Source organism: Helicobacter sp. NHP22-001 (genome assembly GCF_030270165.1).
Classification (GTDB): Bacteria; Campylobacterota; Campylobacteria; order Campylobacterales; family Helicobacteraceae; genus Helicobacter; species Helicobacter gastrofelis.
The window spans coordinates 57,672-115,342 of the sequence record NZ_BSWS01000001.1 but is presented as its reverse complement, the minus strand read 5'-3'; the positions used below and the strand labels follow the sequence as shown (position 1 = coordinate 115,342).

At 47.2% G+C, this 57,671-nt stretch carries 57 protein-coding genes and 1 pseudogene (2 of these 58 cut by a window edge); 31 read left to right on the top strand and 27 right to left on the bottom strand.

Going from position 1 to position 57,671, the window contains the following annotated elements; translation table 11 throughout:
* Positions 1-701 carry the start of a DNA primase gene (gene dnaG / locus QSJ47_RS00575; RefSeq protein ID WP_285602114.1) on the bottom strand. It extends 958 nt beyond the left edge of the window, so only the first 701 of its 1,659 coding nucleotides appear in the window; the start codon lies at positions 699-701; its stop codon lies off the left edge, out of view.
* A gap of 229 nt (positions 702-930) precedes the next feature.
* On the opposite strand from dnaG, the gene groES reads away from it, so the two are divergent.
* From groES to QSJ47_RS00485, 18 genes are all read left to right on the top strand, one after another.
* On the top strand, positions 931-1,272 hold the full coding sequence (gene groES, locus QSJ47_RS00570; protein WP_053827687.1) for a co-chaperone GroES: 342 nt from the start codon (positions 931-933) through the stop codon (positions 1,270-1,272).
* Between the two features lie 46 nt (positions 1,273-1,318).
* Positions 1,319-2,965, top strand: coding sequence for a chaperonin GroEL (gene groL / locus QSJ47_RS00565; protein ID WP_285602113.1), 1,647 nt, complete (start codon positions 1,319-1,321; stop codon positions 2,963-2,965).
* A 219-nt stretch (positions 2,966-3,184) separates the two neighbouring features.
* Positions 3,185-4,678 carry a dynamin family protein gene (locus QSJ47_RS00560; RefSeq protein ID WP_285602112.1) on the top strand — a complete coding sequence of 498 codons (1,494 nt, stop codon included), beginning with the start codon at positions 3,185-3,187 and terminating at the stop codon, positions 4,676-4,678.
* A 148-nt stretch (positions 4,679-4,826) separates the two neighbouring features.
* Positions 4,827-5,432 (top strand): hypothetical protein, encoded by a 606-nt coding sequence (locus QSJ47_RS00555; protein WP_285602111.1) that lies wholly within the window; start codon positions 4,827-4,829, stop codon positions 5,430-5,432.
* 12 nt (positions 5,433-5,444) lie between these two features.
* Positions 5,445-6,020, top strand: coding sequence for a hypothetical protein (locus QSJ47_RS00550; RefSeq protein WP_285602110.1), 576 nt, complete (start codon positions 5,445-5,447; stop codon positions 6,018-6,020).
* Between the two features lie 17 nt (positions 6,021-6,037).
* On the top strand, positions 6,038-6,517 hold the full coding sequence (locus tag QSJ47_RS00545) for a hypothetical protein (RefSeq protein WP_285602109.1): 480 nt from the start codon (positions 6,038-6,040) through the stop codon (positions 6,515-6,517).
* A gap of 212 nt (positions 6,518-6,729) precedes the next feature.
* Positions 6,730-6,906: a class I SAM-dependent methyltransferase gene (locus QSJ47_RS00540; RefSeq protein ID WP_285602108.1), complete on the top strand. Its 177-nt coding sequence runs from the start codon at positions 6,730-6,732 to the stop codon at positions 6,904-6,906.
* Between the two features lie 625 nt (positions 6,907-7,531).
* Positions 7,532-11,140 carry a DNA polymerase III subunit alpha gene (gene dnaE / locus QSJ47_RS00535; RefSeq protein ID WP_285602107.1) on the top strand — a complete coding sequence of 1,203 codons (3,609 nt, stop codon included), beginning with the start codon at positions 7,532-7,534 and terminating at the stop codon, positions 11,138-11,140.
* The gene (locus tag QSJ47_RS00530) at positions 11,140-11,904 is read left to right on the top strand and encodes a pseudouridine synthase (protein ID WP_221271723.1); all 765 of its coding nucleotides are present in this window, start codon (positions 11,140-11,142) and stop codon (positions 11,902-11,904) included. The genes dnaE and QSJ47_RS00530 overlap by 1 nt, the downstream gene beginning before the upstream one ends.
* On the top strand, positions 11,897-12,955 hold the full coding sequence (locus QSJ47_RS00525; protein ID WP_221271721.1) for an oxidoreductase: 1,059 nt from the start codon (positions 11,897-11,899) through the stop codon (positions 12,953-12,955). The genes QSJ47_RS00530 and QSJ47_RS00525 overlap by 8 nt, the downstream gene beginning before the upstream one ends.
* A 2,664-nt stretch (positions 12,956-15,619) precedes the next feature.
* Positions 15,620-16,663, top strand: coding sequence for a flagellar basal body P-ring protein FlgI (locus tag QSJ47_RS00520; protein ID WP_221272624.1), 1,044 nt, complete (start codon positions 15,620-15,622; stop codon positions 16,661-16,663).
* Positions 16,660-16,980 carry a hypothetical protein gene (locus QSJ47_RS00515; RefSeq protein ID WP_221271719.1) on the top strand — a complete coding sequence of 107 codons (321 nt, stop codon included), beginning with the start codon at positions 16,660-16,662 and terminating at the stop codon, positions 16,978-16,980. The genes QSJ47_RS00520 and QSJ47_RS00515 overlap by 4 nt, the downstream gene beginning before the upstream one ends.
* A 4-nt stretch (positions 16,981-16,984) precedes the next feature.
* Entirely contained in the window at positions 16,985-17,989 is a 1,005-nt protein-coding gene (locus QSJ47_RS00510) for a sensor histidine kinase (protein WP_285602106.1), read from the top strand.
* A gap of 57 nt (positions 17,990-18,046) precedes the next feature.
* Positions 18,047-19,915 (top strand): methionine--tRNA ligase, encoded by a 1,869-nt coding sequence (gene metG, locus QSJ47_RS00505; protein ID WP_285602105.1) that lies wholly within the window; start codon positions 18,047-18,049, stop codon positions 19,913-19,915.
* Positions 19,915-20,871 carry a hypothetical protein gene (locus QSJ47_RS00500; RefSeq protein WP_285602104.1) on the top strand — a complete coding sequence of 319 codons (957 nt, stop codon included), beginning with the start codon at positions 19,915-19,917 and terminating at the stop codon, positions 20,869-20,871. Before metG ends, QSJ47_RS00500 begins: the two co-directional genes overlap by 1 nt.
* The gene (gene cmoB, locus QSJ47_RS00495) at positions 20,858-21,664 is read left to right on the top strand and encodes a tRNA 5-methoxyuridine(34)/uridine 5-oxyacetic acid(34) synthase CmoB (RefSeq protein WP_260321581.1); all 807 of its coding nucleotides are present in this window, start codon (positions 20,858-20,860) and stop codon (positions 21,662-21,664) included. The genes QSJ47_RS00500 and cmoB overlap by 14 nt, the downstream gene beginning before the upstream one ends.
* 11 nt (positions 21,665-21,675) lie before the next feature.
* Positions 21,676-22,095 carry a PaaI family thioesterase gene (locus tag QSJ47_RS00490; RefSeq protein ID WP_221271710.1) on the top strand — a complete coding sequence of 140 codons (420 nt, stop codon included), beginning with the start codon at positions 21,676-21,678 and terminating at the stop codon, positions 22,093-22,095.
* A complete protein-coding gene (locus QSJ47_RS00485; RefSeq protein WP_221271708.1) occupies positions 22,092-23,225 on the top strand; it encodes a glycosyltransferase in 1,134 nt (377 codons plus the stop codon). Before QSJ47_RS00490 ends, QSJ47_RS00485 begins: the two co-directional genes overlap by 4 nt.
* A 1-nt stretch (position 23,226) precedes the next feature.
* Here QSJ47_RS00485 and QSJ47_RS00480 read toward each other — a convergent pair whose 3' ends face one another.
* The 6 genes from QSJ47_RS00480 to ggt all read right to left on the bottom strand — a co-directional run bounded on the left by QSJ47_RS00480 (position 23,227) and on the right by ggt (position 28,206).
* A complete protein-coding gene (locus QSJ47_RS00480) occupies positions 23,227-23,775 on the bottom strand; it encodes a YtfJ family protein (protein WP_221271706.1) in 549 nt (182 codons plus the stop codon).
* A gap of 73 nt (positions 23,776-23,848) precedes the next feature.
* Positions 23,849-24,433, bottom strand: coding sequence for an HNH endonuclease (locus QSJ47_RS00475; protein ID WP_221271705.1), 585 nt, complete (start codon positions 24,431-24,433; stop codon positions 23,849-23,851).
* Positions 24,421-25,200, bottom strand: a complete 780-nt coding sequence (locus QSJ47_RS00470) for a DNA-methyltransferase (RefSeq protein WP_285602103.1) — start codon at positions 25,198-25,200, stop codon at positions 24,421-24,423. The genes QSJ47_RS00475 and QSJ47_RS00470 overlap by 13 nt, the downstream gene beginning before the upstream one ends.
* Entirely contained in the window at positions 25,197-25,784 is a 588-nt protein-coding gene (gene coaE, locus QSJ47_RS00465) for a dephospho-CoA kinase (protein ID WP_221271702.1), read from the bottom strand. Before coaE ends, QSJ47_RS00470 begins: the two co-directional genes overlap by 4 nt.
* Positions 25,781-26,533 (bottom strand): spermine/spermidine synthase domain-containing protein, encoded by a 753-nt coding sequence (locus QSJ47_RS00460; protein ID WP_221271699.1) that lies wholly within the window; start codon positions 26,531-26,533, stop codon positions 25,781-25,783. The genes coaE and QSJ47_RS00460 overlap by 4 nt, the downstream gene beginning before the upstream one ends.
* Complete coding sequence (ggt, locus tag QSJ47_RS00455; RefSeq protein ID WP_285602102.1) at positions 26,533-28,206, bottom strand: gamma-glutamyltransferase; 1,674 nt, start codon at positions 28,204-28,206, stop codon at positions 26,533-26,535. The genes QSJ47_RS00460 and ggt overlap by 1 nt, the downstream gene beginning before the upstream one ends.
* Before the next feature lie 108 nt (positions 28,207-28,314).
* Between ggt and QSJ47_RS00450 the strand changes: the two genes are divergently transcribed.
* The 6 genes from QSJ47_RS00450 to QSJ47_RS00425 are packed head-to-tail and all read left to right on the top strand — an operon-like array spanning position 28,315 to position 33,102.
* Complete coding sequence (locus QSJ47_RS00450; protein ID WP_285602101.1) at positions 28,315-29,817, top strand: DNA polymerase III subunit gamma/tau; 1,503 nt, start codon at positions 28,315-28,317, stop codon at positions 29,815-29,817.
* The gene (gene tsaE / locus QSJ47_RS00445; RefSeq protein WP_285602100.1) at positions 29,817-30,236 is read left to right on the top strand and encodes a tRNA (adenosine(37)-N6)-threonylcarbamoyltransferase complex ATPase subunit type 1 TsaE; all 420 of its coding nucleotides are present in this window, start codon (positions 29,817-29,819) and stop codon (positions 30,234-30,236) included. The genes QSJ47_RS00450 and tsaE overlap by 1 nt, the downstream gene beginning before the upstream one ends.
* A complete protein-coding gene (gene lptB, locus QSJ47_RS00440) occupies positions 30,229-30,951 on the top strand; it encodes an LPS export ABC transporter ATP-binding protein (RefSeq protein WP_221271694.1) in 723 nt (240 codons plus the stop codon). The genes tsaE and lptB overlap by 8 nt, the downstream gene beginning before the upstream one ends.
* Positions 30,951-32,210, top strand: coding sequence for an RNA polymerase factor sigma-54 (locus tag QSJ47_RS00435; protein WP_221271692.1), 1,260 nt, complete (start codon positions 30,951-30,953; stop codon positions 32,208-32,210). The genes lptB and QSJ47_RS00435 overlap by 1 nt, the downstream gene beginning before the upstream one ends.
* A gap of 33 nt (positions 32,211-32,243) precedes the next feature.
* Entirely contained in the window at positions 32,244-32,741 is a 498-nt protein-coding gene (locus QSJ47_RS00430) for an SEL1-like repeat protein (protein WP_285602099.1), read from the top strand.
* A 19-nt stretch (positions 32,742-32,760) separates the two neighbouring features.
* On the top strand, positions 32,761-33,102 hold the full coding sequence (locus tag QSJ47_RS00425; protein WP_221271688.1) for an SEL1-like repeat protein: 342 nt from the start codon (positions 32,761-32,763) through the stop codon (positions 33,100-33,102).
* On the opposite strand, the gene QSJ47_RS00420 is transcribed toward QSJ47_RS00425, so the two are convergent.
* The 9 genes and pseudogenes from QSJ47_RS00420 to mltG all read right to left on the bottom strand — a co-directional run bounded on the left by QSJ47_RS00420 (position 33,099) and on the right by mltG (position 40,287).
* Positions 33,099-33,479, bottom strand: coding sequence for an immunoglobulin domain-containing protein (locus QSJ47_RS00420; protein ID WP_285602098.1), 381 nt, complete (start codon positions 33,477-33,479; stop codon positions 33,099-33,101). The two genes, QSJ47_RS00425 and QSJ47_RS00420, sit on opposite strands and share 4 nt — an antisense overlap.
* 73 nt (positions 33,480-33,552) lie before the next feature.
* Entirely contained in the window at positions 33,553-34,440 is an 888-nt protein-coding gene (locus QSJ47_RS00415; protein ID WP_221271685.1) for a DUF2156 domain-containing protein, read from the bottom strand.
* Positions 34,430-35,158: a chorismate mutase gene (locus QSJ47_RS00410; protein WP_260321730.1), complete on the bottom strand. Its 729-nt coding sequence runs from the start codon at positions 35,156-35,158 to the stop codon at positions 34,430-34,432. Before QSJ47_RS00410 ends, QSJ47_RS00415 begins: the two co-directional genes overlap by 11 nt.
* Positions 35,141-36,337: pseudogene (gene lysA, locus QSJ47_RS00405) on the bottom strand (diaminopimelate decarboxylase); the annotation flags it as partial. The pseudogene lysA and the gene QSJ47_RS00410, both read right to left, overlap by 18 nt.
* A 17-nt stretch (positions 36,338-36,354) precedes the next feature.
* Positions 36,355-36,921, bottom strand: coding sequence for a 2-oxoacid:acceptor oxidoreductase family protein (locus QSJ47_RS00400; RefSeq protein ID WP_221271683.1), 567 nt, complete (start codon positions 36,919-36,921; stop codon positions 36,355-36,357).
* A 9-nt stretch (positions 36,922-36,930) separates the two neighbouring features.
* Complete coding sequence (locus QSJ47_RS00395) at positions 36,931-37,755, bottom strand: 2-oxoglutarate ferredoxin oxidoreductase subunit beta (RefSeq protein WP_221271682.1); 825 nt, start codon at positions 37,753-37,755, stop codon at positions 36,931-36,933.
* Positions 37,755-38,879, bottom strand: coding sequence for a 2-oxoglutarate synthase subunit alpha (locus QSJ47_RS00390; protein WP_221271681.1), 1,125 nt, complete (start codon positions 38,877-38,879; stop codon positions 37,755-37,757). The genes QSJ47_RS00395 and QSJ47_RS00390 overlap by 1 nt, the downstream gene beginning before the upstream one ends.
* Entirely contained in the window at positions 38,876-39,217 is a 342-nt protein-coding gene (locus QSJ47_RS00385) for a 4Fe-4S binding protein (protein ID WP_285602097.1), read from the bottom strand. Before QSJ47_RS00385 ends, QSJ47_RS00390 begins: the two co-directional genes overlap by 4 nt.
* Positions 39,218-39,294: 77 nt before the next feature.
* The gene (gene mltG, locus QSJ47_RS00380; RefSeq protein ID WP_285602096.1) at positions 39,295-40,287 is read right to left on the bottom strand and encodes an endolytic transglycosylase MltG; all 993 of its coding nucleotides are present in this window, start codon (positions 40,285-40,287) and stop codon (positions 39,295-39,297) included.
* A 40-nt stretch (positions 40,288-40,327) separates the two neighbouring features.
* Between mltG and QSJ47_RS00375 the strand changes: the two genes are divergently transcribed.
* The 7 genes from QSJ47_RS00375 (at position 40,328) to pyrC (ending at position 47,273) form a co-directional block, all read left to right on the top strand.
* Positions 40,328-43,198 (top strand): DUF3971 domain-containing protein, encoded by a 2,871-nt coding sequence (locus QSJ47_RS00375; protein ID WP_285602095.1) that lies wholly within the window; start codon positions 40,328-40,330, stop codon positions 43,196-43,198.
* The gene (locus tag QSJ47_RS00370; RefSeq protein WP_221271678.1) at positions 43,152-43,379 is read left to right on the top strand and encodes a FeoA family protein; all 228 of its coding nucleotides are present in this window, start codon (positions 43,152-43,154) and stop codon (positions 43,377-43,379) included. Before QSJ47_RS00375 ends, QSJ47_RS00370 begins: the two co-directional genes overlap by 47 nt.
* A complete protein-coding gene (nth, locus tag QSJ47_RS00365) occupies positions 43,376-44,002 on the top strand; it encodes an endonuclease III (RefSeq protein WP_285602094.1) in 627 nt (208 codons plus the stop codon). Before QSJ47_RS00370 ends, nth begins: the two co-directional genes overlap by 4 nt.
* Before the next feature lie 80 nt (positions 44,003-44,082).
* On the top strand, positions 44,083-44,511 hold the full coding sequence (gene fliN, locus QSJ47_RS00360) for a flagellar motor switch protein FliN (protein ID WP_221271676.1): 429 nt from the start codon (positions 44,083-44,085) through the stop codon (positions 44,509-44,511).
* A gap of 2 nt (positions 44,512-44,513) precedes the next feature.
* The gene (locus tag QSJ47_RS00355) at positions 44,514-45,314 is read left to right on the top strand and encodes a hypothetical protein (RefSeq protein WP_285602093.1); all 801 of its coding nucleotides are present in this window, start codon (positions 44,514-44,516) and stop codon (positions 45,312-45,314) included.
* On the top strand, positions 45,307-46,257 hold the full coding sequence (locus QSJ47_RS00350; RefSeq protein ID WP_285602092.1) for an energy transducer TonB: 951 nt from the start codon (positions 45,307-45,309) through the stop codon (positions 46,255-46,257). The genes QSJ47_RS00355 and QSJ47_RS00350 overlap by 8 nt, the downstream gene beginning before the upstream one ends.
* 8 nt (positions 46,258-46,265) lie before the next feature.
* Positions 46,266-47,273 carry a dihydroorotase gene (gene pyrC, locus QSJ47_RS00345; protein ID WP_285602091.1) on the top strand — a complete coding sequence of 336 codons (1,008 nt, stop codon included), beginning with the start codon at positions 46,266-46,268 and terminating at the stop codon, positions 47,271-47,273.
* A gap of 110 nt (positions 47,274-47,383) precedes the next feature.
* Here pyrC and QSJ47_RS00340 read toward each other — a convergent pair whose 3' ends face one another.
* The 11 genes from QSJ47_RS00340 to QSJ47_RS00290 form a co-directional block, all read right to left on the bottom strand.
* Positions 47,384-48,223: a hypothetical protein gene (locus tag QSJ47_RS00340; RefSeq protein WP_221271671.1), complete on the bottom strand. Its 840-nt coding sequence runs from the start codon at positions 48,221-48,223 to the stop codon at positions 47,384-47,386.
* A complete protein-coding gene (locus QSJ47_RS00335; protein ID WP_285602090.1) occupies positions 48,223-49,086 on the bottom strand; it encodes a rod shape-determining protein MreC in 864 nt (287 codons plus the stop codon). Before QSJ47_RS00335 ends, QSJ47_RS00340 begins: the two co-directional genes overlap by 1 nt.
* Before the next feature lie 3 nt (positions 49,087-49,089).
* Positions 49,090-50,127: a rod shape-determining protein gene (locus tag QSJ47_RS00330; RefSeq protein WP_285602089.1), complete on the bottom strand. Its 1,038-nt coding sequence runs from the start codon at positions 50,125-50,127 to the stop codon at positions 49,090-49,092.
* A 16-nt stretch (positions 50,128-50,143) separates the two neighbouring features.
* Entirely contained in the window at positions 50,144-51,442 is a 1,299-nt protein-coding gene (clpX, locus tag QSJ47_RS00325; RefSeq protein ID WP_285602088.1) for an ATP-dependent protease ATP-binding subunit ClpX, read from the bottom strand.
* Positions 51,439-52,242: an acyl-ACP--UDP-N-acetylglucosamine O-acyltransferase gene (lpxA, locus tag QSJ47_RS00320; protein ID WP_285602087.1), complete on the bottom strand. Its 804-nt coding sequence runs from the start codon at positions 52,240-52,242 to the stop codon at positions 51,439-51,441. Before lpxA ends, clpX begins: the two co-directional genes overlap by 4 nt.
* A complete protein-coding gene (fabZ, locus tag QSJ47_RS00315; RefSeq protein WP_221271664.1) occupies positions 52,239-52,721 on the bottom strand; it encodes a 3-hydroxyacyl-ACP dehydratase FabZ in 483 nt (160 codons plus the stop codon). The genes lpxA and fabZ overlap by 4 nt, the downstream gene beginning before the upstream one ends.
* 82 nt (positions 52,722-52,803) lie before the next feature.
* A complete protein-coding gene (locus tag QSJ47_RS00310; protein WP_285602086.1) occupies positions 52,804-53,349 on the bottom strand; it encodes a YbhB/YbcL family Raf kinase inhibitor-like protein in 546 nt (181 codons plus the stop codon).
* A gap of 34 nt (positions 53,350-53,383) precedes the next feature.
* Positions 53,384-54,337 (bottom strand): NAD(P)-binding domain-containing protein, encoded by a 954-nt coding sequence (locus QSJ47_RS00305; protein ID WP_221271660.1) that lies wholly within the window; start codon positions 54,335-54,337, stop codon positions 53,384-53,386.
* Complete coding sequence (gene ccoS, locus QSJ47_RS00300) at positions 54,330-54,542, bottom strand: cbb3-type cytochrome oxidase assembly protein CcoS (protein ID WP_221271658.1); 213 nt, start codon at positions 54,540-54,542, stop codon at positions 54,330-54,332. The genes QSJ47_RS00305 and ccoS overlap by 8 nt, the downstream gene beginning before the upstream one ends.
* Positions 54,542-57,133, bottom strand: a complete 2,592-nt coding sequence (alaS, locus tag QSJ47_RS00295) for an alanine--tRNA ligase (protein WP_285602085.1) — start codon at positions 57,131-57,133, stop codon at positions 54,542-54,544. Before alaS ends, ccoS begins: the two co-directional genes overlap by 1 nt.
* Positions 57,134-57,178: 45 nt before the next feature.
* A protein-coding gene (locus QSJ47_RS00290) for a YceI family protein (RefSeq protein WP_053828462.1) crosses the window boundary here: on the bottom strand, positions 57,179-57,671 show its 3' portion. It continues 59 nt past the right edge of the window; only the last 493 of its 552 coding nucleotides appear in the window; the start codon falls outside the window, past its right edge — the gene reads right to left on this strand; it ends in the stop codon at positions 57,179-57,181.

Genomic DNA, 57,671 nt, shown 5'->3' with positions numbered 1-57,671 from the left:
CCATAGAGCAATTTAGATTTATTAAACAGCGCGCTTTGGGGGGAGTTGATGTACTTAGCCACCTGTGCGTTTTCTTGCAACACCCGCCCCCCAAAGCCCACAATCTTGCCATTAGGGTTGTGTATGGCAAACATGAGGCGGTTTGCAAAACGCACAAAGGTTTTTTGCTGGTCGTCCTGACCCAAAACCCCCAAATCCAACAGCGTTTTGGTGTCTAATTTATGTGCTTGGATATAGCCAAACACGCTTGAAGGCACACAAAAGCCCAAAGAAAAATCCTTTAAACTTTGTGGGCTTACCCCCCTTTGCTCTAAATACTCAAGTGCATGGGGGGTCTTACCTAGCTGGGCTTGGTAGCACTGGGCGATTTGCTCTAAAAGGTCTGTGCGGGTTGTGGGCTCTTTGGCGTGGGTGAATTGCAAGGGGAAGTTAAACATGCCCGCTAACTTTTGCGCCGCTGTGGGAAAATCCACCTTTTCATATTCCATGATAAAGGTAAAGGCGTTGCCCCCCTTAGAACAACCATAACAACGGAAGGAATTGCGTTGTGGGCTAACGATGAAACTTGGGGTCTTTTCGTCGTGGAAGGGACAGATTGCTTGGTAATTGCTCCCCACTTTTTTAAGTGTGATGTAGCTTTGCACCACCTCCACGATGTCGGCGACTTGTTTGAGTTGTTCTAAGGACTCTTGCGTGATCATGTTTAAGAATTTAGCATAGGTAACTTTGATTTTGCCTAAAGGCGTATACAGGGCGGCTTAGTCCAAAACTTTATAATTTTAGTAATAAATAACTTTAGCCATTTACTATAAAGTTTATTTAGTTGAATATTTTAATCCTGCCCTAAGCCTTGACTTACGCACAATTTTTCGCTAAAATCGTGGCACTTAAATTTTTTAAGTGCTAATTTTCGTAAATTGAGGAGACCCTATGTTTAAACCATTAGGTGAAAGAGTGCTGGTTGAAAGACTAGAGGAAGAAAAGAAAACCGCTTCAGGGATCATCATCCCCGACAACGCCAAAGAAAAACCCCAAATGGGCGTGGTGAAAGCCGTGAGCCATAAAATCAGCGAGGGTTGCAAATGCCTTAAAGAGGGTGATGTGATCGCTTTTGGCAAATATAAAGGCACTGAAATCGTCTTGGGCGGTAAGGAGTTCATGGTTTTAGAACTTGAAGATGTGCTCGGCATTGTGGATTCTTGCTGCCACGGGCACGGACACGATCACAAGGGCGATCACAAACACGAGGGCAATTGCTGCCACAACCACTAAAAAGAGCAACACCCAGGCATTTAAAATTTAACAAAGGAAAACAAAAATGGCAACAAAAGAAATTAAATTTGCAGACACCGCACGCAACAAACTTTTTGAAGGCGTGAAACAACTCCACGACACCGTGAAAGTTACTATGGGGCCTAGAGGGCGCAATGTGTTGATCCAAAAAAGCTACGGCGCGCCCAGCATTACAAAGGACGGCGTGAGCGTGGCTAAGGAAATCGAGCTTGCTTGCCCTGTGGCGAACATGGGCGCACAGCTTGTCAAAGAAGTGGCGAGCAAAACCGCCGATGCTGCCGGTGATGGCACCACCACCGCCACCGTTTTAGCCTACAGCATTTTTAAGGAGGGCTTACGCAACATTACAGCGGGGGCTAACCCCATTGAAATCAAAAGGGGCATGGATAAAGCCAGTGAGGCGATCATTGCCGAGCTTAAAAAAGCGAGCAAAAAAGTGGGCGGTAAAGAGGAAATCACTCAAGTTGCCACCATCTCCGCTAACTCCGATGAAAAAATCGGGAAGTTGATCGCCGATGCGATGGAAAAAGTCGGCAAAGACGGCGTGATCACCGTTGAAGAGGCTAAAGGGATTGAGGACGAATTAGATGTGGTGGAGGGCATGCAATTTGATCGCGGCTATCTCTCCCCCTATTTTGTTACCAACGCTGAGAAAATGACAACCCAGCTAGAAAACAGCTACATTTTACTCACCGATAAAAAAATCTCTAGCATGAAGGACATTTTGCCCTTGCTTGAGCGCACCATGAAAGAGGGCAAACCCCTTTTAATCATCGCTGAGGACATTGAGGGCGAGGCTCTCACAACTTTGGTGGTGAATAAACTTAGGGGTGTGCTGAATGTCGCCTCTGTGAAAGCCCCCGGCTTTGGCGATCGCCGTAAAGAAATGCTGAAAGACATCGCGATTTTGACCGGCGGACAAGTGATCTCTGAGGAACTTGGCAAAACCCTAGAAAACGCCGATGTGAGCGATCTAGGCGTGGCTGCTAGGATTGTGATCGACAAAGACAACACTACAATCGTAGATGGCAAGGGTAAAGCCCACGATGTGAAAGATCGCATCGCCCAAATCAAAACCCAAATCGAAGCCACCACCAGCGATTACGATAAAGAAAAACTCCAAGAACGCCTAGCAAAACTCAGCGGCGGCGTGGCTGTGATCAAAGTCGGGGCGGCTTCTGAAGTGGAAATGAAAGAAAAGAAAGATCGCGTAGATGACGCTTTGTCTGCCACTAAAGCCGCTGTGGAAGAGGGCATTGTGATCGGTGGGGGGGCAGCTTTGATCCGTGCCGCCCAAAAAGTGCATTTGAACCTAGAGGGCGATGAAAAAGTGGGCTATGAAATCATCATGCGCGCGATTAAAGCCCCCCTAGCGCAAATCGCCGCCAATGCGGGCTACGATCGCGGCGTGGTGGTGAATGAAGTGGAAAAACACAAAGAAGCGCATTTTGGCTTTAACGCGAGCAATGGCGAATATGTGGATATGTTTAAGGCAGGGATCATTGATCCGCTTAAAGTGGCGCGCATCGCCTTACAAAACGCCGTGTCCGTCTCTAGCTTACTACTCACCACAGAAGCCACCGTGCATGAAGTGAAAGAAGACAAACCTGCTCCTGCCATGCCCGACATGGGAGGCATGGGAGGCATGGGAGGCATGGGCGGCATGATGTAGCCCTTGCCTTTGCTTTTTTAAAGGGGGGTTTGGAGGGGGTAATTTATACAAGAGTCTTTTTAATCTTCTTAATCTTTCTTAGTCATCTTCTTAGTGCTTTGTTAATCTCTTCATGCTACCCTCAATAACTCGATCAAAAATAAAGGTGTTGCATGTCTTTTGTGTGTTTCGCTTGTGGGTTTAAAAACCCTTTGGAGGATTTGTTGTTTTGTTTAGAGTGTGGCGCGCTGGGGGGGGGGGGGGGGTGATTACCAAAACACGCAAACCCTAAAAGAAGTCCAAGAAAAAGTCAAAAACTTTCTTAAAGAGTGCCAAAGGGCTGAAGAAAGCGTGCAGGTGCGTGCTCCGCTTGAGGGCTTGCAGGGGGTGTTTGAGCAAGCGGTGCAAAACCGCAATTTTTTAAAAGTCTTGCAGGGCTATATACCAGAAAACGCCCAAGAGTTGCAGGGCTTTCTCGATCAAATCGAGCAGTTTTTAAAACGCGATGCGGGTTTTCAAATCGCCTTTGTGGGCACGATCAAGGCGGGTAAATCTACTTTGATTAATGCCATGCTCCAAAAGGATTACGCTAGCGTGGATGTCAATCCCGAAACTGCTGTACTCACCAAGTTTAAATACGGCTCTAAGCCTCTAACCACGATCAGATTTTACAGCGTAGCGGAGTGGGCACGGCTTTTAAAGAGTGCAACGGATAGTGGGGGCAAATTCTTCAAAGAATACCAGCAATCTAAAGCCGAGCAAGAAAAAGACAAGTGGCTAGGGATGTCTGCCATCAGCGAGCCCTTGAGTAAAGAGTGCTTGGCTAAATACACTTCATCCAGATCGCCCGTGCATTATTTTGTCAAAGAGGTGCTTATTGAGTTCCCCGAGTTCCCCTATGAAAAAAACATCGTTTTCGTGGATACCCCGGGCTTGAATGACCCCGTTGCTTACCGCTCCAATGTTACACGCGACTACATCCAAAACGCTAATGTGGTGTTGATGTGTGTGGAGTGCAAAAATTTACAGGGGCAAGAATTAGACACCATTTTTAGGATTTTTGACAACACCTATGGCCATCCCGAAAAAGTCTATACGCTGGGCACGCATTACGACATTTTAAACAACCCTGCTAAAGACTGGGAGAAAATCAAAGCCAAATGGACGGAGTGGCTGACAACCGATCACACAGGCAGGGGCAAAACGGGTTATAACCCCAAGCTTGCCCAGCAAAACATCATCCATGTTTCGGGGCATTTGTCTTTGCTTTGCACTTTAGCCAAACAGGGGGCTTTAAGCACAGAGGAGGAAAAACAACTTAAAAAGCTGTGTTATGGCTTCTTTGAAAGCGATAAAATCGCCCCCCACCTCAAAGAATTGCAAAAAATCTCCAATGTGGAGGCGATCCACCAGAGGATTAAAGAGGATGTGCTGGATAGTGCCCAACAAGAAATCTTAGAGGACACTCGCAGAAGTTATGCCGTCATCCAACAAGAAATGAAGCATTATTTTGGCAACCACGCTAAGAGTTTGGGTGAGAGTTACGCCAGTGTGCGAGGAGACACAGCCCAAATCAACGCCAAGCTAGAGCAGGACAGACATAAGTTAGAGGAATTAGAAAAATCCAAGCAGGAGTTTGAATCCTTGATCGCGGATTTTGATGCGGAATCTAAGAGTGTCTTAGACAATCTGGACGCTGAAATCGATAAAATCATTAAAGAAAGCGGGGTGTGAAATGGGATGGTTTAGCGATGTTTGCGATTGGGTAGCAGAGAAAGCCAGTGTAGCTTGGGAGAGTGTTAAAGAAGTTGCTAGCACTATTTGGGATGGCGTAAAGAGTATCTTTAGCTCCAGTCAAGAAACTGCTAGGAGTGTGGGCGCAATGCCTTCTTATTCAGCCAGCAGTGCATCGGCACAAGAAACCATCGACCTTAATCAGGTGTTGGCAGAGTTTAAAGCAAAGGCTAGAGAAATGGCAGCAGAGCCACAAGAATCTCTAAGGCAAGAGTGTATCGCCGTCTTCGATCGCCTCGTAGAAGAGGTGGAAAAAATGGGGGCACATTGCAATTTGCAGTCTTTGCGCCAAAACATCCGCAACCGCCAAAAATCCATTTTTGGGCGCATTAAGGGGTTTCACGAAAAGCTTTATACAAAAATCAGCCTAGATAACACAGAATGCCAAACAATTTGTGCCTTCAATCCGGGCAAAGAGAAAGAAAACAGGATGTATCAATTCATCAACCAAGCCATCCAAGATGCCCTAAGGGACTTCAAAAAAGAGATTAGGGACAAGGTGCAAGAGGCGATCGACAGTGTGAAAGAGAAGCTACAAGACCAATTAGACAAAGAAAATAGCCTTCTTAAACACAGCCAAGAAGCGTTAAAAGACATCCAAGAGGCGAGCGACATCAACCAAAAAGAGCAAAAGCAATTAGATTTGGCGTTTGCGTTTTTCAGTGCTGCCTATGCTAGCCAGCAACTCGGGTAGCGTGAGGTTTAAATGGCAACTCAAGAGCAACTCCGTTGGCAACTTTGCAACCAGTTAGAAAATCTCCTAAAAGCCAAGTGGCACACAAGGGTTTTGGCTTTTTTTGATGGGCTTGCACTAGAAGTGTTGCGCAAACATTTTAGTGCTTTCGATCGCTTGTTGGCGGGTGTGGATAAGGAGAGTGCTTTATACAAAGACATTCATCGCCAACAAGTGACGATTTTTAAGCACATCCGCCATTTTTATGAAACCTTGCACGCCCAAGTTAGTCTAGATAATCCCAAATACCAAGAAATTTTTACTTTGAGTCCCGCGCGTGAAAAGGAGGATCAAATGCGACAACACCTTGCCCAAGTACTCAAAGACTCTTTGAGAAAATTTAAAGAGAATATGCGTCAATCGATCGCAGAGGTGCAAACAGCATTAAAAAACCGCCTCAATCCAAAGAGCGGGCAATGTTTGCTCGCACCCTGTCCTAAACGCATATTAGAGATTCAACTAGGAGAGAGGCAAAGAAGAGAGTCTAAGTTAGCCTTTAAACACTTTATCGCCACTTATGGCGTGTGGTTGCTCCAAGAAAAAACCTAAACCAAAAAAGGCACATAATGCACCACTTTATCTTAAACAGCGTCAAGGCGGATTTTTACACTTTCAAGGGCAAACACTACGAAAGATTGGGGCTAAAAGAGCCAAAAGACAATGAGGAAAGGCAATTATTACAGATCGCAAAGCGTTACCAAAACAACATCCGCCAAATTGAGGCACGCATGCAACACTATTTAGAATCCAAGCTTAAAAGTTACACACATTTACGCTTTGACACCCTTAAGGACGCAGAGATCACGCTCAACTTAGATTTTCAAGTTTTCATCAACCGCCATAGCGACCTTGCGACCACCCATCTTTACTATGTGTTCCGCGCCGTGTTTAAACGATTTGCCGCCTACAAGGTCAAGCAACTCTTAGAAAAAATCCACTCCAAGCTCTTAATGCGTAAAATCAAAGCTAACCATCTGTGGCTAAAACACGCATGCCCTCTCTCTTTTAAAGAGTTGCTTTATTTTCAGGCTTTCAAAAGTTTTTAAAACCCACACCCAAGATAGGGCAACAACGAGATTTAGAAAGGGGGGAGATTAAAACGGGGGTGTGGTGCTAAGATTTTTTAGACACAAAGACCGGCGCACTTGATCTTTAAGCCTTTCTGTAATAGCACGGGCATTTTAATCATAGTTTTTAAAAGAATTGATGCTAGATTATTTTATATCGTAGGAGGTTGACCCCTCCATGTATACCAAATATGGACTTGCCCGCTCATTTACACGAAGTTGTCCAAACTTTGCCTAAAAATGCAAGGATTCCTGATTTTGGTTGTGGATTTGGGCAGTTTTTAAGTGCGCTTAAATGGGTAGGGGTTAATGGGGATTTTGAGCTTCTTGGTCTAGACATCAATGAGCGGGCTGTGGCGCATGTGTAGAGTTTAGGCATTGATGCCATGTTGTGCCTAAATTTCTTAGAGTATAAGCCTGAAAAACGCTTCGATCTTGTGATCCTCTCCTATGTGTTGGAGCGCTTAAACAAGGACAAATCATCCTCGCTTTGATACATCTTAAAGCACATTGTTTAAGCCCACAAGGCAAGATTTTTGGGAGGCCATCACTTGCATCCAATGTGCCATTGTCATCGCAGAGTTTAACGCTCTATTTGGTCTAGAATTATGTGTGGCGTGTCCTATCGACCCGATTTTGAGCGTTTCAAAACACACTACAGCGGATTGTATTTTGGTGCAAGTATTAAAGCGTTGATTGCTTTAGGGCAACAAAAAGGTTACCAATTTGTGGGGTGCGACAAACGGGGAACAAGTGTGTTTTTTATCCACAATCCTTTAGCCTCTAAACCAAATTTAAAATTACGCTCTTACAAGATATTGCTATGATCACCATTACCGCCAAAGCCGTGATCAAGCCGGAGTAAGCACCTTGTTAAGTGGCAATGCTCGCTTTGAGCTCATCAAACATTTACCCTTACATGCCTAGAGTTCCCAAACTAACCCTTTTGATTTTTAAGTCCTACTATGTAATAGTGTGGGTAAAGGATACCCAATGCAAAACTACACCCACCTACACCTGCACACCGAATACTCTCTGCTCGATGGCGCAAATAAAATCAAGGTTTTAGCCAAAAAGATCAAAGAGCTGGGCATGACCAGTGTGAGCATGACCGACCATGGCAATATGTTTGGGGCGATTGATTTTTACACCTACATGAAAAAAGAGGGGATCAAGCCCATCATTGGCATTGAAACCTACCTACACAACGCCGAAAAGTTAAACGACAAACAATCCCGCCAGCGTTTCCACTTGTGCCTATACGCCAAAGATTTAGAGGGCTACCAAAATCTCATGTATTTGAGCTCTCAAGCTTTTTTAGAGGGGTTTTACTACTACCCCCGTATCAATAAGAAAATCTTAAGAGAAAGAGCTAGGGGGCTGATTTGCTCGAGTGCATGCTTACAAGGCGAGATCAACTGGCATTTAAACAACCAAAACCCCCGTAACAAAAAATTCGGTGCAAAGGGCTATGAGGAGGCTAAACGCATTGCCCTAGAATACCAAGACATTTTCGGGGACGATTTTTATATGGAGATCATGCGCCATGGCATTGCCGACCAACTCGCCATTGACGAACAGGTGATTAGGCTCTCCAAAGAAACGGGCATTAAGCTTATCGCCACCAACGACACCCACTACACCAACAAAGAGGACGCCAGTGCGCAAGAAGTTGCTATGTGTGTGGCGATGGGCAAGACCCTAAATGACACCGAACGGCTCAAACACTCCGTGCATGAGTTTTACATTAAAACCCCCGAAGAAATGGCTAGGCTCTTTGCCGACATCCCCGAAGCCCTCGCACACACGCAAGAGATCGCCGACAAATGCCATTTAGAGATCGATCTTAAGAACGACACCAACCCCCCCACCCCCCCCCGCTTTAAATTCACCAAAGAATACGCCCAAAACGAAGGGTTAGACTTTGAGGACGATAAAGCCTACTTCGCCCACAAGGCAAGAGAGGGGCTTAAAAAACGCCTAGAGATCGTAGAACCTAGCTTGCACGCCAAATACACAGAACGGCTAGAATACGAGATCAAAACCATCAGCGACATGAAGTTTGCAGGCTACATGCTGATTGTGTGGGATTTTATCCGCCACGCAAGAGAGAGCAATATCCCTGTGGGTCCGGGGCGTGGGAGTGCGGCGGGCAGTTTGGTCGCCTTTTGTTTGCAAATCACGGATATAGACCCGCTCAAATACGATCTACTCTTTGAGCGGTTCTTAAACCCCGAGCGGGTGAGCATGCCCGATATTGACACCGACTTTTGCCAAAGACGGCGGGGCGAAATGCTCGATTATATGATCGCCAAATACGGCAAGTACAATGTCGCTCAGGTGATCACCTTCAATAAAATGCTGGCTAAGGGGGTGATCCGCGATGTCGCAAGGGTGTTAGACATGCCCTACAAACAAGCCGATGAAATGGCAAAACTCATCCCCAATCGGCTAGGGATCACCTTGCAAGAAGCCTTTGAGCTTGAGCCTAAAATCCAAGCCTTGATTGAGAGAGACAAGCTTGCCAAACAGGTTTGGGATTTTTCCTTGCGTCTAGAAAATTTGAATCGCTCGGCAGGCAAGCATGCGGCGGCTTTGGTGGTGGATAGCGAGCGGGAGCTTTGGTATAAATCCCCCCTTTACACGAGTGAGCGCACAGGTGGCATTGTAACGCAATATTCCATGAAATACCTAGAGGCGATCGACTTAATCAAGTTTGACTTTTTGGGGCTAAAGACGCTCACGGTGATCCACGATGCCCTAAAGGTCATTGAAAAATACAGCCACAAAAAGATCGACTTTTTGAGTGTGGATATGGACGATCCGAAAGTCTATGCCACGATCCAAGAGGGCAACACGGTGGGGATATTCCAAATCGAGTCGGGGATGTTTCAAACCCTTAACAAACGCTTGCGTCCTTCTAGCTTTGAGGACATCATTGCGATCATTGCGCTAGGCCGCCCCGGACCTATGGAGTCTGGCATGGTGGATGACTTTGTCAATCGCAAGCACGGCAACGCCCCGATCACCTATATGTTTGACGCACTAGAGCCCATTTTACGCCCCACTTATGGCACGATCGTTTATCAAGAGCAAGTCATGCAAATCGTGCAAACCATTGCGGGCTTTTCTTTGGGGGAGGCGGATTTGATCCGCCGAGCGATGGGGAAAAAGGACGCACAAATCATGGCGGACAATAAAGCCAAATTCGTGCAAGGGGCGATCAAGAATAAGTTTGACGGACAGAAGGCAGGCGAGTTGTTTGACTTGATTGTGAAATTTGCCGGCTATGGGTTCAACAAGTCCCACTCCGCCGCCTATGCGATGCTGACTTTTCAAACCGCCTATTTAAAAACCCACTACAAGCACGAGTTCATGGCGGCAATGCTCAGCAGCGAATGCCGCCACATTGAGTCGGTGGCTTACTATGTAGAAGAGGCAAGCTCTATGGGGATCAAAGTGGAGCGCCCCCATGTCAATACCTCCGATGTGCAATTTAAGGTGGAGGATACAAAGGGCGAAAAAGTCATTGTCTTTGGGCTGGAGGCGATCAAGGGGGCGGGTGAGGGGCCACTAGGCACTTTGGTGGAAATTCGCGAAAAACATGGCAATTTTACGAGTTTAGAGGACTTGATTAGCAAAATCGACTTTTCAAAGTTTAGCAAACGCATTTTAGAGCCACTGGTTAAATCAGGCAGCTTAGACGGGCTGGGCTACAACCGCCGCACCATGCTAGAAAATCTAGACGCAATTTGCGATGAGGGGCGTAGGAAGGATAAGAGCAACGCGCAGATGAGCGTGGGGTTGTTTGCCAACATGTCTAGCGAACAGCTAGAAAAGGCACATTTAGACTTGGTGGAGTTGCCCGAATTTGACGCGAACACGCTTTTAAACTATGAATACGAGTGCATGGGGCTTTACTTCTCAGGCCACCCCCTAGACGCCTTCAAAGACGAGATTAAAGGCCTTAAAAATGTGGCTAAGAGCGTAGATATTGCACGCATGGAGATCGGCTCGTCAGCTGTGTTTATCGGCAAGGTTTTAGATGTCAAACGCAAAATGGGGAAAAACAGCGGAAAACCCTATGGCGAGGCGGCGATCGTGGATTTCTCAGGCCGCTTTGAGCTCATGCTGTTTGAAAAACAACTAAACGCCCTAGATCAGCTAGACACAGAATTGCCCCTAGCTTTTAAATGCAAGATCGAGGAGCAAGAGGAAGTCGCCCGCTTGCGTCTTTTGGAGATCGACACCTTCGAAAACATTAAAAAAGCCAAAATCCCAAGAGTACGCTACAAAGTCCAAAAAGAGGACACAGAGGACACACAGCCCGTAGACCTTGTCAAAGACTTTAGTCAAAATCCTAGCTCTTGTGTGATCGGACACCAAGACGAGCAGCATATCCCCCTATCCATTGTGCTAGACACAAGCGTGTCTTTGGACTTGTTTTCTAAGCTCAAAGAAGCCGCCGCAAGCCACAAGGGCAACCGCGCCTTGTCCGTGGTCTTTTACGAGCAAAACAAACGCTTGCGTTTCAACACCGCCTTTAAAGTCAGCACCACAATCAAAGAAAATTTTAAAACCTACAAATGGCTGGATAATTAATGCGTTTAAACCAATTCTTAGCCCACAATATCCCCTGCTCGCGCCGGGCTGCCGACGCGCTCATTGCTGAAGGGCGGGTTAAGGTCAAGCACACCAAAGCCACCTTCACCACACCCTTTAGCCCCAAAGATAAAATCTTTGTGGATGGCAAGTTGCTCAGGCCAAAAAAGCACGAGCATTTCAGCGTGATTGTCTATCACAAGCCCAAGGGCGAGCTGGTGAGCCACAAGGACGATCGGGGACGCAAGGCCATTTTTGACAGCTTAGATAAAAAGTTTCAACACTTCACCCCCATAGGGCGTTTGGACTATGCGTCTATGGGGCTCTTGCTCTTAAGCGATAGTAAAAAAGTCGTGGATACCTTGATGCATAGTCGCTTGGAGCGTACCTATTTGGTGAAAATCGATGGGAGCGTGACGCAAGCCATGCTTGATGCCTTTGAAAATGGCTTAGAAACCACCAGCAAAGAAGGGGCGCATGAAAAAAGTCGCATAGAGAGCATCCACATTGCCCCCATGCAGGCGATGGTGCTTAAAAGCAGCCGCAATTACTCTAAGCTTAAGCTCACCTTGCAAGAGGGGCAAAATAGAGAATTACGCCGCTTTTTCGGACATTTTAAGCGAGAAGTGCTAGACTTAAAGCGGGTTAGCTTTGGTTTCGTGTCTTTAAACGCTCTGCCTGTAGGTAAAACCCGCTATTTAAATGCGAAAGAGTATAAGCATTTACACGCCTTTTTAAACCAACTAGGAGAAGAAAATGGATAAAACATTGTTGTTTAGCCCTTGGAAAATCAAGGATTTGGAGCTCAAAAACCGCGTGGTGATGGCACCGATGGATCAATACAGCGCCGTGGATGGCTACACCAACGAGTGGCACACGCACCACTATGTCAGCCGTGCTATTGGGCAAGTGGGCTTGATTATTTTTGAAGTGGCGGCGGTGAGTGCGAAGGGGCGGATCGATCCGGGGGATTTAGGCATTTATGAAGACGGGCACATTGAAGGTTTGGCTAAGATTGTGGCTGAGTGCCACAAATACGGCTCTAAAGTGGCTTTGCAGATTGGGCACGCAGGCAGAAGGGGGCAGCTCAAAGACACTCCGCTTTTAGCCCCCACAGCTTTGCGTTTTAACGAGCAATACGCCACACCTAAAGAAATGGATACCAACGACATTAAGCAAGTCATTTTAGAGTTTAAACAAGCGGGTTTAAGAGCCAAACAAGCGGGCTTTGATGCGTTAGAAATCCACGCCGCCCATGGCTATTTACTCAGCAGCTTTTTATCCCCCCTAACTAACCAAAGAAGCGATGCCTATGGCAAAAATAGGGCATTGATTTTACAAGAAATCTTAGAGAACCTAAGAGAGACTATGGACTTGCCCCTCATTGTGCGCGTGTCTGCCACCGACTACCATAAACAGGGCAATACTCCAGAGAAAATGGCTGAGCTTTTAGAGCCCTTAAGCCCCCTTTATGATGCCCTCAATGTCAGCAGTGGGGGCGTGGTGCAAGCCCCACCTAAGAATTATAGAGCCACTTCAGGCAAGGCCACCGAAGAAACCAGCATTAAAGTCTATCCGGGCTATCAAATCCCCTATGCGTTGGTGCTCAAAGAAGCCTTGGATAAACCCACAATCGGGGGCGGGCTCTTAGAAGAGCCCAAAATGGCACAAAGATTAGTGGGTAGTCAAGTTGTGGATGCGATCTATTTGGCTAGGGCTTTGCTCAAAAACCCCTTTTGGTGTTTTAATGCGGCCATGAGCTTAGGGCAAGAGATTGAAATCCCCAAACCTTACGCTAGGATGGTGTATTTGTAGTCTGTTTAGGGTTTTTAAGAATGCTTATATGTGTTTTCCATGCCTTGCCTAGCTAAGTCAATGGTTGTTTATTTTGTAAATAAAATTTATGGGGGAAATAAATCGAGTTTATTTGGTTAGAAAATATAAAACTACACTTGTATATACTCATATACGCAAGTGTACATAAGCGAATAATTAAGGAAAATGGGTTCTGTTCATTTTTGTTTTTTGTTAAAGATAGCAAGGGCTCTAGTCTTGTGGGTAGCTTGTGTACCTCAGAAGTGATCGATGGTGTAGTCTAGTTGTATTAAGAGCTTTTGGTGGTCATCGGGGGTGCTGCAATAAATGGGCTCTGTGCTTCGGGGATTTTATCTAAGTTCGTTTAATTTACACCCACCTTTCAAACCCATTTATTTTTTCATCTATCAAAATCCATTTGCCCCCATAGTTTTGGTATAAGTGTTGCAATTTTATCCTTGTTGAGATTAAAGGATTTTTCTAATTCTTGCGACTCTAACACTACTTGACACACATACTTCCACACAGCTCTCTCAATAAATGCCCTCACAAAAGCCTTTTCTTGCCACACTATGTATTTCTCTAAGATTGTTGTTTGCACTGGATCTTGGGGTTTGGAGACTGGGTCTTGTTGCTGGGGTGTAGTGAGCTTGGCTATGGGTTGTTGCTGTGATTTAAGGGCATCTAATTCTTGTTGGCATTGTCTGTTGGGCTAATCTGTTGTCGTTTTTACCGCTTGTTATATCACTTCCTCTTAGTCTTTTTCCAAGGTTTGGAGTTCTAGGGTCTTGGTGAGTTCATCACTCATGCGTTCTAGGTCGCCTCGTAAAGTTTTGATTGTGTGCTCTTGGCCGACAACTTGGGCTTCGAGCTCATCGTAAGTGGGGGTTTGGGTCGTGTAGGATTGTAGTTGCTATTTGAGTGTCCCCATTGTCTTTTTACAAACTTTCAAAATACCTTAGCAACTCTTTAACACCGCCAAACTCTATATCCCTGGTTTTCTCAGCGTTACATAGTCATCTTGTTTACAGATTTTTGGGACACCTAATGTTTCACATAGCGCATTAGTTGCTTTGAAGCCTTAGCTTGTGCCTCTGTAATTTGTTTAGTATCTTGGGGTTTGAGGGATTTACCCGTATTGGTGTTTATGGTTCTACAAGTTCTTCTAAGGTGTTCTTGGCTTCTTGGAGTTTTGAAGTCAATGCTATTTCTCGTTGTCTCACTCAGTTTAGGCGGTCTTAAGGATGTTGATCTGTGTTGTGAGAGCTTGTTGGTCTTGCTTTTCTGTTGAGAGCCGTGCATTGTTTTTAGCTTGTTCTTGCAAAGCTACCCCCTTTATACCCCTCTCCCCGTGCCTCAGCAACTTTTTATTGAGCTCATCTATGGATACATAGCTCCCTTGGGATTGATTGCTGTGGTTTAGTCTTGGAGTTCTTGGATTGTGCTGTTTTTTCTTTGTTAGCTTTTATCCAAAACCCCACTTCACACTGTAATGCGGCTATATAGCCTTCAGCAAGTTCAAACTGCCTTAATAATCCACTCTTGCCCCCAAAAATATTTCTCCCCGCACGCCACAAAGTTTCCGCAAACCCAAGAGATCAAGCAAGAGTCTGAGTAAGAAAACGATATATTTAAGGATTTGAGAGGTGCGAGCTGTTTGAGAATAAATAGTAAAGAGTATGTTCTTACATTTTTGGTTGGCTTACTGATCTTTGGCCATGGTTGCTTATCGGGTTTTTTAGTCTCTCTTTCAAAATAGGATTCAACCACAACCCAAGTTAAGCTAAGGGTTATTTGTAACATCAAAGAAATCTACAATACTTTTCTTTTTAAATAAATCTTTGTTTAAGCCATTTGGTGAGTCAGATTAGCATTGAACTCCAAACTAGCGTTCTGTCCAACAATACTGTCCTTGTAAGCATGATCTGCCAGAGAGATTAAGACCTATAACATTTAGACAGTAAATGTGTAACTACTTGAATTAAGAGTATATCAAGAGCATATTAATTCAATATATAGTATTACAAGTCTTTCCTTAGAACAGTTCAATCGGTCTATTAAAGTATATACGGTGCGGCACTGTATTGTGGTGACTTGGAGCAGTAAAATTTACATGCTCTCCTTTAAACAAAGCAAGGAGTCTTGGGGGAGTGGTTTTTAATCAATAGAAAATAAACGGCAGAAGGACAAAGGGGTTATTTTATAAATTATATTATTTTGAAAAAACTAAAGACTAACCTTACTAGCTAAAGTTCACTTTTATCTAAGGTATTTTAAAAGTTTTAATATCCTCGTTCATACTTAAACGATAAGAAAACCCCCTATGAGATTTATGAGAGACAAGAAGAGAAACTCTATCAAAAGAGAACATGGAGAGCTGTCTCTAGTGAAATGCAATCACGGCATGTCTTTAAGTTATAATTGAGACTTAGGGCATAAAAAGGCGTGCCTTGTTTAATTACTCCAAGCACCATTTTAGCTACAGATAGAGATTTACATGCACTTTAAAGGGGAATCAATATTCTTGCAAGGAATATTTTTAAGAATTCTCTAAGCTTTTATTTTAACAAATTACTCTATAATGGATCGTTCTTTTGAGATAGAGATGCAAGTGAATTGAGAGTGCTTAAGGGCTCTGTGAGATTAGGACAATTGGGTTGGGCTATGCTTAAAAAATGCGCTTGGGCTTTGTGCTTGTGTGGGGTGTTATCCACGGGCTTGCACGCTGAAAAGATTGAAGATGTCGCCAATATCGTGGGCGTGCGGGATAATCAGTTGATCGGTTATGGCTTGGTGATAGGGCTCAATGGCACGGGGGATAAGTCGGGCTCGAAATTCACTATGCAATCCATCGCCAATATGCTAGAGAGCGTGAATGTCAAGGTTTCCCCTGATGATATTAAGTCTAAAAATGTCGCCGCTGTGATGATCACCGCCACACTGCCTTCTTTTGCCAGACAAGGCGATAAAATCGATGTGCAAATCTCCTCCATAGGGGATGCAAAGTCCATAGACCATGGCGTGTTGGTGATGACCCCCTTAACGGCAATCGATGGCAATATCTACGCCATTGCACAAGGGAGCGTGAGTTTAGGCAATTCTAAAAACTTGCTCTCAGGCACGATCGTCAATGGTGCGACCATTGAACGCGAAGTCGCCTACGATTTGGCGCACAAAAATGGCATGACTTTAAGCTTAAAACGCCCCGATTTTAAAAACGCCGTGAAAATCCAAGAAGCCCTAAACGAAGCCTTTAAAGAACCCGTAGCCCTAGCCATTGACCCCAAAACCATTAAATTAAGAAAGCCCGCAAAGCTCACTATGGTGGAGTTTCTGGCCCTCATCCAAGAAATCAATATCAGTTACAGCAACCAAAATAAAATCATCATTGACGAGAAGTCGGGCACCGTGGTGGCAGGTGTGGATATTGTGGTGCATCCGGTGGTCGTAACGAGTGGAGACATTACGATTAAAATCACCAAAGAACCCCTAGAGCCCAAAAAGGGCAAAGCCAAAAAGGACATTACAAAGCTAGGACCTAACACCGCCCTAGACACTAAAGAGAACATTTTAAGCACCCCCAAAGCCACGATCGCTAGCGTGGTGAAAGCCTTGCAAAAAATCGGGGTGAGTTCTAAAAGCATTGTGTCGATTTTAGAAGCCATGAAAAAAAGCGGCGCGATCAGCGCAGAAATGGAGGTCATATGATTAAGAACAATTTAGACATTTACAACCAATACCTAGCCAATAAACTAGACGCAAACAAGCTCAAACACGCCAAAGGAGGCAAGCTAGAGGATCAACAACTCAAAACCCAAACCGATGCCTTTGAATCCTTGCTTTTAAAGTTCATGCTAGACACGGCGTTAAAACTAGATAACCCGCTTTATCCTAAGCAGGCGGGCAGTGAGATTTACCAATCTATGTATAAAGATTCGCTCTCTAACCAGCTCAGCGGGCATTTTGGTTATAGCGAATTGCTGTTTAACTTCTTAAAAGAGCAAGAGGCGCAGAAAAAGGGATAGCCTAGTGGATCAAAATATCCTAGACAATATCGGGGGGCAAGATAGACAGGAGCTGTTGCGACTACTCAATGAATTTATTTTGCAAAGCTATAAAGTTGAAAAAGAGTTTAAAGACTACAAAGCTTTATACGAGTGGGTGATCGAGATTTTGCCCCAAGCTATTTGGGTGATCAACGAGAACAAAAGCTTTTTTTACAAGAACAGCAAGGCGATTGAGAGCCAAGAAGTTTTTGAAAAGGCAAGGGCTCTAGGTTTTAACACCGAGATCGAGCATGAGGGTAAAAACTATCTCTTTCAAAACAACAAAATCCAAGGCAAGGAAATCATCACCGCCACGGACATTACCAAACAAAAACGCCAAGAGCGGTTAGTGTCTATGGGTAAAATCTCCGCCCATTTAGCCCACGAGATTAGAAACCCTGTAGGCTCAATTTCGCTTTTAACTTCAGTGCTCTTAAAAAAAGTGGAGGACAAGACTAAGCCCATTGTCTTTGAGTTGCAACGCGCGCTGTGGCGCGTGGAGAGGATCATTAAGGCGACTTTATTGTTCTCTAAAGGCGTGCATGCTAATAAAGTCCCCCAAAGTTTGGGGCTTTTAGAGGACGAAATCAAAGAAGCCCTAAATCAATACAGCTACACCAAGGACATTAGCCTAAAGACCGCCATTGCGCCTATCAGCGCATCTTATGACTTAAGCTTGCTCTCTATTGCCCTGCAAAACTTTCTATACAACGCCATCGATGCGATTGAAGAGGGGGCTTGCGAGGAGGGGCATATCGAAGTGATTGCCTTTGAAGAAAATGAGTGGGTGGTGTTTCACATTAAAGACGATGGCAAGGAAGTTTTAGATAAAGATTTGCTCTTTGAGCCTTTTGAGACTACGAAATTAAAGGGCAATGGGCTAGGGCTGGCTTTGTCCTTGCAAGTCGTGCAAGCACATGGGGGCAAAATCACGCTCTTAGACACAGCAGAAAAAACCTTTGAAATCCGCATTTTAAAAGACTTGTAGCCGTGCCTAGTTTATGCTTTTGTGCTATGATAAGCCTTTTTTAGTCAAAGGTTTGCCATGCAAAAAATGTTAATCACCACCCCCATTTATTATGTCAATGACAGCCCCCACTTAGGGCATGCCTACACGACTTTCATTGCCGACATGCTCAAAAAATACCACAGCCTGCAAGGCAAAGAAGTGTTTTTACTCACCGGCACAGACGAGCATGGGCAAAAGATCGCTCTAAGTGCCAGCAAGCACCATTTAAGCCCCTTGGAGTATGCGTCTAAAATTAGCCAAAAATTTAGGACAGAGTGGGATTATTTTAAAATCGATTACAACCACTTTGTCCGCACCACAGATAGCACACACGAGCAAGCCGTGCAACAAGCCCTTGACACAATGCTAGCAAAGGGCGACATTTATAAAGGCACTTATGAGGGCAATTATTGCGTGAGCTGTGAGAGTTTTACCACAAACAGCACCACTTGCCCAGATTGCAACCGCCCCACGAGCAAGGTCGCCGAGGAGAGCTATTTTTTTAGATTGAGCGCCTACCAAGAGAGGCTTTTGGACTTTTATAACAAGCACCCACACGCCATTTTGCCCCTGTTTCGCCGTAATGAAGTGGTGAGTTTCATTAAGCAGGGCTTGCACGATTTGTCCATCACCCGCACGAGTTTTGAGTGGGGCGTGCCCTTACCCAGGCACTTAAACGAGCCTAGGCATGTCGTGTATGTGTGGCTAGACGCACTTTTAAGCTATGTGAGTTCTCTAGGCTATGGCACAGACAATGCCAACATAGACTATGTCAACCACGCCCTACACATTGTCGGCAAGGACATTTTGCGTTTCCACGCCATTTATTGGGTCGCCTTTTTAATGAGCCTAGATTTGCCTATTTTTCAGCAACTCTGTGTGCATGGTTGGTGGCTCATTGAGGGGGTGAAAATGAGTAAGAGCATCGGCAATGTGCTCAACGCCAAAGACTTAGCCCAAAGCTATGGAGCTGAGGCTTTGCGTTATTTTCTTTTAAGAGAAGCCCCATTAGGACAAGACGGGGATTTTAGTGTCCAAGCCCTAATTCGCCGTTTCAACGCCGATTTAAGCAACACTTTAGGTAATTTAATCCAAAGGCTGGCAGGACTACTTAAACCCTTTAGTGGGGAGCTTAAGAGCACCCACACCCTTGAGTTTTACGCCCCCCTTTACACCCAGTGGCAGGCGCAATTAGAGAGTTTAAAGGGGTATTTGCAAGAGTTGCAACTACACCGCTATTTAGAGGAGTTGTGGCGTGTTTTTGAGGCGTGCAACGCCACAATCGCCAAAGAACAGCCATGGGCGCTTGCCAAAACCAACCCCAAGAAAGCCCAGGCACTGCTTGCCCTTGTGGCAACCTTTTTAGCTAAAAGCGTGTTTTATCTCTACCCCGTGTTGCCCGAAAGTGCCAGTAAGCTCGCCAAGTGGCTACACATCAGTCTAGAGCCTAAGAGTTTTCAAGCGTATATGCAAAAAGACTTTTTACTCCCCGCCTTAAATCTAGCCCCCATAGAAGCCCTTTATCCTAAGCTTGAAGAAGTGCAAGCCACAACCAAAGAAACCCCCAAAGAACCCCAAAATGCCTACATTAAATTTGAGGACTTTAGTAAGCTAGACCTACAAGTCGGCACCATTGTCAAGGCTGAAAAAGTGCCTAAGAGTGATAAACTCTTGTGCCTACAAATAGACTTTGGCGGACGGGTGCGTCAAATTCTATCGGGCATCGCTAAGCACTACAGCCCTGAGAGCCTAGAGGGCAAGCAAGTTTGTGCTCTTCTTAATCTGCCCCCCCGCCCCATGTTAGGGCTAGTGAGTGAGGGCATGGTGCTTAGTGCTAGCGATAAAGACGGGCTAAAACTCATCACCCCCCTAGAGCTTGTCAGTAATGGGGCAAAGATTGGCTAGTGGATGTCTGTGAAGTCGTGGCGGTCACAAAGGGGTTTTTAAAGAGCGAACCTTTTGTGCGTGCTTTCACCCACACCACAGCTAAACTTTCTAGCGTGAAAAAGGGCTGTTTATTTGTCGCCTTTGAGCCGGCTTGTATTGAGGAGGCGGTGCGTCTTGGGGCTTATGGGGTGCTGTTTGAAAAACAAGCCCCAATCAGCGACCCCGAGATTGCGTGGATTTGCGTAGAGAACTTGCAAGAGGCGGTGTTTAAGCTCTTGTATTACAAGTTTTTAGACGCTCCCCTATCCCTTTATAAACTCTCTAGCCTAGAGATCGAGATCTTTAACAAACTTGCTAAGGCTCCCGGCGTGTGTGCCTTTGAGGGGGATTTTTTAGAGCTTTTAAATTTGGACTTAAAGGGCATACACACCTTGCTTTTAACCCACACCCCCCCCAAACTCACCCCCCAAGAAATCGCAAGCACCCCCCCCTACACTCTCTTACAAGTGCAACTTTTTAGTTTGTCGCTGTGCTACAAGGGGCAAAGGCATGATTTAAAAATCTCAGGGCTATACGCCACAGAGTTAGCAAGGGTGCTAAATCTTTGTGAGAGTTTGGGGCTGGAGGTGCATTTAAGCCATTTAGGCACGCTAAGTCACATGCAACCGCATTACACCAACAAACGCCTAGAGTTATGCCCCTTCGGGCAAAGTGAGCGGATATTGATTTATGAAAGGCACACTACAGAGTTGCCCCGCATGCTAGACTTTGTGAGAACCACAGCCCCCTATCACAGGCTAGAAATCTTTAGCCAGGAGCCCCTAGAGCTCGCCCACACCCCCTATACAGACCTACAAGATTTGCAAAGCTTGCTGTGTGCTAAAGATTATTCGCTAGGCTTGGTGCTAGGCAATGTGCCTTTACAAGAACTTTGGCACAAACCCACAAGAAGGGGCTTGTTTGACCCGCTGTGAGGGCATCCATAGGGGCGTGCCTATTTGCCTACCCCCTGAATTATCTTTAGAGCAAGTCTATCAAGAGGCATTAGCCCTAAAGCCATGGCGCAAAGGACCTTTTTGTTTTACCCAAAACGATAAGGGCTTTTGCATTGACAGCGAATGGCAAAGCTACATGAAATGGGATTTAATCAAGGGGGCAATCAACCTAGAGGGGCTAGAAGTCGCCGACATAGGGTGCAACAATGGCTACTACCTTTTTTGCATGCAAGAGCAACGCCCTAAAAGCCTAGTGGGCTTTGATCCTAGCCCACTTTGTGAAAGACAATTTCATTGGCTCAATGGTTTTTTAAAGACCCCCATTCTTTACGAGAAACTGGGTGTGGAGGACTTACGCACCTACCCTAAACACTTTGATGTGCTCTTTTGTTTGGGCGTGCTTTACCACAGAAAAGACCCGCATAGCACGCTTAAAGCCTTGTTTATGGGCTTAAAGCCTAGCGGGGTGTTGGTGCTAGACACCTTGATTTATGACAGCCCCCTAGAAGTCGCCCTATGCCCTAGCACCTATGCCAAAATGTCTAATGTCTTTTTTATCCCTAGCCCTAAAGCCTTGCAAAATTGGGCTTTTAAGGCGGGCTTTAAAGAGTGTAGCCCCCTTGCCTTTAAAAGCACGGACACAAGCGAACAACGCAAAAGTGCGTGGATTGACGGGCTTAGTTTAGAGTCCTTTTTAGACCCTAAAGACCCTACAAAGAGCATAGAGGGTTACCCTGCCCCCCTTAGGGGGTATTTTATCTTGCGTAAATGAAAGGATGAGCTATGGAAACGCCGATTGAAGAGGGCTTGCTGGTTTGCTCCAAATTAGACCAAACCCTTTGCGCCGACTTAGTGTCCTTTGGGGGCAATAAAGCCACCGTGTGTTTCACGCCTAAAGAGTTCATGCTCTGTGAAGAAGACGTCGTGCATGCGGGCTTTATTGTGAGTGCAGCGAGTTTTGCAGCTTTGTGTGCGCTGAATAAAAAGAATAGCCTCATTTCTTCCATGAAATTAGGCTTACTCGCCCCCATTGAGCTCAAGCAAGAGGTGTTTTTTAATGCGGTGGTGGTGCATGCCAGCTCTAAGAAATGTGCCGTGCATGTGGAGGGGGAGTTTATGGAAATCAAAGTCTTTGAGGGGGATTTTGAGATTTTAGTCTTTGAGAAACGCCCCTTTAAATTCAATTTTAAGGAAGATCAGTGATTGTTGCCTTAGTAGTGGATAGTTTTGAGGACAAGAGCAACGGGACTTCAATGACTTGTTATCGCTTTTACCAAGCCCTAAAAGCAAGGGGGCATGAGGTGCGGGTGGTCGCGCCCTTTGTCCATGGCGATGGCTTTTATGGCTTGCAAGAGCGCTATATCCCCTTAGTTACCGAGATTTCGCACAAACAGCACATGATTTTTGGCAAGCCCGATAGAGAGATTTTAGCCCAAGCCTTTGAGGGCGTGGACATTGTGCATGTCTTTTTGCCCTTTAAGCTAGAAAAAGTCGCCGTTGAGGTGGCGCATAAATTAAAAGTCCCCTATGTCGGGGCGTTTCACCTACAGCCCGAGCATATCACCTATAATATGAAGTTACAAAACTTAGGCTGGTTGAACCGCTTTATCTTTTGGTGGTTTAAGCAAAACTACTACCAACACATACACCATATCCATTGCCCCTCCCCCTTGATTAAAGCCGAGCTAGAAAGGCATGGCTATGGGGGCAAAAAGTATGTCATTTCTAACGGCTTTGACCCCCTTTATGCCAAACGCCCTAAGAATACCAAGACAGATAACCTCTACCATATCATCATGATCGGGCGTTACTCTAATGAGAAAAACCAGCAGGTGTTGATAGAGGCGGTGCGTCTAAGTAAGTATAAAGAGCAAATCAAACTCCACTTAAAGGGCATAGGACCCAATCTAGCAAAACTACAAAAATGCGCTGAGGGGCTCGCCCACCCTGTGGATTTTGGCTTTTTAGAGCCTAAGGACTTACTCGCCCTGCTTTATCAATGCGATTTATACATCCACACCGCCGATGTGGAGGGCGAGGCGATCGCCTGTTTAGAGGCGATGAGTTGCGGGATTGTGCCTATCATTTCAGATAGTAAAATCAGTGCCACAAATCAATTTGCCCTAGACGATCGTTCGCTCTTTAAGTCCAACGACCCCAAAGACTTAGCCCAAAAGATCGACTATTGGCTAGAACACCCCGATGAGCGCACTGAGGCTGAAAACGCCTACGCCACCAGCGCACAAAACTACACCCTAGAGGACTCCATCCAAAAAGCCCTGGCCATGTATGCAGAGGCGATTAGGGATTTTCAGCACATTTATAGGAGTTAACCTACTCTTGCTGCAATTTTTTAGCCAAGTTAAGAACCTGCTGTATTTGGGCGTTGGTGAGCTTGCCCTCGTGCACAAAGCGCACCTTGCCCGCCTTGTCCAACACCACAATCAAGCTTTCTTGCTTTTTTAGATCCCACGCCTTTTGCACCACCCCGTCATTGTCCATCACCACTTGGCTATTGGGGTGTTGCTTTTTCGCCTTCTTGGTTTCCCCTTTGGCAAAAAGTCCCGTCCCCATGATGGCATCGTCTATGTTGACAATGTTCGTTGTTTGGTATTTGTTCTCATCAAAATGTGCGATCACGATTTTGTCCATGAGGGGTTGGTTTTCTGCCTTAACACTCTTGCGCCCCGCCATGTGTTGCAAAATCCGCACCTTGCCCACTAAGTTTTTGCTGTCCCACACCTTGTAATCTATGGAATTGCCATGCAAGATGATTTCGCCCTTGTCTTGCACCACCACTTCTTTTAAGGGTTGGTTTAACACAATGTTTGATCCCCACGCTACACCCAACGCTACAAATAGACTTCCAAATATCCTTTGCAAAACACGCCTTTAAATTGGAATAAAGAGGCATTATACACCTTTTAACCCTTGAGCTCAAAGAGCTCTTACAAGATTAATCTTTGTGGGGTTTTTGCCACACCACATGCCCATTAATGCCATGTTTTTCATACACGCTAAGCACTTCTTCTAAAAAGGCGACTAGCTCCATCTCGCCCGCCTCTTGTGCGCTCTCAAGCAGGCGTAGAAACATTTTCTTACCCGTCTCTGTCTGATTAAAATTCTTTTTTAAGAAATTATGCCTAGCGCATAAAGTTTGCCCGTTTTCTAAAGTGGCTTTGCCCCCTAAGTCTTTAGGTTTGATGTGATCGACATGCAATTCTACCCCCTCTTTTTCTCCAGCCCCGCAAATTACACAAGCATACCCGTCCCTCTCTAGGATTTGCTTTTTTAAAGCCGGGGTAAAGTCCTCTAAATTGGGGTGCAAGGTGAAATTAGGATCGTAACGATACACACCCTTAGAAACCTTGATTAATTTTCCTTGTTGGTGCAAGGATCGAATCCCTCGATCTGGGTCCCTAAACACCTTGCCTGTGCGCTCTTTGTATTCTTTCACCACCCAATCCACCACCTCTGGGTGGGCGATGTCTCTATTAGGATTTGCCTTAAAAAACTCCATAATTAAATCTAACTGCCCCATAAATTCCCCTCTTTTGCCACCTCTTTTAAAAACCGCTCTTTGGCGAGGGCGCAGTAAGTGCTATCTAGCTCTAAACCCACAAAGGCGCGTTTATGTAGGTGGGCTTCAAGCATGGTCGTCCCACTCCCGCTAAAGGGATCGCAAATGGTGTCGCCCACAAAGCTAAAAAGTTTAATGCAGCGACGGGGCAATTCTCTAGGGAAGGGGGCAGGATGACCTATGCGCTTTTTGGACTCCCCATTAAACTGCCAAAGCCCATTCGTCCAAGCCATAAACTCCTCTTTGCTCATGTCGCTTTCCCCCTTGTGCATTTTACGCCATGTGCGTTTGTAAAAAAGCACGATAAGCTCCACGGGGGCGATGACATAGGGGGCAGATGCGCTAAGCCAGCTGCCCCACGCCGTGCGTCTAGAGATGTTGCCTTCATTCCAAACGATGCTGCCGTGATAGCACCAGCCCACCTTTTTAGCTAGGGTGATTAAATCTGCCCCCACGCTCTGTTGCCCGCCCTTGTTTTTATCAAGGGGGATATTCAAACACAGCCGCCCACTATCCTTGCTCCATAAATAGACATTTGTAAGCCAAGTGCGGCTAAAATCTAAATACTCCAAATAACTTTGGCTGTCCTCACTGCCGTTGTAGGCGATCCCCACATTGTAGGGCGGGGAGGTGATGGTGCAATCTAGGCTCTCTTTTTCTAAGGCTTTGGGGTCTAGGGCGTTGGCGTGGTGTAAAGAGACGTTCTCGTGGCTGAAGTAAAGGCTCATAGATTCTTTAAAAAAGCTTCAACTTGGATTTGCAAGTGTTTTAAGTCCTTGGAGTTGTCTAGGATGTAGGAGCTTAGGGCACGCTTGGCTTCAATGTCCATTTGGGCATTTAGGCGTTTTAAAATCTGCTCTTGGCTTAGTTTGTCTCTCTTAGCCACCCTTTGCATTTGCACCTCTCTAGGGGCATAGACCAAGACGATTTGCGAAATAGCATAACTCTTTTGCCCTTCGATCTCAAAATACAGCGGGATGTCTAAGAAATAGGGCTTTTGGCTCTGCTCTAGGCTGTGGGCTTGTTGCAATAAATCTAGGCGGATCTTGGGGTGTAAAAACGCCTCAAGGGCTGCCCTTTTGGCTGGGTCGCTAAAAACAAGCGTGCCTAGTTTGGGGCGTGAAACTCGCCCCCCCTCGCTAATGCCCTCGCCAAAAATTTCAATCAACTCCTTTGCGTGCTTTTCTAACAAGGCATGGGCACTCTTGTCTGCGTCTATGATGGTATGCCCGTGCAAGGCAAGCAGGCTAGCCACGGTGCTTTTGCCCGTGCCTATGCCTCCGGTGAGCACAAAAGCGTGTTTTAGACTCAATTTTTAAATAGCCCTAAATGGTCTTGGTGTAGCCATTGAGGCTGGGCAAAGGCGGCGGTGTGGATGTCCTCGTTGTAGTGGCGTAAGCCCTCAAGCATATCCACCCTTTGCAAGATCAAATCCGCTAGGGGGTGGGCTTGCTTGGAGGCAAAGAAATAATGCGTGCTAAAGGGTGCATAGGGGCTAGAAAAGGGCATTAGAACACTAAAGTGGGGGGCAAGCTCTTGCACGCTTGTTTTAAAGGCTTGTGGCTCTACTAGGGGGCTTGGCGCACTGGTAATTAAAATCCCCTCAATGCCAAGCATGCGCTGCAAGCCATCGATTTGGTGGGCGTTTAGAGGGCTTAAAGAGAAGATCAGGTCATATTTTTTCACCTCTAAATCGAGGATTTTAGAAACCTGCTTGAAGTGGGGATTGGTTTTGAGTGCATCCAAGTGGGGTAAGAAGTCTTTTAAATTCTCTAGCAAAGTTCCCTCTTCTTGCACAAAATCCACTTTTAAGTGCTCATGGCGCAACAACTCAAAGGCGATTTCTATGTTAAAACCCCCTAAAATCAAAGACTCTTTAGGGTGTGGATGCGTGCAAGCGGCGATATGGGCTAAAAGCTCGGCTTCTAAATGGGGGAAGTTTTGCAAGAGTAACCCCCCTTGTTGCCCCGTGATTTGGGCGACTTGCCCCATTTTTGAGCTATAAAGCATGGCTTGACAACTTTTGCCCTCTAAGGTTTTTGTCGGTTCAAACGCAAACATTAAAATTCCTTGCGGGGGTCGTGCGCGCCATACATCATGTGGCTCTTAGAGTTGATCACAATTGCGTTCACATCGCCCATCACGGGTTTAACCACAATGTGGTAGCCCATTTTTTCTAGGTTTTCTTGCACATCTTTAACCATGCCAAAAGGTTCGGTGCGGATTTCATCGGGCAACCATTGCATATGAAATCGTGGGGCACTCACGGCTTGAGAAATATCCATTTTATGGTCGATCACATTGCTGATCACCTGTAACACCGTGGTGATGATGCGTGCGCCCCCGGGGCTGCCCACCACCATAAAGACCTTGTTGTTTTTCAGAACAATAGTGGGCGACATGGAGCTTAGGGGGCGTTTGTTGGGCTCAATGGCATTAGCCTCTCCGCCCACAAGCCCGTAAAGGTTGGGTGTGCCCGGTTTTATAGAGAAGTCGTCCATTTCGTCATTCAGCAAAAAACCCGCCCCATTCACGGCGGCGGCACTGCCGTAGTAGTTGTTGATGGTGTAGGTGATGCTCACCGCATTGCCCCACTTATCCGCCACAGAGTAGTGTGTGGTGTTCTTGCCCTCGTGCAGCTGCCCTAGCCCGGGGTTGATTTGGCTGCTGGGTGTGGCTTTGTCTGGTTGGATATGTGCGTAAATTTCTTTGGCGTATTCTTTGCTGGTGAGTTTTTCTAGAGGGATGGCGATGAAGTCAGGGTCTCCCATATACACGGAGCGGTCGGCGTAGGCTTGGCGCATCGCCTCTGCCATGATGTGGATGGTTTGGCTAGAGCCAAAGCCAAGTTTATGCAAATTGGCGTTCTCCATAGTGTTTAAAATCTCAATCACATGTGCCCCACCTGAGCTGGGCGGTCCCATTGAGATGATTTTATAGCCCCTATAACTACCGACCACAGGTTTACGCCACACCACATTGTAGGTAGCGAGGTCTTTTTTGCTGATGATCCCACCATTTTTGCGCATGTCATCCACGATCAAATCCGCAATTTTGCCCTTGTAAAAGGCATCTGCGCCTTTATCCCTAATGAGCATTAGGGTTTTGGCTAGGTCTTTTTGCACAAACAAATCCCCCTCTTGGTAAGCCACCATGCCCTTTTTTAGAAAGTATTTGCGACTGCTGGCGTATTTGGCAAAGCGGGGCTTGTTATCAAGCATGGTTTGCCCCTGCCTTTGAGTGAGCCTAAAGCCATTTTGGGCTAAGTCAATCGCTGGCTGTATAAGGGTGGCAAGCTTGCGGCTGCCGTATTTTTTACGCAATGCCTCCAAGCCCGCCACGGTGCCGGGCACGCCTGCGGCCAAGTAGCCATCAGTGCTTAGGTTAGGCACAACGTTGCCTTTTTTATCTAAGTACATGTTTTTTGTGGCTTTTAGGGGGGCCTTTTCTCTAAAGTCTAGGGTTACATTCTCCCCATTGGCTAGGTGGATCACCGCAAAGCCGCCTCCGCCCAAGTTGCCCGAAGAGGGGTGCACCACCGCTAAAGCGTAACCAATCGCCACCGCCGCATCAATGGCGTTGCCCCCCTCATCTAAAATCTTTTGCCCCACTTTATCGGCAAGGGCATGGCTGGTTAGGGCTAGAGCCCGCCCCTTAATGGGGGGGTAGGATGCTCCAAAAACTAAACTCGCATTGATAACAACTATTGCGCATAGACGCATCAATACACGCATATTTGCCTCCAAAAAGTTCAATAAAGCCGACATTCTAGCATGAATTACTTGAGCCAAGCCCTCATGCAAATTAGGCTATAATGTTGCATTCACTTTAAAGGACACCCCTTGAGTCTTGCGCTGAAATACCGCCCCAAACATTTTAACGAATTGGTGGGGCAAGAGAGTGTTGCCAAAACTTTAAGTCTAGCCTTAGAGAGTGGGCGTTTGGCACACGCCTATTTGTTTAGTGGGCTCAGGGGCAGCGGCAAGACGAGCAGCGCGCGCATTTTTGCTAGGGCTCTGCAATGCGCTAAGGGGATTAGTGCCACGCCTTGCGACTCTTGCCCCTCTTGCGCAGAAAGTTTGCAAGGATCGCATTTAGACACCATAGAGATGGACGGCGCGTCTAATCGGCGGATTGAAGATGTGCGCGGCATCATCGAGCAGAGCAAGTACAAACCCTCGCTAGGCCGCTTTAAAATCTTCATCATTGACGAAGTGCATATGCTCACCAAAGAAGCCTTCAACGCCCTATTAAAAACCCTAGAAGAGCCCCCAGCCCATGTCAAATTCATTCTAGCCACCACAGATCCCTTTAAATTGCCCGCCACCATTTTAAGCCGCACGCAGCAATTCCACTTTAAAAAAATCCCCCTTAAGGCGATCGTGGCGCATTTGAAGTTGATCTTTGAAAAAGAGGGTGTAGACTATGAAGAGCCAGCCTTAGAAATGTTAGCCCGCAGTGGAGGTGGGAGTTTGCGCGACACTTTGACCCTAGCCGAGCAAGCCATAAGTTTTAGCAACCAAAATGTGAGCGCCCTAGCCACGAGCCAAATGTTAGGGCTTGTGGATAGCAGAGTTTTAGAAGAGTTTTTTAGCGCCCTAGTGGCAGGCAAGAGTGTAGAAAATTTATTGCAAAGTCTAGCCGAATACGACACGGCTATGGTGTTAGAAGAGATGGCGCGTTTTTTAAAAGAGGCCATGCTTAGCCAAAAGTTGCTCTTAAGCGTGCTCGAGCCTTTCATGAGTGCGATCGCGCAGGCGCAACCCCTACTCAACTATGGGGCGGATGGGGATTTTGTGCTGGCTTTAAGCACGCTTAAAATGCAAGCCAGCTTACAACAGCCCCAAACCGCCCAAGCACAGCCCACACAAATAGCCACACCAAAAACCACCCACCAAGCCCCACAGCCACAGCAAGCCACACTCCATCCACAGCCCACGCCCACAACCCAAGCCCTCCAAACCGCCCACAAAAACCCAGCCCAAAGCACACGACCCCCGCAAGCCGACCCTAAAGAGTTGTTTAAACAACTCATTGCCAAGATAGAGAGCACAAATACAAAATTGGGTAGGGTGTTCAGGGAGCTTTTGGTGTTTAAGTCCTTTGATAATGGCATTTTATTCTTGCACTCTAACGCTGATGAGAGCGCAAGTTTGCTTTTACGCGAGCATTATAAAACCTTGATTGTGCCCTGCTTAAAAGAGGTCTTTGGGGCAAACGCCCGCATAGAAACCGACAAATCCAAGCCAAAACCCCTAGAGCAGTTTAAAGAGAACAACCCCTCCTTAATGCAAGCCATGCAGGATAACCTCGGCACAACCGATGGCAAAGTGGAGGATTGCTAATGTTAGACATGCACGCCACCCTCGCCCAAATCCCCCAAGTGGTGCAAGCTGTGCAAGCGCATTTAGGCATGCGTAGTTTGGTGTTCTTGCAAGGGGATTTAGGCAGCGGTAAGACCACTTTCGTGCAGCACTTTTGTAAAGGATTAAACGCCCCTCTAGCCACTTCGCCCACTTTTAGCCTGCTACACACCTACAAGACCCCCGAGCTTTGCATTTACCACTATGATTTTTATTTAAAAGGCTTTGAAGAGCTGCACGCTTTAGGGGTGTTGGAGAACTTGGAGCAGGGGGGGGTGCACTTTATAGAGTGGGGGGATTTACCTTTGTTGTCTTGGCTCAAATCCTGCGGTTTTAGCCCCCTCATCTTAAGCCTTGAGCGCCAAGATGAAGCTTGCCACTACAAGCTAATGCATGGATAAACTCAAAGCCGAGAACTTAAGCAAGCAAATTAAGAAAACCAAAATCGTGCATGATGTGTCTTTAGAGGTGGAGAGCGGGCAGGTGGTGGGTTTGCTTGGACCTAATGGAGCGGGCAAAACCACGACCTTTTATATGATTTGTGGGCTCTTGCAGCCCAGCGGGGGCAAGGTGTATTTAAACGACATTGACCTATCTAGCTACCCCCTGCACCAACGCTCGAATATGGGCATTGGCTACCTGCCCCAAGAGTCGAGCATTTTTAAGGATTTGAGCGTGCAGGACAATTTAATGCTCGCTGCCCAAACGACTTTTAAGAGCAATAAAGAGGCGCTTGAGCGCATTGAAGAAATGCTCGATGCCTTCAATATCCAAGCCATCAGGGAGCGGCGAGGGATGTCTTTAAGTGGGGGGGAGCGGCGTAGGGTGGAGATCGCACGGGCTCTAGTGAAAAACCCCAAATTTATTTTATTAGACGAGCCCTTTGCGGGGGTGGATCCCATTGCGGTGTTAGACATACAAAAAATTATAGAACACTTGGTGGAGATGAATATCGGGGTGCTCATCACCGACCACAATGTGCGCGAAACTTTGAATGTGTGCCATAGGGCGTATGTGATCAAAAGTGGGGCCTTGCTAGCAAGCGGGAGTGCGGCACAAATTTACGACAACCCCTTAGTGCGTAAATACTATTTAGGGGAGAATTTCAAGGCTTAATGCTGCGCGCCCGCCCCAATCTTAAAAATAAACTCTCCGCCACCCTTAAAAGCTGGCTGCCTATTCTACAAAGCGACCCTTTAGAGATTGAAGAAACTTTACTAAACTGCGCCAAGGACAACCCCTTCGTGCGGGTGCAAAGCGGCATGCGCACGGACTTTAGCAGCCATAAGTTTTACAAGCCCCCCAAAAACGCCCTAGGCGATCAAATCGAGCGCCTAAGTGTGCGCCCAAAGAGCCTACACGAAACCTTAAACGAACAGCTCTTGCCCCCCCTCTTTCCCACCCCCATGTCCTTAAAAATCGCCACCGACATTATCGAAAATTTAAACCCAGAGGGGTATTTTGAGGGCGACACACAGGCGCAGGCGCTGAACTTAGGCGTGGAAGTTGCCGACTATGAGAAGGTGCGCCAACGCTTTGCCTATTTAGACCCCCCGGGTGTGGGGGCGTGCAACTTGCTAGAAAGTTTTGCCTTTCAGCTTGCCCAGCACGAGGAGCTAGACACACCCACCTATGAGCTGTGTGCCCGCATTTTAAAGGATTTAGAGCAACACCAACAGCACCGCCACCACCCTCTATATGCCAAAGCCATGCAGGTCATCACTTCCTTTAAAAACCCCCCGGCCCTAGAGTTTGGTGAGAGTTTGCCCCCCATTATCCCCGATATTTTGGTGCTAGAGGAGGACGGAGACATTAGCGTGCAGCTTAACGAGGGCTATTACCCTAAAGTCGTGCTCGAGCAGGGCAAAATCGCCGCAGACAATGGGTATTTAAAAGAAAAGCTTAAAGAAGCACGGGACTTGGTGGATGCGCTGCAAATGCGCCACCAAACGATCCAAAAAATTGGGCTCATGCTTGTGGAGTATCAATACGACTTCTTTAAAGGCGGGGCGATCAAGCCCATGCGTTTAGTGGACCTTGCCGAAGAGTTTGGCTATGCGGCCAGCACCATTTCACGGGCAATTTCTAATAAATACTTGGCGTGCAATCGGGGGGTCTTTGCCATTAAAAGCTTTTTTGCCACTGCCCTAGAGGGCGATGTATCTAACGCCGCTATTAAAGAGTTCTTGCTGGAATTGATTAACAAGGAGGACAAACAGCACCCCATGAGCGATTTAAAGATTTTGGAGCTTGTGGAAAAGCAATTTGGGCTAAAGATGGTGCGCCGCACCATCACCAAATACCGCAAACTTTTAAATATCGCCAGCTCCACTGAGCGCAAAAAGCTCTATGGCATGGCGTTGGATTTAACATAGCATGCTAGAATCACCGCTTGCAAAAGGAGTTGCATGTCCGCTGAAATGGGTTTAAATTTGAGTGATGCCGCTTTGTTGGAGTTGTTCAACGCCTACAATGGATGTGGCAAGAGGCAGGCGGCGGCGGGGGTGGCGAGCGTGCGCTTTTGCCCACATGGCGTGCAAGATTATCTAAGGGCATTTAGCCTATATAAACAGATCGTGCTCGGGCATTGCCGCAATGGACAGGTCTTCCACCGCCTCGCCCAAATGTATGAAAAAGGGCAGGGCGTGGCACAGGACATGCAAAAAGCCCTGTCGTGCTATCAGGGCGTGGTGCAAGTGGGGGTGAAAACGCAGTGGATTTATATCCACGCTTTGACGAAGCTCATTGCGGCCTATGAAATGGGCGATGGCGTGGAGCAAGACGCGCAAAAAGCCCTGCACTACCAAAGCAAGTTGAGCGAGGCGAAGTTAGAGGTTACCAGGTCTTACTTGCGCCTTTATCTCAAAAAGCCCAACCCTAGAGCAAAACGCAGGCTCTCTTTTTGAACTTGAAACAAGGATGCCCATGCTAGAGGATTTGTCCCATTTGTCTTTGCACTTGAGCGATGACGCTCTATTAGATTTGTTTAACCAATACAATGGGGAGGTGTGTGGCGCACCCCACATGGTGCAAGAGTATCTAATGGCGTTTGAGTACTTTTGCAAAATCGCCCGCAAAGAAAACGATTTTGGCTATGAGTTTTATGCTCTTGGCAAAATGTATGAACTCGGGCAAGGCGTGGCGCAAGATTTAGAGAAAGCCAAGGGACTTTATACCGAGGCGATCAAGAACTACCAAACCTACGAAGAGGGTGTGCCTGAGAACAAGCACACCCAAGCCATGCAAGACTTAGAGCAATGGCTCTAAATATCCATCCAAAAGCCCGAGTCTAAATCTTTATCGCTGTGGTGCGAGGGGCGGTCGCTGAAATTTTGGGTGTGGTTTGTGCGCCCGCAACCGAGTTTGTGGTGGTCATGCCTATGCCTCTGAGTGTTGATTGGGTTGTGCCCATGCCCGCAATGGTTAAAGGCGGGCTTTTTGTCCTTATTTAGGGTTGCTAAATACGCCCCATCCACAAAGGGCATGTTGATTTCAACGGGTTCATCAGAGAGTCTTTGCAGCACTGAGGGTTGGGGGGAAGTCTTGATGTCGGGTAAAATGGTTAAAGTCGCCCCAAATTTGGCGACAAGTTGTTGAAATTCTTGCAGGTCTTCGTGTTTCAGTTGTCGTATCAGTAAGTCCATGAGAAACTCCTTCCAATGGAATGCCTTATTTTAGGACACTAAAACTAATCAATGGTAATTTTAGTCTAAAGTTTTAGACCAAGTGGGCGTGGTACTTCTCCACAAAGAACACGGGGTTATAGCCCATTTTCGCCTGCCTTAAACCCTCAATGCCTAGATCTTCCTCTCGATTCACATATACGCAATCAGCAAAGGCGTGGACTAAGAGCTGTTGGTTGACCATTTGATAAGCCCCCCTAACGCTCGGGTCAGCCTTTTCGATGTGGATGAGTGCCATGTCCGGGTTTAATTTCTCCCCAAAGCTCATCGCCACAATGCGCCCTTCGATCCTAATCACCCCCCCTAGTAGGGGCAAGCTCTCATAAATTTCTAGCACGCTTAAAATTCCCCTATGCTCGTGCTCTAGCCCTAAATCTTGTGGGTCGTCTAGCTTATGCCACTCTTTGAGTGCCTGCATTAAATCGGGGATATTTGTAGGGCTGATGGGCTCATAGCTGTAGCGGGGGTAGAGCTTTAAAAAGGCGTTGAGATGGTTTTTCTTTTTATGGAACTTTTTACCGCTTAGGGCGATGAGCTCGGTCACGCTATAGATATAATCAAAGCGATCTCTCTTAGCCTCATAGCTAAAGGCGTGGGGGTAAAGCTGCTCTAGCTCGTCCTTATGCTCGCTTTGCAAGGCTCTAAACTCTAGGGGCTGATTTTGTGCCTTAGTGTAAGTGATGAGTGCGTCTAGCACCGCCCTTTTATCCCCTGAGCCTATGGGGTAGAAGTAAAAGGGCGACTCGTTAGGGTAAGTGGTCTGCACCACCACACAGCCCTCCACAAAGGCTAGGCAAATCTTTCTAGCCCCTTGCCATAAATACAAATTCGTAAAACTGACATCGCCCACGAGGAAGTGGTCTGCCTTTAGGGCGGAATCTAGGCGGTCCTTTTGCGCCAAATTGAGAGGGTTAAACTCCACATGCTCTCCGTGTATTGGAATAAGCGCCTAAAACAATAGATTGCAAGTGGTTGGGTAGGTCCAGCTCAATATCCACTTCCAACAAGCAGCCAAACTTTGTCGCTACAAAGTAGGGGTTATGAAAAGATTTTAGCAGAGCCTGCATTTCTTGGGTGTGTATGGGCTCAAAGAAGAGCGCCTTGCGCGTGGGGTTTGTTTGCGCCAAAAAGCCAAAACGCCCAAGCAGCAAGCACCACGCCCCCCCGACTTTAAAGCTGTGCGCGATCTCTAATTCCTGTTGCTGGATGAGCCTAGCCAACGCTTTTAAGCCCTCAGCGTGGGCGCAGGTTTTACGCACCTCCAAGATCCCGTAATCCACGCCCTTAAATAAGATCGCCTCAAAGAGTTTTAAGGGGTTCAACAAACTCAATTTAAACTTCTGCCCTAAAAGCCTTCTTGCGGTGTTGGTGTTGCCACTCACCCCCACCCTTTCAGGGGTAAGAAGCCCCCTAGACACGCTTAAAATCTCGGTATAGACACTCTCAAGCCGCCCCCCCACTTTGGCAAAAATCTCGGCTTCTCTTAGGGGGTTATAGACGCTAAACCCGGCTTGGTGCTTGTCCTTGGCAATTTGTGCGCTTAGGGCAAAACGAGCGTTTAAGAGCTGCACTAGGCTTTGATCGATTTGATCGATTTGCGCCCGTTTGGAGGCGATGCCCTCCCCTTTTAAATGCCCCATTTCGTGCCTAATCAAGTCAAAAAAGTCTTCTCTCTCTTTGAGTGTGCGGATTTTGCCCCCCTCAAACCCTAGCTCTAAGAGATTGGGGCGGCTATTGTAGTGGCTTGCCATGCTCGCCCCATATGCCCCCACCTTTTCAAAGACCAACAAATCCCCCCGCTCTAGCTTGGGTAACTCCACCCCCTTGATGAAGCAATCTGCACTTTCGCAAATAGGCCCGACTAAATCATAAGCCACCGGCTCGGCGTTTTTGGGGGTAAGCAGGCGCACGGGGTGGGTGGCTTGGTAGAGGGCAGGGCGCATAAAGTCATTCATGCCCAAATCCACAATGGCAAAGTTTTTGCGCTCGTTTGACTTGGTGTATTGCACCTTGGCAACCAAAATTCCATGCTCTGCCACCACACGCCGCCCCGGCTCGCAAATGATCGTTAAGTCTAGCCCCTCAGTGGCTTTAAATAGGGCACTGGCGTAGTCTGCTAGGGGTATGGGCTCTTGTGTTTCGTTGTAAGCCACGCCAAGCCCCCCGCCGATGTCAAAGAATTTAAGCTCTATGCCACTGGCGATCAAAAAGCGGGTAAAACCTGCCATTTTCTCAAAGGCTTGTTCTAGGGGGGCGAGTTGCAAGAGCTGCGAACCGATGTGAAAATGCAAGGCGATGGGCTCTAAAAAGAACGATTGTTTGGCAAACATAAACATTTGCACCGCCTCCTTTTCTGCCACGCCAAATTTATTCTCCCACAGCCCCGTAGAGATATAGGGGTGGGTGGCGGGGTCAATGTTAGGATTGACGCGCACGCTGATACGGGCTTTGGTGTGCTGCTCTTTGGCGATTTGCTCTATGAGCCTAAGCTCCTCAAAGGACTCCACATTTAAAAACAAAATCCCCCGCTCGAGGGCTTCTTGTATCTCGCTCTCTAGCTTGCCCACCCCGCTAAAGATGATTTTATAGGGCGCAATGCCCGCTAAAAGCGCGCGGCGGACTTCATAGATGGACACGCAGTCCGCCCCCGCCCCCGCCTTAGCTAAAACCTCCAAAAGGGCTAGATTAGAATTAGCTTTGAGGGCGTAGCAAATGAGCGATTTACACCCCCTAAAGACTTCTTTAAAGTCTAAGAAAGCCCCCCTAATGCCATCCAAATCGTAAAGATAAAAGGGGGTCTTATCCGCCAAAGTGGCGATTTGTGCGGGGTCTAACACTAAGAGATTTTTCGTGCCGCGAGCGCTTTTAGGGCGTGGGCCTCACCAATTTCAAAGGCTTTTTTATTCAGCTCCACGACTTTAGCGGGGACTTTAGAAACCATGGTTTTGAGCACCTGTTCTTTATCCACGCACCCCATCAACACCACCGTAACCGCCAAAGCCACCACCGATTGCGTGATGATGTTGCCGACCTCTTCTTTGGCAATGGTGATGATAGGGAGTTTATACAGCTGAAACTTCGCCTCATCTTCGGGTGTGGGTTGCACTAGGTTAGGGTCCACCACCACAACCCCCCCCTCCTTGACATCGCCTTTAAAGAGTTGATAACTGCTTTGGGCCACTGAGAGCATGAAATCAATCTCGCCTTCTTGGGCGTAGGGGTAAATGATTTCATTAGGGCTTAAAATAATATCCACTTTCGTGGGCCCGCCCCTTACTTGGCTGGTGTAGGTAGAGGTTTTCGTGCCAAAGCCCCCGGCTGCAATCTGCGCCTCGGCTAAGATTTCGCCCGCCAAAAGCACGCCCTGACCGCCCACGCCTGTAAATCGTAATTGTGTTTGCATCGGAGATCCTTAGGCTTTTTTCGCTTGGGCTTTGTCGATCACGCCCTGATACGCTTGGCAATACTCCATTTTGGAAGTGTCATGCCTTAGCACCCCTGTGGGGAATTTACCCACCCGCTCCTCAGGGGTCATTTCTTCGTATTTGCGGCGGCTAACAAGGCGCGATTCGATCCATTTTAAAGTCTGTGCCGCCTCGCCCATTTTGTTTTTGCGCCCTAGGTTGATGTGGCAGTTGCTGTGCACATCTACGAAGCTAAAACCCTTGTGGTTAAAGGCATCGGTAAGGATACGCTCTAACTTTTTGGGCTCTAGCACGCTCTCACGCCCCACAAAGCTCGCCCCCGCTGCCATCGCAATTTCGCAAGGATCAAAGCTGTTGTCAATGTTGCCGCCCTGAGCGGTTACGGTCCACATACCATTGGGTGTGGTGGGGGAGGTCTGCGAGTTGGTTAAGCCGTAGATGAAGTTATCCACCAAGACTAAGTTTAAATCGATGTTGCGCCTACAAGCGTGGATGGTGTGGTTGCCCCCGATCGCAAAGCTGTCCCCATCCCCGGACACCACAATTACATGTTTAGTGGGGTTTGCCATTTTAATGCCGGTGGCGTAAGCCAATGCCCGCCCGTGTGTAGTGTGCACCGTGTTGCAATTCACATACGAACTCATGCGCCCGCTGCAGCCGATCCCGCTCACAAAGCACACATCGTCCATGTCCCAGCCTAGGGTGTCAATAGCACGGATAATGGATTTTAAAATCACCCCATCCCCACAACCCCAACACCATAAAGTGGGGGTTTTATCTACCCGTAAATAAGTGTCGTAGTCAAACGCCATTAAAACTCCTTGATTTTAGCCATGATTTGTTTGGGTGAGAAGGGGCGGCCATTGGCTTGCAACAAAGCCGGAACCTTACGCCCTAAAATGTGCTCCACTTCTTGCAGATACTGTCCCTTGTTGAGCTCCACCACGAGGATATTTTTAAACTGCTTGCCTAGCTCCTCTAGGCGTTTTTTGGGGCTAGGCCATAGAGTTAAAGGCCTAAAAAAGCCCACTTTTTTAGGGTAATTCTCAGCCTTAAGCTCTCTCAACGCCTCCTTAATTGCCAATGCGCTCGAGCCATAGGCAATCACCAATAAATCCGCCCCCTCAATGTCTATCTCTTCATTGAGGCAGACCTCATCAAGCTTGGAGTCGATTTTATTAAAGAGCCGATCCATCAGCGCGCCCCCGATTTTTGCATCCTCAGTGGGAAAGCCGATAGGCCCGTGGTGCAAACCCGTAATGTGGTAGCGGTAACCCTTGAAGAAGGGGTTTAAAATAGCGGGCTCATCATTTGGCACGCCATAGGGCTGGTAGTCTTTAGGATCGCCCTCAAACACCCGCCGATTGACAATGCTTAAATCCTGCAAGTCGGGCAAAGAAACTTTGCCGTACATGTGTCCTACGGTTTCATCCAAGAGCAAGAAGACGGGGGTCATCAACTTCTCTGCCAAGTTGAACGCACGGATGGTTTCAGTGTAGGTTTCTGCTAAACTTCCCGGAGCCAAAGCCACGGATTTAAAATCCCCATGCGTGGGGTGTTTTAAAAAGTTGACATCGCCTTGTGCCACTCGTGTGGGCATCCCCGTAGAAGGCCCTGATCGCATCACATCCACAATCACCAAAGGCGTTTCTGTCATAAAGCCATAGCCCATTTGCTCCACTTTTAAAGAAATGCCCGGTCCTGAGCTTGCCGTCATCGCCTTCACCCCGCTCATGCTCGCACCCAGTGCCACAGAAATGCCCCCGATCTCATCCTCCATTTGGATAAAATGCCCCCCGTGCTTGGGTAGTAGCCCACTCATCGCATGCATGATGTCCGAGCTTGGTGTGATAGGATAGCCCCCAAAGAAGCGGCACCCCGCCTCGATCGCCGCCCTTGCGACCAACTCATTGCCATCTGAAATCACCTCTCTCATTTGCCCCTCCCCTCTTTCACGCTTTCTTCTAAAAGCATGTAATTATTTGCCCGCACTCTAGCCCCCCTCTCCTCTGCCTCTTTAGACACCTTTGCAAATTTAAACTCCTTCTTTTCAGCCACATAAATGGCAAAATCGGGGCAACCCAGCTCACATTTGTAGCACCCGATACAACTCTCAGGGTAGGCGACCTTAGCGACCTTACCCAAAATGTGCGTGGGCTTAAAGCCCATCCCAAGCACCCCCGCCGGACACACCGACACGCACAAATCACAACCCTTACAACGGGCTTCATTGACCCAAACAGGCACGCCCTCAGGGGCTTGCATTTTCGCCATTTCATCTCCTTAAAGACCCTTAATGAAATCCGCCCGAGATACTAGCATTAAATATCTAAAGCGAAACTAAGCTAAGATCAAAATTTGGGAATTGCACGGACATGCTCTTTATAATTCACGCTGAATTTATGCGTCCCCCCTTTGGTTTTGACAAAGTATAAAAAGGGCGTTTTGGCAGGAAACAAAGCCGCCTTGATCGCATCAAGCCCCACACTGCCCACGGGCTCTTTGGGCAGACCCTTATGCTTGTAGGTGTTGTAGGGGCTGTTGTCGGTGGCAATCCTTTCGTGCGTTACCTTGCTGTGCGCATACGCCCCATAATTTAACGCCCCGTCCATTTGCAAGGGCATGTGCCTTTTTAAGCGGTTGTAAATCACCCCGGCAATGAGGGGCATTTCTGCGGCATTGGCTGCTTCTTTTTGGATAATGGAGGCAATGATTAGGGTTTGTTGCCACTTTTTGGGGTCGTAGTTGCCTAAAAGTTGCTCGCTTAATTTTTGGTAGTGTTCTTGGCTGTGCTTTAAAAGATAGCCCATGAGATTTTGCGTCGAAATGCCAAGCGTGAAGCGGTAGGTGTCCGGGACAATCGCCCCATCAGCCCAAAGGGCTTTGGCGTTGTAGACTTGCTCTAAATCCTCCACTTTTAAATGAAACACCTTAGCCAAGTGCCTTAGAAAAAAATACAAGGTTTCGCCCGGGATTAAGGTGATGTCCTTATAGACCACCTTAGACAAGCTCAAGGCGTGCAAGAAGTCCCCCTTGGTGGTGGTGTTATTGGGGCTTATAGGGATTGCCACATAGCCCCTTTCGGGTGTGTGCCATAGGTGCAAAGCGGACATCAGGCGTAAAATCCACAAATCTAGGGTATTTATCGGGGGCGTGGGGCTTTCTAGGGCGTGTAGGTGGCTTAAGGCGGTTTTAAGCGCACCTTTGGGTATGTAAACAATCGCGTAAGATTTTATGGGTATACTTAAGTAAAACAGCAATGAAAGCGCGATGATCAAAGCCATCTCCAAGAGAATATTACGCCCTTTTTTTTCTATCGGGCTTGTGGCCGTTCTTTTTGCCATTCTGTTTCTTGTGTTGAAAAACGGAATTTACATCTCCTCCATGCACTTTGGCGGACTCAAAATAGAGCGATTCTATCTAAAACTGAATAATAAATTCTTGCTAAGGGTGGGGCAGTTAGACATCATAGAGCTCATCAAGCACAAGCCAAATAAAAAACCCCCGACCATCGCCGCCATTGTGCGCTACATCCAATACAGCATGTGGGCTATGGATTACTTTGAAAACATCACCATCCAAGAAATAGACATCAAACCCAAGATTAAAGCCCATGTGTTCTTTGATGGACACCGCTACGAATTTACCTTCCCTGACCTTGTGCGTGGGCAGTTTTACCTTAAAGAACAAGAGGGTCAAGGATTGCACCTAAACATTAATTATTTAGACTCTGACCCCTATCATATACATCTTATAGGGCAGGCGACCTACCTTAAACACACAGAACAATTAAACTTTAGCTTGCAAGCCTCCCCCACCCCCACCCCAAATATTAGACCATCCAAATTAAAAATTTTCGTGCAAGGTTTGACCGACTTTAAATCCGTAGCTCTTAGGCTAAACTCTAACAACATCAAACACTTAGACTTTTTAAAGCCCTACTTCAAGCCCGACAAACACCAAGCCCTACAAAAATGGCTCTTTAGCAACATCTCCTTTGGTGGCTTTTTCATCAAGGATGCAAAACTCTCCTTAAACTTCAAAGACAAGCACATCTTAAAGAACTTGCAAAAGAACCTGAGTGTGCAGGCCCTCGTGCAAAACGCCCATGTCATCTACAACTCCAAACTCCCCCCCATTTTGGCTAAAGAAGTGGGGCTAGAGTATAAGGACGGGCAGCTCACCATCACGCCTAAGCACATCAACTACCAACACATGCGCTTAGAGGGCTCGCAGGTGGTGATAAGCCACTTTGGACCTGCATCTAGGCTAGTGGCGAGCATTAAAAACGCCTCAAGCGCCGCCTTTTCCCCTATCAAAGAGATTTTAAAAGCCTACAACATCAACCTACCCCTAAGCCAATTCAAGCCCAATGTCGGGGCGGACATTTTACTCACCATGCAGTTTGTCCCCCATGCCAAGCCCCTTTTGTTCGTGCAAGGCAGCGTAGACATCGCCGCAGGGAGCTTTGCGCTCTATGGCGTGCCCTTAAGTAACCAAAGCGCACAGGTGTTCTTAGACATCAGCCCCACAAGCAAAATTATCTACATCAGCACTGCCCACACCCGCTATCAAAACATGGCCGACACCGACAACCGCATAACCATAGACTTCACCCACAAGAGCCTCACAAGCCAAGCCATTGTCCATAAAATCCAAGTCAACACCAACCAAGCCATCAACAATAACCCCTTTGAAACAAGGCGCACCATTTTACCCAAAGCCACCTCCGCCGTGCGCCTAAGTTCTTTGCCAAGTTTAATCGCCAAGGGCGTGGATACCCTCGCTTTTAAAAACAAGTTGCACCAAATCATCCAAGCCCAAAACGCTGAGGTCTTTAGTCAAGACATCATCTACGCCACCGAGGACAACCTACCGACCCTGACCTTTGACTTGGACTTCTCCAAAGACAAGCAAACCATTTTTAAAATCAAGGAATTAGAGATCGAGGGGGCAATTTCTCGGGATTATAGCTTGCATTTAAAGAACATCGCCAAACTTGTCCCCATTTCGCCTTTGGCGCACTATTTTGCCATTAAAAGGGGCGCACTCAAAATCACCACCAAGGACTTAAAGAGTTTTAAGTTCTTTGGGACAAACCTAGACATCGAGTTGCCGCTTTACCGTAACGATGGGCGGCGGTTTAACTCTTTTTCGCTTTTGGGGACTTTTGGGGATAGGGGTTTGGAGTTTTTTACTCCAGATGGGGCGGTGATGGGGCGCATTCGGGGGGGGGAGAAAATCATCTTTGTCAATGACATCAATTTCAATGTGGATACTTTTTTAAAAGCCAAAGTGCCCGCCATTAAAGAATTGCTAGCTCCAAGCGCAAATAAGCCCACCAAAGAGCAAATCAAGGATGAAACGATTTTTATCAAGGCAAAGCAACTCTACGAAAAAGAACATAAAATCCCTCCAAACCGCCTAATCATACAGGCTAAAAACGCTGTGGTTACTTTTAAGGGCTTCCCCTTTGCTCTAGAAAATATTTTGGTCAATATGCGCGATGGACGCTTAAAAGCGGATGCGAGCTACCACAACGCTATGGTTGCCTTTGACATGATGCACGGGCAGTTTAGGATCAAGGCAAATAACTTCAGCGGAGACTATCTTAACATGGTCTTACAGACCATCACCACACAAAATCTCATACAAGGCGGGCTGTATAGCCTCATTGGCGGGTATAAGAACAATGTCTTTAGCGGGGAGCTCAGGCTACAAAACACCACAATTAAAAACTTTAAGGTCCTACAAAATATGATCAATTTAATCAACACTATCCCCTCTTTAATCGTGTTTAGAAACCCCAGACTTGGAGCAAATGGGTATGAGATTTCTAAGGGTCGAGTGGTCTTTGGCATTAACCCGGGCTATTTAGGTCTAGAGCATATTCAACTCACGGGCACAACTTTAGATGTGGATGGAAATGGGATTGTGGAGCTCTCCAAGCGCAAAATTGACATGTCTTTAAACATCGCTACCATTAAAGGTTTTGCCAACATCATCAATAAAATCCCCATTTTAAGCTATTTGATCTTAGGTGGAGATGGTAAGATTTCCACACATGTGAGTTTAAGCGGAAGTTTAGATAACCCTAAAGCCAATGTAACTTTAGCAAAAGACATTTTACAAGCTCCCTTTAGGATTTTAAGGCGGATTTTCACGCCTATTGATATTATTGTCGATGAAATTAAAAAAGGAATGCGAAATGAGCCTACTCGAGTGCCAAAAAAACAAACGCTACACCATCCTTGACATCACCACCCCTGATTTGGAGCTAAAAGACCGTCTTTTATCCTTTGGAATTGCTGTAGGAGTGGAATTTGAGCTGTTGCAACACTCCCTTAAAAAAGCCACCTTTAGCATCGCCATTGAACGCGCCCAAGTCGCCCTACGCTCAGGCGAAGCCAAGCACATTTTAGTGCGCCCTCTATGAGTGCGAACACCATTAAGGCTAGGTTGCTCACCCATTTTGCTAACCCCACCACTGAGCTAGAGTATCAAAACCCCTATGAACTCATCGTGGCAGTGTTGTTGTCGGCGCAATGCACGGATCAAAGGGTGAACGCCACCACCCCTGCCTTTTTTGCCAAATACCCGAGCATTGCAAGCCTAGCTAGAGCTGATATTGCAGAGGTGCAAGAGTGCATTAAAAGCATTTCTTACCCCAACAGCAAGGCAAAGCACCTCGTCAAAATGGCTAACCAAGTCTTAGAAAACTTTCACGGGCAAATCCCACAAACCCAAGCCGAGCTCAAAAGTCTAGCGGGCATTGGGCAAAAGAGTGCAAATGTTATCTTGTCTGTCGCCTTTGGGGCAAATCTCTTAGCCGTAGACACGCATGTTTTTAGAGTGGCGCACCGCTTAGGGCTCTCCACCGCCAAGAGCGCAGAGCAGACAGAAGCTGATTTAAGTGCGCTTTTTGTGAACGACTTAAGCTCCCTACACCACGCCTTGATACTCTTTGGACGGCGCATTTGCAAGGCGATTAACCCTAAATGCTCCGCTTGTTTTCTGCAAGAATTTTGCGTGAGTCGGGCAAATTTCAAACCCCGCTAATCAAAATCTAGTATAATGGTATATTTTCTTTTGTAGGTTAAAGTTGGGCGTTGAAAGTGTTAAGATAAGGTGGGATTTTCATGGATAACCAGAACAATAATACTAACAAGGATGGGGGTGGGGTGAGTATCCAATCCAACCCTACCCTAGCCAATTTACCCTCTGTCAATCCCAAGCTCAAAAGGCAACCAACCCTAAACCCTAGGGAATTGGAACTCACGACCTATTTAGAAGAGCTCATCAACGACTACAAGGGTTTGTTAGACATGGAGGTCACTTTTATGGCAGAACTAGGCTCAACTTCTATCCCACTTGGGGAAGTTTTGCGCTTTGAAAGGGGGTCGGTCATCGATTTACAAAAGCCCGCTGGTGAGAGTGTGGATACCTTTGTCAATGGGCGGGTGATTGGCAAGGGCGAAGTCATGGTGTATGAAAAAAACCTAGCTATCCGCTTAAACGAAGTGTTAGACTCCAATGCCATTGTCTACTACATTGCAAAGGATATGTAAACTTGAGAGCCATCATATGCGTTTTTTTCGTTTTAGACATTTTATGGGGGACCTCGCTAAACCAACTCGCACATATACAGGTGACCCCCACTCCTGACCACAAGGGCGTGCTCTTAGAGTTGCTGTTTAGCCAACCACTCCAACAAGTGCCTAAAATCTCGTCCACGCAAACCATTACTTTACAAAATATCTCTCCCTTTGCGCCTAGATTTGAACGCTTCAGCTCTACTATATTGAACCAATTAGAAGTGCATAACCAAAACAACACCCTTTATATTGTGCCTAAGAGCAACACCCTTTTCAAAGTCAATGCCAAATTGTCTCAAGATAAACGCTTTTTACGCCTAGAGTTCGTGTCTTTATTTGCCGACTTAACCCCAGCCCCCATTGCTACACAAGCTACACAGCCCCAAGCCACCCCCACCAAGCCCCTACCTGTCCTCAATAAGCTCCCCGACTTTGAGTGGGAGTATTTGTGGAAAGTGGGCGTGGTGATTGTAGGCTTGTTGTTGGTTTTGTGGTTACTCAAGCGCAAAAGCACCCAAAGGTTCTTATTCCCCAAAGTGGGCTTAGAGCCTAGCATCACTTATGTCAAGCCCTTAGACTCCACACACAAACTCATCACCATAGAAGTGCGCAACCAGCTGTATTTGATTTTACTAAATTCGCACCAAAGCCTAGTTTTAGACAAAATTACCCTAGACTTCCCTAAAAAAGATCCGTCTTTGCACCAAAAAGAAGCCCTTGTTGAAGAAACCAAGAAACACCTACGGCAATCTAAACTCAAGAGTTCATATGTCTAGGGTTCGCGCACTCGATAAAGAGTTGGAGGATAGACGCTCTGATCGCAACTTCTATATTTCCTTGGTTTTGTCGTGCTTATTGCACCTTTTCATTTGGTGGCTACTAGAGTATGGACAAAAGTTTTTCCACAGACCTAAATTAGTCAAAATCAACCCGAGCAATCTCTTAGTCCTAAAGAGGGGGCGATCGCTTGATCCTACCAAGCACACACAGGGGGCACTAAGACCCTCAAGAGCTGCACCTAAAACCACACCAATGCCTCCCGTAGCCCAAACCCCCCCACAACCCCCAAGCCCGCCTAGCCCCCCCACTCCACGGGTCAAGCCTAAGCCTAAACCCAGACCTAAACGCACCACACACCGCATCCAAGAACGCCACGCCCACAGACACAAACGCACCCAAGTGGCAAATCGTGAAAGCAAGCACAAAGCCCTTTATCAAGAAGAGAGAGAGGAGAAAAAGCCGGTCAAGAAAAAGCAAGACGACACCTTTAACCCCAATAATCTCTCTTTCTTGCCCTCAGAAGAGACTCCGGCCACCCCCCCACCTAGACAGAGCGACCGCAGTTATGAGAATGATAAAGGTATGGATAGCCAAACTCGCAAGGATATTGATGAACTCTATGGTGAAGAGTTTGGGGACTTAGGCACGGCTGAAAAAAACTTCATCAAGAGTAACCTTAGTGAAATTGGGCGGATCACGCAAAAATACCTAGAATACCCTAGTGCAGCGGGGTATTTGGGGCAGGATGGCGTGGATGCAGTGGAGTTTTATTTACACCCCAATGGCGACATCACGGGTCTAAAAATCATAGAAGCGTCCGGCTATAAACTTTTAGACGACAACACCCTAAAGACCATCACCATCGCCTACAAAGACTACCCACGCCCCACCACCACGACCTTAATCCGTATCCGTGTGCGCTATTTTATCTACCGCTAAGACTCCATATGCAGACCTTCACTTTACATAATCCCTTAGACATGCACCTTCACCTAAGAGAAGGTGATTTATTAAAAGCCGTCTTGCCCTTTAGCGCAACACCCTTTAGTGCGGCGGTGGTGATGCCAAATTTAAGCACGCCCTTAAGCACTCCAGCCCTAGCCCTAGCCTACCAAGCACAAATCACCGCCCTAGCCCCCCACTTCAAGCCTTTAGTGGCTCTGTATTTAAATGAAGAGCTAAGTAAAGAGAGCCTACAATCTGCCAAAGAACAGGGGCTCTTTTTACTCAAACTCTACCCCAAGAACGCCACCACCAACTCCGCACAGGGGGTGAGCGATATTTTAAGCCCCAAAATGCTAGAGATTTTAGACATTGCGCAGGATTTGGGCTTTATTCTATGCGTGCATGCCGAGAGCGTGGGCTTTGTGCTTGAAAGGGAATTTGAGTTTCACCCCGTCATCCACACTTTAGCCAAAACCTTTAACAAACTCACCATAATCTTGGAACATATGAGTGATCGGCGTAGTGTTACTTTGTTGGAGCAATACCCCAACTTATATGCCACCTTGACCTTGCACCATTTAACCCTAAACTTAGATGCTTTGGCAGGGGGTATGCTCTCCCCCCATTTATTCTGTAAACCCTTGCTTAAGACCCCTAAAGATCAAGTGACCTTGCTAGAGCTTGCCCTAAAAGCCCATAAAAAAGTGTGCTTTGGATCGGACAGCGCCCCGCATTTGCTCGCTACAAAACACACTTGCACTTGTGCGGCAGGGGTGTTTAGTGCGCCCTTACTTCTTAGCGGGCTTTGCACTTTATTTGAAAAACACAACGCTTTAGAGCATTTACAAGATTTTATCAGCACCAACGCCGTGCGTATCTATAGGCTAACGGATCTCCCCGCAAAAACAATCACCCTCCAAAGAACTCCGCCTAATTTGCCAAATGCACTTTTAGATGGACAGCTCATCATTCCCCATTTCATGCCCCTAGAGTGGAGTGTCCTAAAATAGAGATTTTTTAAAAGCAAGACCGTTTTCGATAACTGACTTTCCATGCTTTGAAAGACTCTGCCTTAATAGTGGCAACATTGACCGATTTGTTCTCTTTTAGCCTGAAGACCCTACTTGGCGTGTAAAAAATATTGGCAGCGGTAGAACTTCTCGCCTAGTTTGGGGTCTTCAAGCAGGGCGTGAAGTTTGTCGCCATTGAGGGGCTTGGCGTGGGTGAAGTGGCGCAACAAGTAGCGGTCCTTGGGGCTGGTGATGTCGGGCTTTAAGCGGGCGAAAAATGCGCTTTGTAAAATCTTTTGACGATCTATTTGTGTACTACAACCGATCATAATATCGTGTAAAGCGACTTTGGCTTGGTCGATCGGCTCTATTTGGCTGTAATGTTGGCTTAGCACCACAAAGTAGGCTTTTTGCATGCGTTGGCATTGCTTGGTTTCGCTCGCCTTGATGATTAAATGCGCCCCTAGCTCGTTAAACAGGGCGTTTTTGGCGCAATAATTCAGTAGGGTGTGGTAGGACTCTTGGGTCTTTTTGGGCTCTTTGGCGTAGGCTTCCTTAGTGCTTTTAAGCTCATCCATCACCTGCGTGCGTTGGATTTCAATCCCATTTGGCATGGGCGTGCCTTGGATGTCTTGCGAACTAAGCCCACTTGTTTCGCTGGTTTGGGGTTTTTTAGGCTCTTGGACTTTACCGCCCAATTGTTTTTCTAGATTAGTCTGCTCTTTTTGGGCTTGCTCCTTTGGAGTGTCTAGCATGACAGGGTCTAGGCGGGTATAGTACACGGGCGGGCCATCGTCATCGTCATCGTCAAAGAGGCTTTGGTGGGTCTGCTTGAGGTTGTCCTCATTGTCGCTAGAGAGCCCCGACATGGTGGGCATCATCATAAGGGGCATCATCCCCATACAGCCCATGAACACAAAAACCACAAGACCAAAAAATAAGGGGCGCATTAAGGCACTGCCACAACGATCGCCTCAAAGGGCATGTTTTGGGGGCGTTTGATGTTGAGCAGGGCTTTTTTGTAAAGATAGCGGTTTTCTATACTAGCAACTGTGCCAACATAGATGTTTGGGCTAAAGATATGGTCTAACCCACTAGTAAAAACGGGGTCGCCCACTTTCAGCGTGGCATAAGAAGGCAGAAAATCCACATAGGTTTTAAAGTTTTCGTTCCTCACAAAGCCATAGTAGACCTTTTGTCCGCTCTTTGCCACCACGCTGTAACTCATTTGTTTATCCCCATAGAGTAGACCCACGAAACGCCCGTCCTTTTGGATGATGGTGCCCAACACTTGGTTAAAGGCGACCATGCCTAGAATCTTGTCTTTAGGGTGGGGTTTGTGGATGTCTACAAGCACCCGATAGGGGTTGTCCATGCTGATAAAGCCATAAATGCGTGCGGGGGTGAAGGTGGGGGTGGGCAGAAGGTAGGCGGGGTTGGTGATCTTGGCACTTGGGGGGCAAACTTGGGAGTTTGGCATTTTAAGGTTTAGGTTTTCAAGACTTGGCGTGTCTAGGTTGGACTTTTCTAGCTGTTGCAAGTCGTCTAGTTCTAGGGCTAAAGCCTCGCTTCTAGCGCTTAAGTTTGCATAGGCAAGTTTTAAATTTTCATATGCTTTGAGCTGTTTTCTATTTTCCTCAAGCAAGCGGGCTTGGTTGAAGTGTTTTTGGTAGGCAAAAACTAAATTGTCTTTTGTGGTTAAAACAAAGATGCGGATTTTATCGCTAATAAAACTGCTCGAGCCTTTGATGTTGAGCCAGTAAAGCATCCCAAAAATCGCAATTAAAACTAAAAGGACGCGCCGACTAATCAAAAATTAAATATCCCCTAGAGAGCTGAGTAAGTCTAAGTCTTCAATCGCCTTACTCGTGCCTCGTGCCACAGCAAGTAAGGGCTCTTCGCCTACAAACACGGGGAGTTTTACGATATTGCTTAGGTATTTGTCCAAGCCTCGAATGAGCGCACCGCCACCTGTTAGCACCACGCCATTTTCCACTAAATCCCTTGCTAAATCTGGCTTGACTTCCTCTAGTACAGACTTCAAGGCATCGCTGATCTCTCTAATTTGCTCTTTAATGGCTTCCCTTACATCTTCGCTACTGAGTTCAATGGTGCTTAAAATCCCACTCACTTGATCCCGTCCGCTCACCTCCATAGTCAAGGGGGGGGTTAGCTCAATGGCTGAACCGATGGCGATTTTGACTTCCTCGCCCGTCCGCTCCCCGATTTGCAGGTTGTAGGTTTTGCGGACATAGTCTACAATGCTTGTATCTAATTTATTGCCCGCCACTCTAACGCTCTTGCTCACCACAAGCCCACCAAGACTAATCACGCCGATCTCGGTCGTGCCCCCCCCAATATCCACAATCAAGCTGCCCTGGGGGTCTTTCACGGGTAGCCCCGCACCGATCGCCGCCGCCATAGGCTCTTCAATCAAAAAAACCTCTCTAGCCCCCGCGCTCATCGCGCTCTCTTTGACTGCCTTGCGCTCCACGCTCGTTAAGCCATAGGGCACGCACACCATGATGCGCGGGCGGATCAAGGATTTGCGCTTATGCGCCTTTTCAATGAAGTAGCGGATCATCTTTTCTGCGATGTTAAAATCCGCGATCACGCCGTCTTTCATGGGGCGGATGGCCTGTACCCCTGTTGGGGTCTTACCGATCATTTCCTTTGCCTCTGCACCCACAGCTAAGATTTCCTCCATGCGGTCATATTTGTTGAGCTTGACCGCCACAATAGAAGGTTCGTTGATGATGATGCCTTGACCCTTCACACTCACCACGGTGTTAGCCGTGCCTAAGTCAATGGCAATATCGTGGGAGAACACACCGATTAATTTATCTAAGATCATACTCTTTCCTTTGGGTTCATGAGGGCATTAAAAGGGGTTTGTTTTTTTTGATAAACAAAGGTTTTTCTTGCTTTAGCACGCACTCTTTGGTGATGATGACTTGGTAATCCTTCAAGGCGGGCAAGTCAAACATGATGTCTAGGCTAAAGCTCTCAATGATCGCCCTTAAGCCCCTTGCGCCCACCTTGCGTTTGATCGCTAAATCGGCGATCGCCTCGATCGCTTCGTCCTCAAAAGTGAGCTCCACGCCGTCCATTTTAAATAGCTCTTGGTATTGCTTGGTTAAAGCATTTCTGGGCTTTTGGAGGATATCGATCATTGCCTCTTTGGAAATGGATTTTAAGGTGGAGATCACAGGCAAACGCCCGATGAGTTCAGGGATCAAGCCATAAGAGATCAAGTCCTCGGGCTCGACTAAATGCAAAATATTTTCTAATTGTTCTTTGGTTTTTTTCTCATTGCCAAAGCCTAACACATTGCTGTGGATGCGCCGTTTGATGATGTCAATGATGCCATCAAACGCCCCGCCACAAATGAATAAAATGTTCGTGGTGTCGATCTGCACAAAGTTTTCATTGGGGTGTTTGCGCCCCCCTTTGGGGCTGATATTCACCACCGCCCCCTCAATGATTTTGAGCAGGGCTTGTTGCACACCCTCGCCCGAAACATCTCTTGTAATGGAGCGGTTCTCAGACAAGCGGGCGATTTTATCGATCTCATCAATGAACACAATCCCCCTTTGTGCCCTAGTAACATCGCCATCGCTGGCTTGCAGCAAGCGGGTTAAAATGTTCTCCACATCCTCGCCCACATACCCTGCCTCGGTGAGGCTCGTGGCATCGCTGATGGCAATGGGAACATTTAAAAAACGCGCCAAAGTCTGCGCCATGAGGGTTTTACCGCTGCCCGTGGGACCCACTAATAAAATATTGGATTTAGAAATCTCCACTTCTTGGCTTAAGGCATCTCTAGTTTCTTGGTAGTTTAGGCGTTTGTAATGGTTATAAACCGCCACGCTTAAGACCCTCTTAGCCTCCTCTTGCCCCACGACATAATTGTCTAGAGCTTCTTTCAAGAGTTTGGGCGAAGCGATGGGGATTAGGGCTTTACTTGAGGCGCTCTCCTCTAGGATGGGCTTTCTCACCTCTAAAAGACCGCCGTGCAATTTAGCGTGGAGTTCTTGGTATATCACTTCCACGCAGTATTCGCAAATGTGTATGTCTTTGCCGGATTTTTTAGACGAAAACACCAAACGGCGGTGGTGGGGCAAAGTGTTTTCGGGTTTGCTGCAAAAACTACAATAACGGGTGTTCACATATCCTCCTGTTCTTTAAGAACCCATGCCTTGATGGCGATCCCTCTTTGGGTTTCTAAAACAAATTCACAAATTTCTCTAGCGTGGGGATTGTTGGGGTATTCCTCTAAAATCTTTTGGGCGTTCTCTCTAATGCTGGTGGTTTCTAAATCAAAGAGCTTTTTATACAGCCTGCTGATAAAATCGATCTCACTGCTTTGCAAGAGCTTACGCATGCGGTGGCGATTAAGCCCTCTAATGAACGCCCGGTTGCCCTCAGCATTGCAATAAGGGGGGACATCTCGCCCTAAAGCGCTCGCCCCAGCGACCATGCACCCCTTGGCGATCCGTGTGAATTGGTGGATCGCCGTAAGCCCTCCAATATTCACATAGTCGGCGATCTCAATGTGCCCGGCAAGGGTTACGCCATTGGCTAAAATGCAATGGTTTCCAATCTTGCAATCGTGGGCGACATGCACATACGCCATTAAAAGGTTGTCGTTGCCAATGATCGTTTGATACCCCCCGCCCTTGGTGCCCGGGTTGATCATGCAATGCTCGCGGATCAAATTGCGCTCCCCGATGATGAGATAAGACTCCTCGCCCTCGTATTTTAAATCTTGCGGAATCGTGCCTAGCACGGCGTAGGGGAAAACGGTGCTGTCTTTTTTAATGGTGGTGTGCCCCAGTAAGGTAACATTGTTGTAGAGTTTCACTCCCGCCTCTAAAACCACATTAGGTCCGATCACGCAAAAATGCCCGACCTCTACGCTTGGGTCGATCTTGGCCCCGGCTTCTATGATGGCAGTGGGGGCGATCATTTATCTTCCTTGCGATCCACGATCATGGCTTTAAGCTCGGCTTCTGCCACGACTTTATCGCCCACCTTAGCCACGCCCCCCACTTGCCAAATCATGCCCTTGTGTTTTTGTTCGCTCAAATGGTAGTGGAGCTGATCGCCGGGGATCACGGGGTTTCTAAACTTCACCCGATCGATCGTCATGAAATACACGATTTTAGTCGCCGCCACCTCGGGGTCTGCCCCAAACAAGCTCACAAAGGCGAGCAAGCCCCCGGCTTGTGCCATGCCCTCCACGATCAACACCCCGGGGTAAATGGGTTTACCCGGGAAGTGCCCCATAAAAACCTCTTCATTATAGGTGATGTTTTTATAGGCATGCACCTCTTTATAAGGCTCCAGGCGCAACACCCGATCCACCAATAAAAACGGATAACGGTGGGGTAAAATTGCGCTGATCATGTGTATGTCTAAATCTAAATGCAATCCTTCTTGCGACATTTCTAACCTCTAAACTAATGAAATCCCCCCACCGTAAAAAGTTGCTATTTTAACACGCCTAAGTTTAAAGCTGTATTAGCCCTTAGTGGCGCATTTTGGGGTATTTAAATTCCACCCGCCCCATGCCTAAAATGTGCCCACGCATGGCATCGTGCAATTCGCCCAAAAAGAAGGGTTTTTTTAGGTCTAAATGCGCCACATCTAGGGCATAGACTTGGATTAAATAGTGGTGGTCTCTATCGGGGGGCATGGGACCTATGTAGGTGCTGTTTTCTAGATTAGATTTTTCTTGTTGCTCTAGGCTCAAGCCAGAGCGCAAAAACCCCTCTGTCATTGAATTGACCCCTTGGGCGATCTCTTTGTCTTCCAGCGCAGCGTTTTCTTTAAGCTCCGTGCCTTGGATATTCCCCACGACCCAATGGATAAAGGTTTTGCCACACACCCTTGCCGCATCGTGATCGATGAGCTCTAACGCATAACTCTTAGCCCCACTCACCGCCTCCCACGAGATTTCAGGCGAGAGTTTGGGCAGCCCATTTGTCAAAAACTCTTTAGGCGCGTTGCCCCCAAATTTTAAATCTAAAAACCCTTGTGGGTCCGTATGGATGAAGACTTTAAAAAATTGCATGTTTGCTCCTTGCGTTAAGGTGAAAAATAAGGCACTAAGCCAAACGGCTTTTAAGCACTTGCGCCACATCAAATCCCCCATTTAAGCCAATGCCAATGCTCGCTCCCGACTTGTAGAGAATGTCCCCCACGACGAAAAGGTTTTCAATATTGCTCTCTTGTTCTTGGCTCACCACCGGTAAGTTATTCTCTAACTGGACTTGGCATTTTTTTAAAAACTCCAAAGGGGTCGCTCCACCTATGGCGTATAAAATCCTATCATACACTCCGCTCGTGTTGTCGGCAAAATTCACTTGAATGCGCCCCTCTAAGCCTTCTAAGCCCAAAATATCCACGCCTAATTTGCTTTTTAAATTCCTAGAAAACGCCTCTTCAAGGGCTTTTAAATTCTCCTCATTGACACGGCTAAAGGTGCTTTGGCGGTAGTTTAAGGTCGTGGTGTTTGTGGGGGCTAGGGCGATGGCGTATTCCACCGCCGAATTGCCCCCGCCCACAACCAAAACCTCCTCTTTTTCCTTGCAGTCGTTGATCGTATAGACCACTTGGCGCATGATCTCTACGGGGATTGGGTAGCTGGGGCGGTTAGGCTGTCCCATTTTGCCAATGGCGATCACCACCGCGCGGGCTTTAAAGACCTCATTAGCCGAGCTAGCGACCTCAAAGAGTTCACCCTTTTTTGCCACACTCTCAATATTGGTTTTATAGCGCACGGGGGTTTTATACTCAGCTAGGGCTTTCTCAAAGACCTCTAGGGCCCCCTCTTTATCCGTGTCGCTAAAGGGGATATGCCCCTTAATGTCCACGACCTGTTTACGGTAGTCCTTATCCACCCGTTTATGCGCCTTGTAGTATTTGCGCAACATCCCACAGCACGCCTCGTCCTTTTCACACAGCAAGACATTAGAAATCCCATTAATTTGGCACTCAATGGTAGCAGCGATCCCGCCAGGACCCGCCCCTACAACCAAAACATCATAAACTTCACCCACGCGCTTCCTTTCTCTTAGATTTTTGTGCTTCCTCCTCTTGTTTGGCGATGGCTAAATCCTGTGGGCTGTCATAGAGCAAGCACTCGAGCATTTTTTTCTCATCGTTAAATTGCTTGCCTTTCAAGCCCCATAAAAAAATCAGCAACCCCACAAGCCCTAGCATGAGCGACACAAAGAGCATTAAAAATAGAGTGTTTGTGTGCATTAGGGTTTTAAGACCTCCAACGCTTTTAAATGCAAGGCTTCTTGGATATCTTGCAAGTCTTGGGCGTTAAAATCCCCCCCACAAGACAGCACTAAGGACGCATGGTCTGCCCGTCCTCCGCCCTTGCTCGCATAGCCTAGACTTTGGCTATGTGCCTTTAGAGCCTCTAAAAGGGGGCGCACATCGTGCCCGCCCACAGATTTTAAGACCACCTCCACGCAATTTTTTTGCAAATTGTGGTATTGAAACAATGCTACCACGGGCTCTTGTCGGCTCTTGTATTTCTCTATGAAGGTCAAAAAATGGCTCAAGTGCTCTTTAAGCCCGCTTAGGGTGGCTAAATGAAAGACCTGCCCCTCAATAGGCGTCAAGGTGGGCTCTTTGGGTGGGGTGCTTTTGGGGGCTTGTTCTTTATGTTTTAGAGCTTTTAATAAGTCTTGGGTTTTTAACTGCGTGCGGGCTTGCTTTAAAATGCGCCTTTCACTGGCGATAAACGCATAATACGCTCTGCCACACACCGCCTCAATGCGCCGAACCCCTGCGCTCACCCCTGAGCTTTTAACAATGGCAAATCCCCCAATATGGGCACTGTTGGGCACATGCACGCCCCCACACGCCTCCAAACTCCCCGCAATGTCTACAAGGCGCACCTCATCTAGATATTTATCCTCAAAGAGCATGACAGCCCCGCTCTCTCTTGCCTCATTAGCCCCCACACTCTTCACGCAAGTGTGTGCGCCCTCGCTGATTTTGGCATTGACAAAGCTTTCGATTTGCTCTAACTCCTCATCGCTCAAGTTGCGGTAAAAGCTAAAGTCAAAGCGCAAGCGGTGGGGCTCAATGTGGCTGCCCTTTTGCTGGACTTGGGCGTTTTTGCCCTCTTTCTTCGCACTCTCGCCTAGGATGGTCCGCAAGGCTAAATGCAGTAAATGCGTGGCGCTGTGGTGCTTGGCAATCTCGGCGCGATCGCTCACCTTGGCCACCACCCCATCGCCCTCTTTTAAGCTTGCCCCCGGCTCTAACTCGATCAAACTCGCATTGACCCCCCCCACTTTTTGCGTGTCTAGGACTTTAGCTAAAAGCACATGGCTAGGGTCCAACAACACCCCTTTATCGCCGATGGGCCCACCGCCTTGGGGGTAAAAGGGGGTATCTTTAAGCACGATATAGGCGGTGTTGTCCTCTAGCGGATAAAGGGCGACAACTTGGGTTTGCAAGTTTTCTGTGGTGTAGCCGGCAAAGTGGTTGGGCTCTAAATGGCTCAAATCTAATGCCTTCAAGCCGTCCTTGGCGTTGCTTTGTCTAAAACTATGCGCCGAGCGTTGTTTTTGCTCTTGCATGCAGGCTTGGTATTCTTGCATATCCACTTGCAAGTTCAAGCCCCTTAGCATGTCGGCGGTTAAATCCAAAGGGAAACCATAGGTGTCATACAACTTAAACGCCACAGCCCCGCTAAAGGCACTGCCTTTGCACTCGGTGAGCGCTTTTTCGAATAAATGCATGCCCTTATCTAAAGTGGCTAAAAACAACTCTTCCTCTGCCTTGCACTCGGCTTTAATGCTCTCTTGGTGTTCTTTGAGTAGGGGGTAACCCAGCATCAAATCGCAAAAATGCCCCAAAATCTCATAGAAAAAGGGGCTTTCTAAATTCCTGCCCTTGGCTTGTTGCAACAAATAGCCATGCCTTAAAGCCCGCCTTAAAATGCGCCGCAAGACATAACCCCGCCCCGTGTTTTCAAAATACACCCCCATGCCTAGCAAAAACGCCACACTGCGGGCGTGATCGGCTAGCACCCTAAAGGATTCTTTGTGCTTGGCATACTCGAGCCCAAAGCTCTTTTCAATGCACGCCATTAGGGGTTTAAACAGCGAGCTATCAAAGTTGTTTTGCACCCCCTCTAAGAGGGCTTGCACCCTCTCTAAGCCCATGCCAGTGTCGATACAGGGCTTTTCAAGGGGGGTTAAAACACCCTCTTTAGAGCGATCGTATTGCATAAAAACTAAATTCCAAATTTCTAGAAAGCGATCCCCCTCGCCCCCGAAGTAATCCTCTTTGGAGTGAAAATACTTCTCCCCTTGGTCTATGTAAATTTCACTGCAATACCCACAAGGTCCGGTGTCTGCCATTTGCCAAAAATTATCCTTATCGCCCATCGTTTTAATACGATCATGGGGGATAAATTTTTGCCATAGTTTATAGGCTTCTTGGTCTTTTTCGTGCACACTAATGTAAATGCTCTCTTTGTCAAAGCCCAAGTGTTTATGCACGAACTCAAAGGCGTAAGCAATGGCTTCTTCTTTGAAGTAGTCAAAAAACGAGAAATTGCCCAACATCTCAAACAAGGTGTGGTGGCGGTTGGTGTAGCCGACATTTTCTAAGTCGTTGTGTTTGCCCCCCGCACGCATACACAGCTGGGCACTCGTGGCGCGGTTTGTGAAAGGCTTTGTTTTGCCCAAGAAAATGTCTTTAAACTGCACCATGCCCGCATTCGTGAAAAGCAAAGAGGAATCTTGGGGCACTAAACTTGAGCTGGGCACCCACAGATGCCCTAAACCCTCAAAATACCCTAAAAACGCCTTCTTAATCTCCATAGTTGCACTCCCTAAAAGGGGCAATTTTAGCCTAAAAAACTTAAATTAGTGGTGCAACTCCAAATGGATGGCAACTTGGATATTCTCACCCACAAGTTTAGGGGGGGTGTTTTGCCCGATTTTAAAGACTTTGCGCGAAACCACGCCCTGCAACTCCAGCCCATAGACATCCGCCCCGCTCTTGGGGTGTTTAATGGGTCCTGTGAGTTTACCCTCTAGAGTGATTTCTTTCTCTGTGTCTTTAAGTTTTAACATGGCTTTGATTTGCAAGCCCCCATCGCTTTTTTGGCTGATTTTTGTGGCTTTTAAATAGCCCTTGGGGTATTCGTGTGCATCAAAGAAGTTAGCCGAGAGTAAATCTTTGTCTCTTTTGGCGTTTTTGGTGTCGATGCTCTTGATCTCGATCTCGCCATCTAGGGCTTTTAACTGCCCCTTTTCAATGTCCGCAACCCCCTTAAATTGGGAGAAGTCCCCACTAACCTTAGACACCAATAAGTGTGTGGCAGTGAAACCCACGCTAGAGTGGGTCGTGTCAATT

Excerpts from the sequence above, each read along its gene's own strand:
- groES (WP_053827687.1), top strand. The coding sequence starts at position 931 with ATGTTTAAACCATTAGGTGAAAGAGTGCTGGTTGAAAGACTAGAGGAA.
- groL (WP_285602113.1), top strand. The coding sequence starts at position 1,319 with ATGGCAACAAAAGAAATTAAATTTGCAGACACCGCACGCAACAAACTT.
- QSJ47_RS00555 (WP_285602111.1), top strand. The coding sequence starts at position 4,827 with ATGCCTTCTTATTCAGCCAGCAGTGCATCGGCACAAGAAACCATCGAC.
- QSJ47_RS00550 (WP_285602110.1), top strand. The coding sequence starts at position 5,445 with ATGGCAACTCAAGAGCAACTCCGTTGGCAACTTTGCAACCAGTTAGAA.
- QSJ47_RS00545 (WP_285602109.1), top strand. The coding sequence starts at position 6,038 with ATGCACCACTTTATCTTAAACAGCGTCAAGGCGGATTTTTACACTTTC.
- QSJ47_RS00540 (WP_285602108.1), top strand. The coding sequence starts at position 6,730 with ATGGACTTGCCCGCTCATTTACACGAAGTTGTCCAAACTTTGCCTAAA.
- dnaE (WP_285602107.1), top strand. The coding sequence starts at position 7,532 with ATGCAAAACTACACCCACCTACACCTGCACACCGAATACTCTCTGCTC.
- QSJ47_RS00530 (WP_221271723.1), top strand. The coding sequence starts at position 11,140 with ATGCGTTTAAACCAATTCTTAGCCCACAATATCCCCTGCTCGCGCCGG.
- QSJ47_RS00525 (WP_221271721.1), top strand. The coding sequence starts at position 11,897 with ATGGATAAAACATTGTTGTTTAGCCCTTGGAAAATCAAGGATTTGGAG.
- QSJ47_RS00520 (WP_221272624.1), top strand. The coding sequence starts at position 15,620 with ATGCTTAAAAAATGCGCTTGGGCTTTGTGCTTGTGTGGGGTGTTATCC.
- QSJ47_RS00515 (WP_221271719.1), top strand. The coding sequence starts at position 16,660 with ATGATTAAGAACAATTTAGACATTTACAACCAATACCTAGCCAATAAA.
- metG (WP_285602105.1), top strand. The coding sequence starts at position 18,047 with ATGCAAAAAATGTTAATCACCACCCCCATTTATTATGTCAATGACAGC.
- QSJ47_RS00490 (WP_221271710.1), top strand. The coding sequence starts at position 21,676 with ATGGAAACGCCGATTGAAGAGGGCTTGCTGGTTTGCTCCAAATTAGAC.
- QSJ47_RS00475 (WP_221271705.1), bottom strand. The coding sequence starts at position 24,433 with ATGGGGCAGTTAGATTTAATTATGGAGTTTTTTAAGGCAAATCCTAAT.
- QSJ47_RS00470 (WP_285602103.1), bottom strand. The coding sequence starts at position 25,200 with ATGAGCCTTTACTTCAGCCACGAGAACGTCTCTTTACACCACGCCAAC.
- QSJ47_RS00460 (WP_221271699.1), bottom strand. The coding sequence starts at position 26,533 with ATGTTTGCGTTTGAACCGACAAAAACCTTAGAGGGCAAAAGTTGTCAA.
- ggt (WP_285602102.1), bottom strand. The coding sequence starts at position 28,206 with ATGCGTGTATTGATGCGTCTATGCGCAATAGTTGTTATCAATGCGAGT.
- tsaE (WP_285602100.1), top strand. The coding sequence starts at position 29,817 with ATGTTAGACATGCACGCCACCCTCGCCCAAATCCCCCAAGTGGTGCAA.
- lptB (WP_221271694.1), top strand. The coding sequence starts at position 30,229 with ATGGATAAACTCAAAGCCGAGAACTTAAGCAAGCAAATTAAGAAAACC.
- QSJ47_RS00435 (WP_221271692.1), top strand. The coding sequence starts at position 30,951 with ATGCTGCGCGCCCGCCCCAATCTTAAAAATAAACTCTCCGCCACCCTT.
- QSJ47_RS00430 (WP_285602099.1), top strand. The coding sequence starts at position 32,244 with ATGTCCGCTGAAATGGGTTTAAATTTGAGTGATGCCGCTTTGTTGGAG.
- QSJ47_RS00425 (WP_221271688.1), top strand. The coding sequence starts at position 32,761 with ATGCTAGAGGATTTGTCCCATTTGTCTTTGCACTTGAGCGATGACGCT.
- QSJ47_RS00420 (WP_285602098.1), bottom strand. The coding sequence starts at position 33,479 with ATGGACTTACTGATACGACAACTGAAACACGAAGACCTGCAAGAATTT.
- QSJ47_RS00410 (WP_260321730.1), bottom strand. The coding sequence starts at position 35,158 with ATGGGGCATTTAAAAGGGGAGGGCATCGCCTCCAAACGGGCGCAAATC.
- QSJ47_RS00400 (WP_221271683.1), bottom strand. The coding sequence starts at position 36,921 with ATGCAAACACAATTACGATTTACAGGCGTGGGCGGTCAGGGCGTGCTT.
- QSJ47_RS00395 (WP_221271682.1), bottom strand. The coding sequence starts at position 37,755 with ATGGCGTTTGACTACGACACTTATTTACGGGTAGATAAAACCCCCACT.
- QSJ47_RS00390 (WP_221271681.1), bottom strand. The coding sequence starts at position 38,879 with ATGAGAGAGGTGATTTCAGATGGCAATGAGTTGGTCGCAAGGGCGGCG.
- QSJ47_RS00385 (WP_285602097.1), bottom strand. The coding sequence starts at position 39,217 with ATGGCGAAAATGCAAGCCCCTGAGGGCGTGCCTGTTTGGGTCAATGAA.
- mltG (WP_285602096.1), bottom strand. The coding sequence starts at position 40,287 with ATGGCAAAAAGAACGGCCACAAGCCCGATAGAAAAAAAAGGGCGTAAT.
- QSJ47_RS00375 (WP_285602095.1), top strand. The coding sequence starts at position 40,328 with ATGCACTTTGGCGGACTCAAAATAGAGCGATTCTATCTAAAACTGAAT.
- QSJ47_RS00370 (WP_221271678.1), top strand. The coding sequence starts at position 43,152 with ATGAGCCTACTCGAGTGCCAAAAAAACAAACGCTACACCATCCTTGAC.
- nth (WP_285602094.1), top strand. The coding sequence starts at position 43,376 with ATGAGTGCGAACACCATTAAGGCTAGGTTGCTCACCCATTTTGCTAAC.
- fliN (WP_221271676.1), top strand. The coding sequence starts at position 44,083 with ATGGATAACCAGAACAATAATACTAACAAGGATGGGGGTGGGGTGAGT.
- QSJ47_RS00350 (WP_285602092.1), top strand. The coding sequence starts at position 45,307 with ATGTCTAGGGTTCGCGCACTCGATAAAGAGTTGGAGGATAGACGCTCT.
- pyrC (WP_285602091.1), top strand. The coding sequence starts at position 46,266 with ATGCAGACCTTCACTTTACATAATCCCTTAGACATGCACCTTCACCTA.
- QSJ47_RS00340 (WP_221271671.1), bottom strand. The coding sequence starts at position 48,223 with ATGCGCCCCTTATTTTTTGGTCTTGTGGTTTTTGTGTTCATGGGCTGT.
- QSJ47_RS00330 (WP_285602089.1), bottom strand. The coding sequence starts at position 50,127 with ATGATCTTAGATAAATTAATCGGTGTGTTCTCCCACGATATTGCCATT.
- lpxA (WP_285602087.1), bottom strand. The coding sequence starts at position 52,242 with ATGATCGCCCCCACTGCCATCATAGAAGCCGGGGCCAAGATCGACCCA.
- fabZ (WP_221271664.1), bottom strand. The coding sequence starts at position 52,721 with ATGTCGCAAGAAGGATTGCATTTAGATTTAGACATACACATGATCAGC.
- QSJ47_RS00310 (WP_285602086.1), bottom strand. The coding sequence starts at position 53,349 with ATGCAATTTTTTAAAGTCTTCATCCATACGGACCCACAAGGGTTTTTA.
- ccoS (WP_221271658.1), bottom strand. The coding sequence starts at position 54,542 with ATGCACACAAACACTCTATTTTTAATGCTCTTTGTGTCGCTCATGCTA.
- alaS (WP_285602085.1), bottom strand. The coding sequence starts at position 57,133 with ATGGAGATTAAGAAGGCGTTTTTAGGGTATTTTGAGGGTTTAGGGCAT.